Here is a 55,920-nt window from a genome sequence, read left to right as displayed (position 1 = left end):
GATCCCGCCTATCCTGTCAGTGATATTTACCAATGGATTGACCGGAATATCGATGAGTTGAGGCGGTGTAAGGAAAGAGCGCTTGAAACCTACTATAAATTCTACCCCGAAAAAAAGTGTGCTAGCTAATTTCAACAGCTTGATCTATTTTCTTGGGGACTTGGTGTTCTGCCAATTAAAAAAGGCCACCATCGGGTGGCCTTCAAATTACGCAGCGATTAGTTGTCGTGCGAGCGCCATCTCGACCGAATCCCCATCCTGGTTCAGGGAGTCAAGCCCTGATTCCGGTACATCGCCCGAAGTGCTCTGCGCCACTGCGATCTTCTTGGCCATCAGCTGCAGGCAGGTGATCTGCGAGCTGCCGGCGTAGCCGAAGAAGACCACACGCACCGGGTGTTTCTGCCCGATCCTCCACGAACGCCGCGCGGCCTGCTGTAGGGTGTACACGTTGTACCCCGTCTGCAGGAAGGCGATGGTTGGGAAGTCCAGTAGGTCCAGACCGGTCTTGACCAGCTCCGGGTTGGTGAGCAGCACGTCGACACCGCGGTCGACCTGGTCGAGGATCCAGTCCTCGCGCCTAGCTGTTTCCACCGTGGCCCGCAGTACTGCAACGCGGAGGCCTGCCTGCTCGAGGACCTTCTTCAGCCTAGACGTGGTGTCGCGCGTCCCGCTGTAGACGGTATATGCAAGGACCTTGCGGCCTTTCGCCCTCTCCTCGAGGCACAGGTTCATCAGCGCGAGCTCCTTGGGCATCAGTTCAGCGTCACCGAAGAGCGCCGGTACAAAGGCCAGCGTGTCGCGGGTACGCGGATGTTTGACCATCTCCGATCGGAAGCAGCAATCCGGCCAGGCCAGCAACACATTGAGCACCACTCCCAGGAGGGTAGTGTCTCTACGGGCCAGGGCCTGGCGGAGTTCAGTGGTCAACGTGGCCGCCAAGCGCTGGTAGGCCGAGGCCTGCTCCGGCGCCATGGGCACGTCGATGAACTCCTCCTGGTAGCTGGGCAGCACATTGCCACCGATATCCTTGAGCTTCAGGAACACTGTGAAGGGCAGCACGAACCGGTGGATGCCTTTAGGGCCGAAGCCTGGGGCTTTCACGGTGCGTACCGACAGCTTCTTGCCCTTGGCGGTCTTGTGCGAATCGCCATCGCGCTCGGTGTAGATGTCCTTGAGCACGCCGTGATCGCGCATGAACGACATGGCTGCAGGAGCCATACTGCCGCGTGCGTTGGGTCGGTAGCCGTCCTCGATCATGCGCTGGGTGAGGATGCGGAACAGGAGGTAGAACAGGTCGTCGGCGTAGCCACCCATCAAGGTCCCGGTAAGGAGCACGGTTTTACGCGCCTTTGCGGCCAACACCCCCATGGCCTGGCCCTGGGCCGAACCGCTGTTCTTGTACTCATGCCCCTCGTCGACAACCAGCAGGTCGAAGAAGCCATCGGGTAGGTAGCGCTTGATGAACTCTGTCGGCTGGTAGCCGCCTTCGCCGAATCCGAACTCGATGTTGGCCATCGCCCGCTCCATGCGCTTGGCCTGGCGGTCGCTGAAGACGAAGTTGCCTTTCGCGTCCATCAAGTTGATGAACTCTGAGACGTTGTCCACCAGCATCGAGGCCAGAAAGTCCTCGCCGAAGTCGTTCAGCAGTCGTTCCGCCCGGACCGGGCCGATCGTCGGTATCCGGCACATCGACTTCAGGATCGTCGAGCGTCGGTCCCCACTATCGGCTTTGCCTGGGCGCATAAGCGTCCAGAGGGCAGCGTTGCAGGCCGTGCAGTTGCGACGGCGATCACCGCGCTCGAATTCATCCACGGTGACCAGGTTGCCTTCCAGGTCCTCGAGGACCTGGCCACAATCTGGACATGCCGCCAGCAGCTGGCCACGTGCAGCACGCCGCTTCCAGCAGGCGAGCCGCCAGTGGAAACCCATCCGCATCCGGACGCGGCCGAGGATGAAGAACTCCGGCCGGCCGTCGTAGGGTTGCCCCGATTGGTCACGCAGCTTGAGTAGCTTGACCAGCGTGTCCGGGCCGTTGAGTACCCAGACGCGGGCGTCTGGCGTGGTTTCCAGGATCTCGCGCCGCCATTTGTAGACCAGATGGGGGGGAGAGATGACGAGGGTTCGACGGTAGCCTGCTGCGTGGAGCACGGCAGCGACTGCGATGGCCATCATCGTCTTCCCGGTACCCATCTCGGCGTTGATGATCGCAGCTTGCTCGTTGCGATCGAGTAGCAGTGCCGTAATGGCTTGGACAACCTCAGCTTGCGCCACAAAGGGCGTGCGCTTGAGATTTGCCATCACCGCTTGGCGCTGTTCGTTGATGCTGCCGGTGTACACCGGAGGGTTGGAGCGGTTGAGTGACGCCAGGAGCTCGTCGCCGAACTCATCGATGAAGTCGGTCAGGTTGATGTTCAGTGAGGAATGGGCCGAGGTGGCCGGGTGGGTCAGTGCGTTCATGTGCATCTCCTGCAGGCGATGGAAAGCAGGGCATGCACGAGCCCCAGCGGGTATCGGCATACCCTGCGGGGTTATGTGGAGTGGACTGCCGTGAGGCGAGGGTCAGTAGTCGCTGGGGAACAGCAAGGTTGTGTAGCTTCGGTCGGCTTCCGTGATGATCCAGAGCTTGGACTCGTTGCCGGCGTCAATGTCGTAACTTGAGAACAAACGATCTCCGTGGGTAAGTGCGAGCTGATTGGAAGCTCTGTCCACATCGCATAGCTCGCCCCAGTCGCCAGCCAGGTGGCGATTCAGCGCAGGGGTGGGGTTGAGCTGCCCGGTTTCCACCAGGTGGCTGATAGCGGCAGTCATCACGATCTGTCCTGGGTTAAACAGCGGTGCTGTGACTGGTACGTCAACTGCAGGCGCTACGTCGGTGCTCGCTGGCGAGGAACTGATGATCAGGACCTGGCCGTGATGCACTGAGGAAGGGGTCATCTCCCAAGCACGGATGATCGGGATGAAGCGGTCGGTGAGGATCCTGACTTCTGAGACGTTTCCCTTCTCGTCCTCGGTGAATTCGGTCTTGCGGACCTTGTCCTTGTAGGTATCACCTTTCACGACCAAGGTCCGTCCCGACTTCGAGCGTACAACACCGGAGATTGCACCGGCGGCCAGGGCCAGTGCGAGGTGCCAGCGGGAAAGCTCGCGGACCGGGGCTCGAGGTTGAAGGCCGGCTTGCCCGAAGTGCAAGTTGAAGTCGGGCCAGAGCCCCCGTAACCGCAGAATCTCGGCGGCGAATTGCTCGGGCTCCAGGGTAATGCGGTAGAAATGCTCCAGCTCGCTAGCGGCTGGCGGGACAAGGTACGGCTCCCATGGCCAGATGGCTGGGATCTCCTCGGCCTGTTCCTGCCCGGCGCCGATCGCCTGCAGGCGAGACCTAACCTGGTTGGTGTAAGCCCGGGCCAGGTCGTGCCGGCGCACACGTATGCCGAAGATCACCACCTGTTTGAAGGTGGGGTCTGCAGCACCGTACACGCATAGGTCGGCGAAGTGATTGCTCAGCCATCCAGTCAGCTCGTCGTCCAGCACGTAGTGAGGAACGATGAGCACCATCACGCCGCCGTACTGCAGAAGCGGAAGGCAGCGTTGATAAAAGGCTTTCTCCAGACGCCGGCGGCCGCTGCCTTGATATTGAGATGCACCGGAGTGATCTGCGACCAGGTCACCGTAGGGTGGGTTGAGCCAGAGCAAGCCGAACGACTGGCGGCTGATCAAGGTATCGAAGAGGTCGCTGTGCAGCACCCGGTCGAGTAGGCTACGGGCGTGATCCGCGCGTTCGCGATCGTACTCGACGGCGAACGCTTGGACCTGGTCGCGGCCAAGGAGGTGAGCTGCTTCAGCAAGGGCAACACCCTCGCCGGCGCACGGGTCGCAGATCCTCATCCTGCCCGTAGTGGCGGGAGTGAGCGCCTGCAGTGTGCGTTCGAGAGTGATCTCATCGGTGGGGTAGTAGCCGTTGCGAGCAAAGTTGCGCGCCAGGCGCGGAAACATAAGGGCCATAAGCGTTCCTTGAGTCATAGGTGAGCCCAGGCCTACGCCTGAGCTTCGATAGTGAGTTCGCCGCGACGGATCAGCTCTCCGAGGGAGGGCTCGAGCACGTCGAGCTGCAGAGCGAGCCGCCAGGCGCAGACGTTGCCGACCGCCCCTGGTAGGGCAGTCAGCATGCGGTGCTGGGTGAGGACTTCCATCACGCGCTCGCGCCAATGGTGGAGAAGGGGGAGCGGGCAGGTCTCCATCACCAGCGGCCAGAGCCGTTGGTGTGGGGCTTCATTGCGCTCCAGGAGGGCGAAGGCGAAGTGATTGGCTTGGTCGGGCGCCGAGGCGCGTCGATCGAACAGCCAGAGGTGTACCATGCTGCCGAATAGGGTGCCGCGGAATTGCCGTGTGGTGCGCTTTTCCAGCAGGTCATGGTTAGGGAAAACGGGAATGCTCCGCCCGTCGACGAGAATGTGAAACTGCTCGATGCCATTCTCTTCCCGGCCAAGTGTGAGCCTGGCCAGAAACTCCTGCAGTGCAGTGTCACGACCCCAGGCCGACATGAACACCAGGTTGCGCTGCTCGTCGCACACACAGGCGTCGACATACAGGTCCGGGCATTCCTCGATCTGGAACAAGTGGGATGGGTGCATGATGGCCTCCATTGCGGAGGCGTCCGTCCCAGAGGGCGGAAACGCCCCCCGGGGTGGTCTGGTAGTTAGTTGAAGGTCCTGGTGACTGGATCGAAAGCCACACTGTCTTGTTGGTGCAACGGCCCGTGACCCGCGAGGAAGATTTGAATCCGGTACTGGTCGCGGAGACGTATTGCGGCCTCGGCCTGGTCCAGTGTGAGCTCCATCTCCTCGATGAACAGATCGACGAGCTCCTCGTCAGTCGATACCTCGTTGTTGGACAGCTGGTCCTCGATGTTCGCGAGGGTTTGTTTGCTCAAGTTGCTGAAGATGGGGTTCATGGTGGTGCTCCAGGTAGAAAAATGGAGCCCCCTGAGGAGGCCCCTCAGGGTGTGTGGTTCAGGTTTACTGCTGCAGTGGTCTGGCAGGGCGCATTAAGGCAATGCCCTGGTCCAGGTTTGAGTTTTGAAGTCCATGGTAAAACCGAGCTGCTCCAGCCGCGTGCACTGGGCGCGCAGCCGTTGTCGATCTACGGTGGTGTCGAGCCTCACGGTCTCGCTCAATGGCCACACCGTGCCGAATAGCTCGGCATCGATGTCGTTCGTGCTCGGTGGGGCCGGTGGACTCATCCCAAAGGGTTCATCCGAGGCAAGGGCATCAGTTTGGGGCTGCCGCGCCGGCGTATTTGGAGTCCGACGTGACGGTGTCGGTGTGGGCGGTGGCCCGTCCTCTTCAAGAGGGTCAGGGACGTTGGTTGGCAGGTGTTCTTCGTCCTCGCGACTGAGACCTGTGACATCCTCCAGGGTCATGCCCTCGAGCTCTGCCCTGATCTCAACAACGAGTCGACCGCCGTGTGAGTAATACGATGGGCGAATCTGTTTGATCGCGAAGTCACCTCGGTATTTGCCCTCCTGATACTGATCCAGAAGAGCATCCTTGATGGTGAACTCACCGATCGAAGTACTGAGGCGGCCGACGTTGAATAGCCCGAGTCGGCCGGAGATGGTGCGGATGGCCAACTGGCCGGTGATTGAGATCATGTGCGCTCCCCGTAAAGCATGGGGAACTCCCAGCGGGCGTTCCCCGCGAGGTGGAAGGTGGTCAGCAGTCGAACAGCGGCAGACCGTCGAGAACATTGCTGTTGGGGTCGATGACCAGGAACCTCACGTCAGCCTGAGCGGCCAGAGTGAGTATTCGGATGGTCTCCTCGCTGAAGCCCTCGGCGGCTTGCAGCGCTTGAAGTGTCGAAAGGTCATAACCCCAGTACTGTCTCAGATGTTGGTCGGTCCAGGGCCTGCTGAGAAGTTTGAAACCGATGGCGTCACTTTCGGGCAGGGTGAAGCACTCGAACTGAAGGAGAGCTGTATCAGCCGTTTCAACGAGTGCCTGCAGCTCTTCCCAATCTTCCTCGGGCAGGTGTGCCGAGGCGATCTCGAATGCTTGGCTGCAGCAGGGATGAGGTACAGAGTGATCGCCGGCAGCGATGTGGAAGGGGTTGGGTGATTGTGCCATGTGGCGTGCTCCTGGTTGAGAGGAAGCCACCCCAGAGGATGACCCCTCTGGGTGATTAACTGGCTGTGTCAGGCGGGGTCTGCAGCGGGCTGCAGCTGGATCTGGATGTAGGATGGCTCGTCCTTGGGAGTCACGATCTGCAGCATGAGAGCGACCCAGTCACGGTCGCGGCCGGTGTGGCGCTTAGTGTACACACCGAAGGACAGAGCAGTGGTCTGAGGCTGCTGCTTGAGCTCTTGCCACGCCGTTTGGACGACAGTGGCGAGGCGCTGGCTCATCTCGGCTACACGAGCTGGGTTTTCGAGATAGACCGCCCGCAGCCACGCAGCGTTGTCCAGGACAACTGGAAGAGTGAGGTATGCCTCGGTCGAGGCGGAGGGTATGGACATCAGAGGTCTCCAGAATGAGCGAGGCCTCAGTCCGCGAGGATGAGATCCCCGCGGGTAGGTAAAGTTGAAGGCACTCCATCACTGAGTGATGCGATCGCGCTGCCGAGTGCTAGGCGATCTTGGGTGGGTTGGCGCAACGCGCTGGAGCCTTAAACCCTGGCTCCGGGAGGCACTGTCAACGACAGTGAACCAATACGGAATTCGTTGGACGGTCAGCAGGCAGAAGCCCCGCATGTGCCCGGGCATTGCATTCAAAGTCCCCCCGAAGGGATACCCTTCGGAGGGGAGGACAGGTGGAGCGGGGCGGATCAGAATAAGGCTGCAGCTTCCTGCACTGCGAGATAGTTCTCCATATCGAGCTGAAAACCTTGCCGTTCTGCCTCACGGTTGAACAACTGGTTGTGAGGAAAGGGCAGCTCTTGGTACTGATCCCGCAGCGCGCTGATCATGCTCTTCTTGTATAAATGGAAACGGGGACATGGACCGATGTTGAATATTGGGACAGAGTTGTGACGCTCTAGCATGAGCTCCCAATCCGCCTTGATTGATGTAGCAAATCGTCGCTCGAGAACATCCACACGGATAAAAGCTCCGGCAGCGCGTTCCTCGAAGGGATTGGTAATAAACATGACGCCATTGAAGACTTGGGTGGCTTGGGACATGGTGATGCTCCGATGATGGGTCACCAGCCCAATCGGGTGATGTACCCGAAAGGTGAAGTTGAAACGCGGACGTTGGTTGTCACCTGGGGCCATGAGGCCCCGGGTGGTGGGATCAGTGGGACTGCGCAGTCGTGAAGGAGCTGGCTTTGCGGCTGAAGACAGACATCGCGAAACCGCTCAGCCCGATGAAAGCGCAAGCACCGAAAACAATGTCGCCGAGGATGACGGCGGCGATCAGGATTAGAAGGTTCAACGCGAACAGGATTTTCATGACTGCCTCCTTGGCAGAAAGTGCAGGCGCTGAAATCAGCGCCTTGATGGGGGTTATGCGGCCTGGTTGGCACCCTGGGAAAGATCATTACCGAGGTCAGGGGCAAGCTGTTCACCGAACTGGTCGGCGACTGGCTGTCCCTGATTCAGGGGTTGCTCAGGTTGTTCCTGATTCAACACTTGATCAACACCAGGTTGTCCCTGATTGTCAGCGGGCGTGGTGGCGTTTTTAGGCTTCGCTTCGTACACCAGCTTGCCGTCAACCTTGATCCAGCCAATGAAGAGCAAACGGCCTTTGAGGCTTGCGCCGGCCTGACCCTTCTTGTCGCCTTTATCATAGGTGAAAGCATCAGCCCAGATGTCGCCAATTCGGAAGGAGACAAGCACCTTCTTCCTAGCTTCAACGGCCTGCTGGCAGCGTTTAACCAGCGATTCTGCCTCGGCACCGACAACGTTGCAGTCGATGTAGGAGTACTCGGCGTTATCAGTCGCGCCGTGCAATGCTGCAACGGTTACACAGGTGAATGGTCGGCCCTTGCGGGGACTGACTTCACGGATACGGTTGAGGTAGCCGATGCCAGTGGTATGCAGGTCGAAGAATTTGGCTTCGTTGGATTGGTTGCTCATGAGGATTCTCCAGTTTCAATAGTGAAAGCGGAGAAACACTTCGCCCATGGGGGAAAGTATTCCCCGCGTGGGTTGGGATGTAGCAAGTTGGGTAGGCTTCCATCAATCGGGAGATTGATCAATCGCGCTTCCGGAAGCTTGGCGATTTTGGGGAGATCAACACCGCAGTGGGTGCAGCAGTCTTTCAGATCATGACTGCTCGGGCTGGGGTTACTGACGACGTCAGCAGCTCACGGTGACAAGCATGGAAATGGTGAAGAAGCTTGTCAAGCCCCTGGAATGAAAAAAGCCCCTCAAGAGAGGGGCTGGGATCAGTGGGATCGATGACGCGGATTGAGCTTGGCAAGCCTGCGTTTGAGGTTTGGCCAGTCAGCCCATGCAGCCATCGCCATGCACACTGCGAGCAGCAACAGCAGCATGATCACGCCGAAAGTCGTTTGGCTCATCTCAAGATTCCTCCTGAGTCAGGTAGATTCCTGTCGACCAGATTAACACACCAACTGCCAATGCAAGTGCAGTCAGGATGCGATGCTCGCCCAGGAAGATACCGATTAAGCCAGCAGCGACTGCGGTCGTGCCAATTTTCCGGAGGTCTTCAGCGATTGCAGACAGTTTTTTGCGGCCCATGGCTTTCCTTGTGGGTTAATCGGAAAGCCTCCCACCGGGAGGTTTCCCGATGGGGGTGAGTGTGGTTCAGACGGTCAGGCGATGAGCTGGTCCAAAGGTCCGAACTTTGGAAGTGGGCCGACAAACGACGTCGAGGCAGGGGCGGCTTTTCGCACACTACTGCGCTTACGTTTCGGCTTATCCGGCTTGGCTTCTTTGGTGTTTTCCTCATACCAGCGGTTCAGATCCACGCCTCGACGAGCGAGCGTAGGCGTCTTTGACAGTTCGTCCCAGTCGTTGCGCGTGCAGAGCATATGCAGGCCCGCGGACGGTATGTCAGTGGACGGTAGCTCTCTGGTCGCGCCGTCCTTCAACGAGCGACGACAAGCGGACACTAAGGTACCAACGGAGTAGCCGACACGGAAAGAGATCGAGTGGGTGGGTTGTGCAGACATTGCGGTCATGGTGATTCTCCTGCGAGTCGAGAGAGCGCGGAGAAACACTGACCCTACGGGGAAGTGTATTCCCCGCTGGGTTTGCGGAAGGAGCTTCTATCGACGGAGGTCGATCGGTCGTGCTGCCAGAAGCTAAACGACCTTGGGTTGGTGGATCACACAAACTTTGTGCTGCAGCATTACGGATCCGAGCTGCATGGGGCATGTTGCTGACGACGTCAGCAGATCACGGCTTAATAATCGGAGTGGGGAAGGGGTGTGTCAAGCGGGAGGAGATGGAAAGGGCGAGAGGGGAGGGAGAAGGCCGGCTGGATCAGACCTCGAAAGGTGATCCAGCCGTGAATTGAAAAAAAGTTTAAGGAGCCACCTGTGTCGGAATCGTCGATCCCTGGGCATTGATCGTCTTGATTCTCATCACCTGGCCATTCTCGTGGCTTTGGCCAGCAAACGTGAGGCACGCATCCGCGCACAAAAGGAGCCCGGCTTATCGCCGGCGGGCCACCGGCAGGGGGGAGAGTACCCATTGGGTAGCCTGATGGACCTTAGACAAGTCCATCAGGCTACCCAAAGGGAAGAAAAGAGGAGGGGCCACATTACCAATGTGGCCCTTGGATCAAAGAAGCACCGAACCTCTTGAAACTCTATGTGCCTGTGAACTCGATTATCACGAGTTAGACGGCTGCGCGACTAGAGAGAGCAGGGAGACACAGGGAGAGCTTTCAACCAGATCCGCACGCCCTTCCCGGAGCTATAGCGTGCTTACGGTTTGGTGTTGAGGCGAACCACAACACCAGGGCGCTACTGATGACCGTCAGTAGCCAACGGGGTTGAACCAAAGCTGATGTCATTATGGGTTGTACCGTGACTGGGATGCAAGGCTCGTAGGCATTTTCGCACGACGTCAACGGTCAATAGACGGCAACTACTGCACCCTCTGGGACTGGCGCTGGAATAGCTATCGCCATGTTTCCTCCTTTCGGCGAGTACAACTGGCCTGATCTCTTCACACCAACGGTCGTGGATTCAGTCCGTTCGCTCAATGCTGAGGGTAGACCGGCAGGAGCGGTCCCCGCGATGTAGGTGTAGGACACACCTCCAAAGACGTACGTGGCGATTCCGCTCTGTTTTGAGTACCAGCTTGGGAGATTTAGTAATGCATCCGCTGGTGCTCCAGTGAACCCAGGATTTGCCCGAGCATACTCTGCTGCGGCGGAGCGGTAGATCAGCAGGCTCCTGCTGAGGGAATCGATCGTGGCCTGCTCAGAAACGGCCTCATCGGCGTGCTGAACCTGGGTGAAGATGCTTCCTGCCAAAATCAGCAGGGTCATAGCAATCCAGTAGATGAACATGACGAAGTCCTGAGGGATGAGCGTTGTGGACTATAGTCCGCTGACGATTATAGTCAACAATCCGAAAATCCTGATCTTTGATCTCGTGATCTCGGGTTGGACTTTTGGAATTACAACCAGACTCTTCGAAAAAGCACAATCATGCGTTTGGCATGGTGTTGGCCGAGCTGCGCACTGCTAGGGGCATCTCGCAAGAAAAGCTGAGTTTCGAAGCTGGGGTTGATAGGTCCTACATCAGTCTGCTTGAGCGTGGCCACAAATCTCCAACCCTGGACACAGTTTTCAACCTTTGCCACGCATTGGAAATCCGATTCGACCAGCTGGCCAGGCTGCTGCAGGCCAAAATGGAAGAGTTGAATGACCCAGGACATGACGCTCGCTGAAGGTTTAACCCTTTATCGACAGAAAATCTCCGTACTAAAGAAAGGGTTTGTGCAAGAAAGTTACCGCATCTCTAGTCTGATGAAGTCCAGGTATGCTGACAAGAGCATGCGTGATTTTCGAAGCCCTGATATCGCTTGCCTCCGCGACGAACGCCTATCGCAGACCAACCCTAAAACCGGATTACCCATTTCACCATCAACGGTGCGTCTGGAAATGTCCTTGTTGTCGAACGTGTTCGACATCGGCCGGATCGAGTGGGGGGTGTGCGAGTCGAACCCGGTCTCGAACGTACGTAAACCCAAAGCAGCACCTGGTCGGGATCGGCGTTTAACTGCCCGCGAAGAGCGCCAGATCATGCGTTATTGCCACGCGCACCCCACACCAGACTTCTACGTCTTAGTAGTCCTGGCCATTGAGACTGCAATGCGACAGGGTGAGCTGTTGAAGCTTGAGTGGGAGCACATCAGCCTGCAACGACGAATTGCGCATCTGCCCGACACCAAAAACGGATCGAAGCGGGATGTACCCCTGAGCCTTAAGGCTCGTGATGTGTTGATCAAGCTTGGCGCTCGGACAAAGGGCAAGGTATTTGGCTACACCTCCAACGGGTTGAAGTCTGCTTGGCGAATCATGCTCCAGCGATTGGACATCAAGGACCTTCATTTCCACGACCTCCGGCATGAAGCCTGCTCGCGCCTGTTTGAGCTTGGCACGCTCGATATCATGGAAATTGCTGCGATCAGTGGGCACAAGAGCCTGGCGATGTTGAAGAGGTACACCCACTTGAAGGCGTCCCGATTGGTCAAGAAGCTCGAGGGTAATAAGCACCGTGGCCAGCAGGTGATCATCAATCACCTGGTACCGTATCCAGCTGTCGTTTCGGAAAGACCCCACGGCGTGGTTGTGCGGGTACTCGATTTTGATGATGTACAAGGTACTGGGCGCACTGCGGAGGTGGCAAGGCGAGTAGCGCAAGATGCGTTGTTACGGCATCTAATGGTGGCTTTGCGGGACAAGGAGCCTATTCCAGCACCTGACCAGTACCTGGAGCAGGTCAATGAGGGCGACATAATCATGCTCGACCCCCTGAGCCAGAATTGCCCCTCAGAAAGGGTCACACTTTCCTGCAGTGATTAGGTGATGCCTAGAATTAGCCCAGGCCAGGTGGTTTGGGCATCGCAGGGAGATCCTATTGCCAATCCGGTGTGTGGAAAACGGTAAGTGGATTGGGTCTCAACGAACAAATTTCTGGGCTATGTCAGCCAGCCTATTTGTCATCTAAGACCTGCTACCTCGCTGACTCGTCTTGGTACTGTTCCCTCACTGGAGTTTCTGGAGCAGGGGAGGATGAGGATGGGTACATATATTTAAGTGATAACAAGTGGTATATGTATACCTATCGGGGTTCGTGGCCTGCGAAGTATAGATGGGCTTGCTTCAGATAGTTTGCCAACTCCGGTGCTTGGCGTTCGAGTGGTGGCGGTAAAATTCTAACTGGCTTCATTACGCACGGGCAACAGATACCGCTCCCACCAAGTAGCTCGGCCAGTAGTTTTACGTGGTCAGCATCTGACGCAGCTATTCCACACCCGGCATCCTGTCCAGACTACGCGGGGGGGACTTTGCCTATGCCGACTCGAATCGCATCGTCTCATATGGCTTTTATGACAAGGGGCTTTTATTATTGGTGGTGCTTGCAGTTGTGTAATTGCATGTGACTGAAGGGTTTTGACAACTCACTGATATTCATAGGCGATAAGGCGTTTATGGCAGCGAGAGCATCTCAAAGAGATACAAACAATGTCATCAGCATAAATGCGCCCGACCTCCACGGGCTTATGCCCAAAGAGCCCACAGACTGCAGCTCGCACCTTTCGGGCATGCAGAAGAAAGATCTTCCGAGTCATCTATTTATCATTCCTATTTATTTTGGGCAGCAAATGGCATACATGCTTCCAGCCCAGAGATACGGCAGGCATTGATAGCTCGCCGGAACCACCGCAGCTCCAATTGCCTTTCCCTGAGGTAAATTGTTGACGTGCCATTTCGCGGATGCAGTGACGACCCAAGAGTCACTGTCGGTGCCGGATCTAGGCCACTCTCTTGAGGTGCTCTCAGCTATCCCGCATTGTGAAATGTCTACTTTGCCCTTGCTTGTAGCCCACGCACCAGATTGGCAATGCGTCATCACTCCAGCATCTGGCAAGCTAGGGATGGTCTGAAGTAGCCATGTGCTTCTGGCCGGCTTCGACCATCGCTGATTTTGAAAGTGGCGAGTCGACCCAAAACGCTCAGATCACTGACTCATTCCTGTCTTTTTAGCCGCAGCGAGCACCTCGCGGCGGCTATTCCCCACATTACAGGCGCACCTCTCCTGCATTGCTCAGTAAATGTCGACGGGCCATCCACAGATTCGACAGGGCAAACAGCGTCAGCAGCTGTGCCGTGTTCTTGGCCAGGCCACGGAAGCGCGTCTTCACATAACCAAACTGGCGCTTGATCACCCGGAACGGGTGCTCGACCTTCGCCCTTACCTGCGCTTTGGCTTTTTCGATCTTGCGCTTGGCTTTGTACAGGACGCTGCGCTTGCCCAGTTTCTGGTAGGTGCTACGCCGGGCGGCAATTTGCCAGATGACCTGACGACCTTCATGCTCGGGGCGTTTCTCCACTCCGGTATAACCGGCATCGGCACAGACCACGTTTTCGTCGCCGTGCAGCAGCTTATCGACCTGCGTGACATCGGCCACATTGGCCGCCGTGCCCACCACACTATGCACCAGGCCCGACTCGTCATCCACACCGATATGGGCCTTCATGCCGAAGTACCATTGATTGCCTTTCTTGGCCTGGTGCATTTCCGGGTCGCGCTTGCCGTCCTGGTTCTTGGTCGAACTCGGCGCATGAATCAGCGTGGCATCGACGATGGTGCCCTGGCGCAGCGACAGGCCGCGATCTCCCAGGTAGCCATTGATCACGCCCAAAATCCCTGCCGCCAGCTCGTGCTTTTCCAGCAGGCGACGGAAGTTGAGGATGGTGGTTTCGTCGGGAATGCGCTCCAGGCTCAGCCCAGCAAACTGGCGCAGAATGGTCGTTTCGTAGAGCGCTTCCTCCATTGCCGGATCGCTGTAGCCGAACCAGTTCTGCATCAGATGTATGCGCAGCATCGCCATAAACGGATAGGCCGGACGACCGCCTTCACCCTTCGGGTAGTGCGGCTCGATCAGGGTAATCAAACCCTTCCACGGCACCACCTGATCCATCTCGATAAGGAACAATTCCTTGCGGGTCTGCTTGCGCTTGCCGGCGTACTCGGCATCGGCGAAGGTCATCTGCTTCATCAGGCGTCTCGGCGGGTGAGATCAGGCATTCTGCCAAATCTGGAAGTCCTCTTCAGAGTTTCCCTAGATGGTAACTATCTAAAGTCATATCGTTTATGAGACCAATCAGAACTGATCCTTCCGGACAATAGGCTTCAGCAGATTTGGAGGAGTCGTGATAGGAAACGTACCCACCGATCACCTTCTCACCGAGCGAGGCATTTGAGGCTGATTTCCACACACCGGATTGGCAAGAAGGTGTGAGGCATTGGCATGTAAGAGGCGCACCCACGTTGTTTTTTGACTGAATACCGATCTTTGGGCATGCCTGTCCTTCGACAGCGGTACTCTCGATATCCAGGTATTCACCAACAGTGACACGTCCGTCAGCCTGCAGTGTGCCCCCCCGTACCTGACCACCGGTGTACAGGCCTTTGTCGTTAAGTACTCGAACCCAGTTGGCATCGGACTGGTAGATCCCGCCGCCCCACTTTTCGCTGTACCAGCCGGTGTCCCCCTTGGTCCTGAACCAGCCTCCCGTTGTCGTCTCACCTGTTGCGGTGACATTGCGTGCAGAGACGTCACTTGTGGTGGTGACATTGCCGGATGCCGTGATCGCTCCAGCGTTATTAATGTTGTTTCCGCCCATGTCGAGGTGGGTATTCATCCGGTTGTACTCAGGATGGTTTGGCACAGCGTTGCGGTAGAGGTAATCGTTGGCCAGGTCACCATCCATCAGGAAGAGCGCGCTTGCCGTGTGGCCGGCCCCTGGATTGACGCCGTAGTTGCTCAACGTAACTTGCCACCCGCCACGTACGCCCTCGATCACTCCTGCCTGCAGCTTGGAAATGAAGCCACCTGGTCCACCGAGGTGTTCTGCAATGGCGCGAATTCCGAGTTCAGGAATGGCTTGGCCACCTGTAGTGATGACTATTGCTTCGAGCTGGTTCGGGTTGGGCTTCCTGGCCAGACCGATGAGGGTTTGACCAAAGCTGTTGGTTGAGCTGAAGCCCGCCGGCAGGTAGTTGGTGTTTTGCAGCATGGCAACTGTGACCTGGACGGGGGAAGTGGGCCCAGCGCTGGCCAGCACGACGGCGTAGTTGTCCTTGAGGTATTTGCTGAACGCTTCTGACATTGTCCTCTGCTGTTCTGCAGCGATCCGATAGTCCTGCTTTTTCGCAGCATCGATTGCGTATCCTCCAGCCAAGGAGAGGACGATGGTAAGGACGATTAATCCGACCATGGCATCGAGGGAAGCAAAGCCCCTCTGTTTACGCTTACTCATCATTCCAAATGTTCCTGCTCGACTGGTTGGCGATGTCTTGCTCAAGCATTTGTAGCGTCCCCTGTCGGATCTTCTCTCTGATCGCGGGAGCATCCCCGTCGCTCAATGAGAGACACTCCAGGGTCAGCCTTGCGGAGCCATGATCACTTCGCTGAAGCGTCTGATGTATCACTGCGACAAGCCCCTGCGAGAGGATCTGCAGCGCATTCGGCAGTTGGGGCTGGGCTAGCACAGCCAGCCGCTCGATCCCCTTGACCACGCTTCCAGCGTGGCCCGTGCAGATGATGAAGTGGCCGTTGATTGATGCTTGAACGGCTTGTACAGCAGTCGGGGTATCGCGTACCTCGCCGACGAAAATCAGATCTGCCCGAGTTCGCAGTGCACGAATGAGGGCCTCACCGTATCCGCCTTGCCGACGCGATACTGGCACCTGGACGCACCGGCCTTTGCCATGGAGCCCGTGAAGAGGAGTGTCGGGTGGATCCTCTACAGCTAGCGCAAGCCCGCCGTGTTGCACCAGGCGGGCTTGCACGATTGAAGCAGCGCTTGTGGTCTTCCCCGAGGCCATTTCACCGCAGATGAAAACGAGGCCCTTGGTGGCTTCGCTCATCACACAGTTGTGAACGGCATCAGGCAGTCCGATATCCATTAGTGGCAGGATCTTGGCGGCAGAGCGATTCAAGACGAACAGAGGCTTCGCATACACATCGAGCATGTAGGTGACCCGGAAGAGCACCGAATCCTCGATCACGATCGAAAACTCGGGCTCTCCTGTGGCATCGAGCTGATCCTGGCAGCGGGCTTTCAAGCGTTTGATCTCTTCCTGCCATTCGGCCGGCGCCGCGACGCGTCGGGGCTGGCCCTCCAGCCCCTTAACATCCGCGAAATCGTGCCCCAGATAGAGGTCGATGAAAGTTGCGCTCGCGATCAGGCTCACATCACAGTCCTTAATAGGCAGTCCAGGCGAGGGTGTTTGTAGCTCCGGAACAGGATGTGGTGGCCGCGGCTGTCAGGACCTCGCCACTAATCGCCGATCCCCCGTTGATCGTGGTCGTGGTCTGATTGTCCTTCGCGACCTTGGTTGCGAGCGAAATGCAAGCGCTCTTGGGGACATTGGTGATAGTGAGGGTGTAGGTCATGCCATTGCTGACGCTGGTCACCGCACCGTTCCATTGGTTGGTCACGGTAGAGCCCGACACGCCCATGTTGCCGGTGCCATCGATCGCGATAAGTGAAGGAATCAGGTTGGTGCCTGAGGCTCCATATCCGGCCCGACTTTTAAGCTGCTTGGTGTTGCTCATGATCGTTGTAATGTTGCTCAGCTCGACGGTGGAGTCGGTTCCTCCGAGCGCCTTGAAGCCCGCATAGGCAATAAAGCCCAGGACGACTACAGCGAAGATGGTCCACAGCAGTGCGTCGATTGACATGAAGCCAGCTTGTTTAGTGCGGCGAGAGCGCATCATTGCATTTACCCCTTGGTGATTATGTTGAGCAGTGTTTAAAGCGAGTCAGTGATCCCGAGAGCTAGCTGGAAAATGCCTATCACGACGAGGATCATCAGCAGTCCCATAAGCAGCGCAGAGATCGAGGCAAAGGTTTTTGAGATGGTCTCGATTCTTTTGAGCATTTGGTCGAGCCACCGGTTGGCAAAGCGCTCCATTGAGGTGGCAAAGCCTTTACGGGTTGCTAGGACCTGCAGAAAGTGGATGGCCATCTGGTCCGGGAATTTATGGCCTGCAAGCTTCAGCGCTGAGCCGAAATCCTTGCCGGAGCTCACGCCGTAGTGGATTGCGTCAATTCGCTCTCGCAGCCACGGCGACGCGCTGCGCCTCAAGATGCTCAAGGCGTTCAACTGGCTGATGCCGGTGCGGAGCATGACTGACATGTTCAGCAGGAAGATCGAGCCCTGCATGACTTTGTAGATTGACCAAGGCGGAAGCGACTCGAGGCTCACCCTGATGCGTTGCAACGTATGGCTTAGCTGAACCTTCCAGTCCGGACTGTTGGGCTGAATTTCCAGACCACAGAAGTAGGGCAACGTGATGATCGATGTGATTGCTAGCCCAACGGTCAAAGCAACCATGTACAGACCGTAATGCGTCACCACATTGGACATGATGTAGAGAAATGCAGGTACACCTACCCATGCCTCGGGGTTGGAGCGTTGGGCCATGGTTGGTACCAACCACCCAGCCACCACAAACATGAGGGCGAACATCAGCGACCAGGTTATGGTGGGCATAGCGAAGACTGAAACGACGAGGCGAGTTATCCTCTGGCGGACTTCGATGATCCTGACGCAATCGCGTAGGGCGGGTGCCAGTGTTCCAGTCTGTTCGCCTGTTTCGATCAGGGAGCTCTCGTCAAACGGAAGGTAGGCGCGACATGAACTGGCGAGTGATTTACCCCCCCGCACCGATCTGGCCACCCGGCTGCAAATAATCGACACCGGATGAAGCTGCTTACCTTCGTTGCTGAATGCCTTCTCGACGGTTTCAAGGGCCTCGTCGATCGGAATCGAGTCCTCGATCACACCAATGAGGGATTCGTAAAATTGAATCCGCTCATTCGAACCAAATTGCTTCGCATAGAAGCCTTCTACCCAGTCGGCGTACGCTTCGCGTAGGCCGGTCCAAAGGTCGGCAATCAGATCACGCATGTGACAGCTCCACGAGCTGTTGATCAAAGTCTAGTGGGCCGACCATTGTTTCGGCATGGCGAGGGTCAACTATGCCTGCTGCGATCTTCATCCGAGCATGGGCAATCTTGGTGATGCCACCCATCTCTTTTACCCAGTGTCGCCGGGCAGCGCTTGCGCCTTGCTCGTTAAACACCTTCATAAAGAGCAGATCGGTGAGCAGCATCTCTGCAGCAACGGTCCGATCGACAAGTGCCATGCCCTTGCATTGGGGGCATCCCTCACCGGTCAAGTACACCTGGTCGACCATGTGCAGCTTGGCCAACCTGTTGAACAATGCTTTGTCGAGCGCAGACTGGTGCTCAAGCAATGGGACCTTGCAGTGCGGACAGAGAACAGGGAGCAACGACTGGTTGATGATGCCAGTGGTCAGCGCGGGGTCCGTGACCAGGTAGTGTGGTACGCCCATGTCGATCAGGCGTGGGATCGCGGCAATGGCATCGTTGGTGTGAAGCGTTGACCACACCTGGTGGCCTGTCATGCCCCCCGTGTATGCGGCCTGCGCCGACGCCAGGTCACGAAGCTCGCCATACATGAGAACGTCGGGGTCCAGACGTACCGTGTTAGTAATCGCTTCACTCCACGTTTCAGCTGCACCCAGCGCAGATTGGTTAGCTTTGAGGCGGTATTCAGGAGGGTTCTCCAAGGTGAGGATGTGGCGCGTACCCTCGGTCTCATCGTGGAGCAGATTGAGGTTGACCTGGAGAGACTTCGATTTGCCTGAGCCGGTGGGGCCTGTGAAGAGGTTCACGCCATAGGGCAGGCTGCGTAAGCGAGCGAAGTGCTCGATCTGTTCAGGTAGGAAGCCCAGCTCATCTAGAGTTTGCTTGGAGGCGTCGTCGTACAGGAGACGCATGATCATCAGCGGCCCGTCGACCAGGGGGCGAGTGGCAATACGCGCGCCGAAAAGACCAAGCTGTTCAACGAAGCGACGACTCACTCGAGCGTCTTGGGGGATGTGAGCCTGATAGTGTTCCTTCGATACGTCGCACATGCTGTTGTAGAGAGCTGAGCACAGCTCGTTCCCGACTTCACTCTTTTCCTGGCGTGCTTCCCATAGCAAGCCGTGGACGCGATAGAAGAGCTTGGTGATGTCATGCCCCACGACGATGTGGATATCGCTCGCACCGGCTTTATGGGCGTGACCAATCAATTCCAGAGCTTGCGCTTGGCGAAGAGTCTCTGCTTGTGAACCTTGCCCAGCGTGCTGGGCGGCGGTGTCGTAAAGAGATTTGATCTGAACCATCGAGGCTGACTGGATTTGGAAGTCGAACTCTTCATGTTCCAGTCGATCGATGAACGCCATTACGTACGGATCGGAAAGGTAGTTATCCGAGATGTGCAGTACGCCATCTGCGGTGAGGGCCAACACTTGGCGAAGTTCATCCTTGATCTCGAAGCGGCCACTCTTTGCCGTCAGCACAACAGAGGAAAGAGACGAAGTAATTGGGGTGAGAGGGGAGGCCTCAACGTCGATAGTTTGCAAGGTGAGATCATTCATATCAGCTCCTTATTGGCCTGGCAGTTGGCCGGAAAGGTTGAAGGGCCGGGTACCGGCCTGGGCGCCAGTCGCTGAATCGATGCTCGGCGCTCGTTTGGAGAAGCCGAGTGGGAAACGTTCACCTTTACGACTCAGCACCACGCCCTCCAGTGTGATCTGGTGCACTCTGTAACCATCAGGGAGCTCACTGCCCACTCCGGCGTTGAGTTCATATCCGCTGCTGTAGAGCAGGTTCGCTCGCAATCGCTGGGGGGAACCGGTGATGGCCATTACGACAGGAAGCCTGGAGGCTGGTCGTGGTGCCTCGCTCAGTGTGGTGGGCACCTGTGGAGCAGGGTGTAAACCCGTGGAGGGCAGAAAACTGTCGAGGTCGCTTCCACCTTCTGCTTCCCTTAGTGCTTTGAGACGTTCTGCCTTTGCCTTGAGCAGAATGGTTTCGCTTTGTACACGGCCAAGCTCCCCCACATTGATACCTGAGAGCGTCTCGTCGGCGGCATGGGCGGTGATCGAAGTCATTGAGGCAGAGAGGGTCAGTAAGGCAGTGAAGAGCTGCCAGAGGGGCTTATTTCGCATACAGGACTCCTATGACGGACCAGATCAGATGGTCAGCCTTGTATTCTGTGTTGATCTCCTGCAGGCGAAGCCCTTCTGTGGGGGCGCCGTTAAAGGAGTCGAAGGGCAAAATTCCGCTGCTGTAACGCAGTTCGAATTGCTTCCACTCTGGTGGCGGAGGAGGTGGCGGGGCTGGTTGGCCGGGCAACGCGGGCTGCTGCGGGACCTCAACAGGGACTTCCTTGAGATCGGGGGCCTGCAAGAAACCATTGAACCAGGACGACAATGCCGTCACCGCTTCATACGCGTCAGGAAGGGGGGTATCGCCTGTCGCGGGGGCAGAAATATTGAACCTCAAGGTGACGTTTTTGCCGTTCTCAAAAAACTCTGGCCGTTCGTGGAAGTAGTCGGTGACAGCGGAAATGAATTCGAGGGCGGTGCTGTTCCCCGTGCGCTGATAGGTCGAGAGGACCTGCTCACCATTGCATTTGGCATTAACGAACGGCCAACCCTCGATGGCCAATGGCAGTCGATACACCACACTACTGCAGGCGCGAACAAAGGCATCAACCGAGGGAAGTTTTGCCCACGGGTGCTCCAGGGCCTGAATGGGCTGCTCAGTACCGGTCTGTTCTTGTAGGCGAGCGAGCTCCTCGAGGCGCTGTTTCTCCGCTTGCAGACGCGCCAGGCGATCCAGCTCTTCCGTATGAGATTTCCAGAGCAGCCAGCCAATCACGCTACCGGCGATTAAAAGTCCTAGTACGGCGAGTTGAGCCAGTTCGGCTTTGGAAAGCCCAAATACCAGAGGGCGTAGGCGGTAGTCGCGCTTGAGGTGAGAGGGCTGTAGCAGCTCCTCGATGTCGAGAGGCTGACCACCGAGCTGGAATTCAGCAGGGAGGTATTCGTGGCTGAAATTGATGCCCTTGCTTCTCTGCTGAGCGATCCGCTTGCGCACCTCCAGTTCGGTCCCGACACGGTCACAACCAGGAATAATTGACCCATTGTGAACGGCTACAACTGCAAACTGATCTTCATCGGGACTCACGCGCCAAGCGGCAATCCAAGAGTCACCTAGTTGGCCAGCCAGGGTCGCGGCCAGCGAGTACATCCCCTTGTTGACCCCGGCAGTGCGAGAAACAAACCCTGCTTGGATAAGGCTGCTGGTCCGCCGGATAGCCACGATGTCCAGGTTCTGTTCCTGGCCGTACTTTCGGGCTTCCTTCATGTAGTTCGGAACGGATCCCAGAGGCACCCAACGCATACCGGTCACGAAAGTCCGCCCGTGGTACTTGAGGGCCTTAACGCGAGACTCTGGAGCCTTTGGGGCCTCATTGTTCATTGCGCCGCTCACTTATAAGGTCTCACAAGCGAGCAGTGGCGGCCGGCAGGCCAAGGGCGAGCTTCGGTAATCTTGGTTAGCGGCGAGGCTTTCAGCGCTGAAGTTGAACGGCTGTGAATTCAAGCTACCCAAGCTGTCGGGCAGCACAATTGGCGTGACTAGGACCACCATAGCGCTATGCGTAGTGGCGCGGGTTCGACCACCACCCAAGCCGAAGAAGCTGGCACTGCCCACACCACTTTTTTTGGCGTTCTCGCTGTCCTCATCGAAGCCGGTGATGACGAGCGTTTGGCCACTTTTCAGTTGAACTTTGGGCGCGACGTTCTTGGTGTCGTAGTCCGGAGTTTGGACGCTGGAATCGTTGCTGGTGAAGGTCTGGAACGTCGGCTTGCTGCTGATGCTGAGCGTGATCATGAGCAGCATGTTTTCTTTATCCAGGAGTTTCGGCAGCAGCATCATGTTGAATCCGCTGGTGATGGTCGCCGGTTGCAGGCTGCTGCTGGTGCCCACCGAGGCGGTCGAGGTGGTCGAGCTAGAGGCGACGTAGCCAGTTACATTGCCGATCTGGATAGGAGCTGGCTGCAGGTTCAACGTGGTGATGGACGGGGTTCGCACTTCGGCGACACGGCCCTGTTCGGAGAGGGCCTGGAGTACAGCTTTCGAGCCTGCCCATGGAGAGCTGGAGGTGTCGATGATGCTGCCAGTGGCCGACACCGCGTCGGTGCTGATCCCGGCTACCGTGTTGCTCAAGCCGAAACCCCAGTTCCCAGAGATGGACTTGTAAACGGCACTCCAGTTGACTGCGGTCTGGTCTCGGTCGTTGAACGTGACCTCATACACCTTGACGTTGAACAACACCTGCCGGGTGATGCTTCGGTTGGTGGTTTTGAGGTACGCCGAGATACGGTTCAATACCTCCGGGCGATCAGTCACAGTGAGAGTGCCGGTAGAGCGCGAAAGGGTCGCACGACCTGGAGGCTGCACGCTGAGCATGGCTTTGACATCATTCTCGATGTCGCTCATCAGTGAAGTTTTGTAGGTGGACTTCGTGCTTTGGTTACTGCCGGACTCACCGGTAGCGCCTGAGGAGGAGGACGATGAACCCGACTCACCGCTACCTGTGGATGTCAAAAGACCCGATTTGACGGTGCTCTCGATCTCCAGCTCATCCCCGAAGGTCCATACGTCGAACGTGCGTGTATCGAAGTAGGTAATTCGGGCACCTTGGAGTTGCGGGTCGAAATGCCAGGAGAGGCCGAGCTGCGAGGTGGTCTGGTTGAGCAGTCCGGATACCCGCCCTGAGAACTCGAGGCCAGTGACCAAACCGGTGGACCCTAAGCCTAAGTCGAAAGCACTCGTGGCGTTAGGCGAAGCGCCCATGACACCGTTGGGCATAAGCCCGGCCAGGCTGTCGGGGTTGGGGGTGGGTTGCTGAGTGCCGTTACCAGCTGTACGTCCAGTGGAGAGAATGGTCGGATTTACGGCGTCCGGGGCCACAATCACAGGCATGCCGGTTTGCTTGGTGATGTACTGGGCCACTTCGCTGATGGACACAGCACCGGCAGGCCGATATGCAATGGCCTGGTCCAACGAGAAGGGCAGACCACGTTTGCTCACAAGCGGTTGAGTCGATACCCAAGGCTTGTTGCTGAATACCACCGTGTCACGTGCTTGCAGGGGTTGCTGGTTCTGCAGGTACTTGTTGTATTGCCCGGCAGTGCGACCTTGTGTGTCTGCTCGATCAAAGGACTCGTTCACGCGCTGTACCGCGCAGCCCGCCAATATGGCGACCGTCAGGGGGGTAAGTGCCCAGCGAACCCAGGGGGATACGGTCATTTCTTCTTCCTCTCATCAACGTGCAACACACGCTGCGCATCGCTGCCATCGACGACGAAAGAGCGGGGAGCGTTGTCGTAAAGCGGGAACAGCTCTTTGATGGCGTCCTGGAAGGAGCCTTCGAAGCGCAGGGGAGCTTCAATCGGGTAGTCCAGGTCGTCTTGGCTCCAAATCACCGTCCAATTCGGGCTGGCCTTCTTGGCCCAGCCCTCGATGCTCTGGCGCAGGGTTGATCCAACTTCGGCCGTCCATACCTGGGGCAGCGGCCGGGATGGCTGAGCTGGTTTGACTTCGATGGCCGTGGCGACCACTGCGGTACTGGTGACGGCAGCCGCAGGCCTGGAGGCTGCCAAATTGGTCGGCGCTGTCGATGCTGGGGATGCAGGCGTCGAAGGATTAGCCGCGGCGGTTATCGTCGCAGTCGTGATAGAGCCATCCTTGGCGGGTGCCACTGGGGGGAGCACGGGAGCCACTGGCGCAGTCACTGCGACAGTGGAGGTTGTTGTGGTGATGGGGGCAGGAGCAGGAACAGCGGCGACGACAACGCCTGGCGGCGAGGCCGGGGCGGCGGAGCTGGTGGTAGGAGACTGTATGTTGTCGACGTAGAGCTGGCCCGTCGGCGCCGATGGGGTTGGCAATTGGTAGCCTGGGCGAAGGACGAAGCACACCTGACGGTTGACCTCATCGACTTTCACCTGCCAGGCCGGGCCGGCGAGGACCTGCAGGGTGTTGCGCAGAGTCATTGGACCGAGCTTGTACTGGGCTGCGGGCAGAGGTCGGGTGTACAGGATGTTGACATGCTGCGAACTGGGCGGGCAGAGGGCATAACCTGAACGGTCGATCACATAGAGCATTGCGTCCCGAACGCTGGGGTTCATGCTCGATGGGATGGTCACATCGATGATCTGTGCCATCAGGTCGCGCTGGCTCGCGTCGGGTTGGGTGCTCACCAAGGTGTAGCGGCCATACCGAACGACCGGTTCCTTCTCCGGACTAGCTCCGTTCGGGTAGATGTCCGGAGACAGCCATTCGGGATTGCGGCTGCTATCGAACGCCGGCTTCGGCGGCTGTTCAGCCTTCTGAATCGCACAACTAGCAACAAGCGCGGCGAGCGAAAGAGTGGTCAACTGCCTGATCATGAGGCCCCCTATAGTGATGGAGGACACGGTGTCAGGTAGCGGTGTTTGGCGCCGCAGAAAATGGATAACTGACCCGCCGAGAATTTTTGTAGTAGTCTCATGATGTCAAACTGACGCCTGGCAGGTATGCAGCGCTGTTGAATCAGAAGATGAAAAACGGTGGCAGGTATGAATGTTTTCGCATTGTTGGATAAACCGAGAGAGCCGATAGCGCTCACACTTGATAATTACCGCTCTAAGACACACAGAGGGGCTCCTTACTTTCAACAAATAGGGGGTAAGGTCAAAGAATTTGCCGTTTGCCCTGGATGCCAAAACCCGATTTTGATCGTCAGCAACCCCGCAACGGAAACTCACGGGGCATGCTTTTATGCGAAGCATTATAAGAATTCTGTTCGGGGTGTTGGAGAGTATAATGAGGCTAGTTATCTGGATTGCCCGTTAGCAAGTCGTGCAAGTCTTGATGAAAGCGATCGCCGCTCCTTGGTAGGAAAAGTTATAACTAATGAAGTTAAGCGGGCCATGGTCGAGGCTTTTGATTTAGTAGTGAGCTTTATAGAGGCGGACACCGGGCTGAAACTGTCAGATGAGCTGCTAGGAAAGATGCTTGACAATTTTTCCAGCAACAAAGTCTACGAATACGCGGCAATCAATATCTATAACCTACCGTATGCCTTCGCCTACCTCACCCAGCCCCAAGATATCTTTGGCTGTGGCGTTGATGAACGTATTGCTTCTGCCATTGATAAGCGTTGTACAAGTTTTTATGTGTACAACCAACGATTCGGTCGCTTCATAAAGAGGAGGCAGGGTCATCGAGGGAATTTGAGACTACAGTTTGAAGGGCATGCAGCATCGACGTTGAAAGGTGGTTCAGAGTCCATGATTATGCGCATCGTGGAGGTTCTTCCAGAAGGAGTGGGCGAGACGGTGTCTGATATTTACACGAAAACTATTTTTCTGGATAATGCGAGATTTTTTAATGTTTATAAAAAACGACAGCGTCGCATGAACTTAGCCGCGTCTAAATTGCAATCACCTATGTCCAGTGCTCCTGTTCGTCATCTGCTCTAGCGAGCTACGACGCCTTTGGCTAGCCTCCCTGCAGAGGGGGAGTCATTGTCCTCACAAGCGTCTCAAAGCATGAAGTTGTTCGCTGGTGCGGCAAGAAAGGTAGTTCGGCGAGGACTAGAACTCTCCGCGTGCGATGCCGAATGCGGTTGATTAGCTGAATTTCTACCCCTCGGGGAAAAACCGGGGCCATCCATCTAGAGAAAGAAAGCGGAGGTAGTGATGCGCGACAGTAGAGTCGCGGCGTTCGAGAACCTGATGAGATGGGCGACCTGTCTGGAGGCTGCGAACAATCGAGCCGGCTTGGAAGACCTCATTAAAATTGTTCTCCGACCCGTTCAGTCCATCCATATGCGTGAAGCATTGCTCCGGCCTCGCCATCACGGCCCTCACGCTCTGCATTGGATGAGTTCGCTAGGTGGCCTTTGGGATGGTGATGCTGAATGTGGAACATGGGCCGGATTTCTTCTCAAACACTGCCGCTGCCCGGTGGACGAATGTTCAGTGATTAGTCTGGCCAGCGACATGGTGATCCCGACTTTATGGTCGGAGAGCAGTATCCTTAACAGCCTCGGCATGATCGGTAAGGGACGGAAGAGCGGTGAGTTCATGCAGGACAAAAACCACAGCGTAACCCTGATGCGGCCCATGAACATAGTTTGGGTCAACGGCGGCAATCATTCAATTGCCCAAGGTATTCTCGGCGGGGAAGGAGAGCTGCTACCTGATGACGTTTATGACGTTACGGAGATCATCAAGGGAGTACGTTTTGATGGGGAGCTCTGGATCTGCCAAAGAACTGGCGAGAAGCTTGGCTCACCGATCTACGCGGAGTTCGGGTGGGCTTGGGAGATCGCACGGTTCCTAATCAACCTCCCAAGTAAACCCACTGGCTATCGTCCGTGAGGGGCATTAATGACCGCGAGGTATCTTTGGATCAGGCGACCGAGAAGATGGACAATATTCAGCGGATAACAGTGTTGTTCAGAGCCAGACTCTCTTCGCGAGTGGCGTGAAGAATATGCGGTGACAAAGTTTCACGAAGCTACCCGAAGGGTCCGCTAGCATGAGCTTGATCGCTTCACGCTGGTTCTGAGCTACGTCGTTACCGAAACGTACGTTCTCTTGGTCGAGCTTGACTTTATCTAACGAGATTATGCGGATATCCCGCTTCATTGCGTGTTTTTTCATGTCCGTTCCGTTGAATCATCCAATGCTGGCACGATGATAATACAAAACGGATGCTCTAGATGGAGTTCGGCTTTCCATGGCACAGGAAGGTATGGAGGTCTGATCACCCTGAAGCTACTGGTTGATGGTCGCGGCGAGCATGGCCTTGGCCAGTGCGTCCTGCTGCTCTTCTGGCTCAATGAGCTCCAAGCTGACCTGACGCTTCGCTAAGAGCATCTGCCACAGCTGCTGATCGATACTGTTCTCGACAAGAGGGATCTTCACAATCACGGTTCGGAGCTGACCATTCCGATAAGCCCGGTCTTCGGCTTGGTCCTGTTGCCCTGGTGTCCAAGGCAAACCCAGGAAGAACACGTAGTTGGCGGCGGTGAGGTTGTTCCCGGTACCGGCGGCTTGGGTGGTGCAGATGAAAACCCTGCAGTCGGGATCGCTCTGGAACTTGTCGATCGCCTTCTGGCGCTTGGTGAGCGAGTCACTGCCGACCAGGGTGACGTTTCCGATACCGGCTGCATCGCACAGCTCCTTGAGGCGCGCGACGGTAGGTTTAAACTCGCAGAACAGGATGACCTTGTCTTCGGGGTCCAGCTCGCCCAGCAGATCCATAGCGACTCTGACCTTCACCTGTTCCAGGTAATGGCGAAGCGCGCCCAGCCTGGCAAAGATGGGCCTGTCCTCGAGGCGAATGCTGTCGTACTTCTTCCGTTCCTCCACCCCCATCGCCACAGGCAGCAGCTGCCGGTGTTTTCCCTTGAGCCCGGGCAGGACATCTTTACGCCGGCGAAGCATCCAGTCGCCGAGTTCTGCGCGGAGGTTTTGCCGGAACTCTGGGCTGCCGGCAAAGCGTTCGCAGAAATCGCTGAGGGGCAACTGGCCTACCGGGTGCCCCGATAGACGTAGCAGGGTGTGCAGCTCCGTCTCGCGATTGAGGACAGGCGTGCCTGTCAGCAGATAGCGATTCGGCACTTTGGCTGCGATATCGAAGCCATGACGTGTACGCTCGGCAGTCGGTTCCTTCAACTGGTGCGCCTCGTCGACCACTAGAACGTGGTAATGCTCAGCAAGCAGCACGTAGTCGCCGAGGCGCTCGTAGTTGATCAGCATCCATTGGACCAGCGGGTCGTGCTTCTGCACAGCGACTGTCGCGTCGGGGTAGACCGCTAGGATTTCGCGCTGCCAGTTGATCAGCAACGAGGACAGGGTAACCACCAGGATCGGGCGCCCGGCTGCACTGATATGCGCCGCGATGATGGCCTGGCGCGTCTTGCCGAGGCCCATATCGTCAGCCAGCAGTGCGCTGGTGCGCTGGAGCAGGTGGGCAATGCCAGCAGGCTGGTGATCGAGGAGGGAGTAGCCAACCAGGGCCTGGGCGATCGTGGCATCCGAGAACTCGGTGCGTTCGATCGGCGAGACGGCAGCGAGGTAGATGTCGTTGGAGCTCTCCCCACCGCTGGTGGCTGTCGAGGGTTCCTGAGGAGCACCGCCCAGGCTGATGCGTGGGATGTCTGCTGCTGGAACCACAGATCCATCGCCCAGGAGCTCCTGTACAACGTCCAGGATCTCGAACTGCTCCTCCACAAGACCGAGCTCCAGCACCAGGTTGCTGCGCAGGATCTCGGTGGTGGCGTTGACTCGCCACGAGCTGGATTTGCCCAGGAACACTCCCCGCATCCGGCGGGCCACTGCAACTACTCCAGGATGATAATCTCCGGACAGCAGCACACCGCCGTCGGCGAGTGGGGCAATTCGCAGTAGCATTCCAGAGATGAAAGCGTCCCGGCGTGGGTTGGCCAGCGCGCTCTCGATCTTCTGGCGGAATGCCTGCCATGACTCAGTGACCTTGCCACCGGCCAGCTTGATCAGCTGGTGGTATACCAGGTCCAGCTCGTCGATGAGCTTGGCCTTGGGCACGCGCCAGTAGCGGCAGAGCGGGTGATCACTGCGGCGAATGAAGAACCCGCTCCGTGCGAACATGACCTTGTTTGCGCCTTCAATGTAGGGCATGAGGATGCCCATGTCGTAGCCGTCGAACACGGCGGCTTCGAGCAACACTGGTTGGCTATTGAGGAGGCGTGGCCGTTTCAATTGTCGTCCGCGCTCTTGGAATTCATCGGTACCGTCTGGTCCAGGTGGTAGGCAGGCACCCATCGGGTTAAGAGTACTGAGCCATGAAGCGACCCTCCCTGCCTACTGATTACGTACGCCGCTGGCTCTGAGCCCTTAGGCACACGTCTGCGGTCCTGCTTCCAGTAGCCAGCGGTCTTGATGTCGTCAGGTTGGAACGGCCAGCATGACTCGCCTGGCCGGGACTCATAATGAGGGACCTTCGGATTGTCCGCCTGCTCGGCCTTTAACCGATCAATGACTTTCTTGGAACGGGCCACAAGCACCTCCGGGAGGATGTGTAGTCAACACGTCATCATTCAAGGTGCGCCTGCCCGCACCCGTAAGAGCGAGCAGATTGGCAGCTGAGGGAAAGCCGCTACAGGAAAAATGGATTACCGGCTTCGAAGCATTTCACCTACATGCCCCTGGGCTTAGCCATATCAGGCTTGCCGCTCACTGTGGGGTAACTCACACGGCAGTTATTCACCTTGAACCCGGTGCATCCCCAGAAGTCGTAACCCCCATCGCCGCGCTTCTGTCGGCGCGCGAGAGGCATCCCGCACTTAGCGCAGGAGTAGCTGCCCTTGGCACCTGATGAGGATTCTGGCGACTGCGGCTTCATCGCCACTGTAGGCGCCTGTCGGAGGCTATCCAGCTCACTCTGGAGGTGCTCGTAGAACTTGGCGACAACTGGGCCGTACCTATCCTCACCGCGGGCGATTCTGTCCAGGTCCTTCTCCAGCGTGCTGGTGAACGCCAGTTCGACGAAGCTGAAGCGGCCCTCCAACTGGTCGATGGTGCTCACCCCCAACGGGCCAGGGACCAATTTGCGCTTCTCCTCAACGACCAGGCCTTTGCCGGTGATGTTCTTGATGATCGATGCAAACGTGCTGGGGCGTCCGATCCCCAGTCGCTCCAGCTCCTTGATCAGGCTTGCCTTGGTGAAGCGTGCCGGTGCCTTCGTCTTCTGGTTGAGCACCTCACCCTGAAGCACGCTGAGGATCTGTTTGGGCTCGAGCACCGGTACCGGATTCTTGGGGATGTCGGTCGACTCTTCATCCGTCTCGTCCTTCTGCAAAAGCTTCATCCAGCCGAGATAGGCGACAGTGCTGCCAGTCGCGGCGAAGCGCAGAGGCCTCTGATCCGGCCCCCTGGCCAGCAGTTTGGCCATGCGCACGTCGTAGATGGCGTCTGCGAGCTGGCTGGCCAGCGCCCTGATCCGGATGAGCTTGTACAGCGCTTGCTCTTCAGCAGACTCGCCTGCGACTTCATCCTCCCACGCGGTTGGCGCAATTGCGGGGTGACCTTCCTGGGCGCTATCTGCAACCTTGAACGTCCGGCGCTCGTCAACAACGTCGAGGCCTTGTCTGCGAGCCACTGCCTGGATATCTGGCATGGCTTCATCGGCCAAGTTGGGGTTATCCGTCCGGTGATAGGTGATCACGCCCTGCTCGTACAGCCGCTGAGCGACCTGCATGGTTTTGTCCGGGTCCCATTTCAGAGCTACGCTGGCCGCCTGCTGCAGGGTGGATGAAATGAACGGTGGGGGTGGGGGGCGCCGCTTCTTGCCGTCTTCACATGACTCGACAATAACCGCGCGCGTTGCGGCAACCCTTGCCGCGAGTGTGCCGTCCTGAAAGTAGGGGTTTTCTTTGCTCGCGAAGTCGGGGATCGGTTGCCATACGGCAGTCCAGTCCATACCGGTGGTTTCGTCCTTGAAGGTCAGCTCTACCCCGAAGTGGTGGACCACCTTGAAGTTCCTGATTTCTCGCTCGCGCAACACCACCAGGTAGAGGGCAGGTGACTGAACTCGACCAGCGGAGGTAGGTTGGCCCAGGACTCTGCGAAGCTCCTGAGTCACCAGGTAGCCCACCAGACGGTCCAGCACTCGCCGGCACTCTTGTGAGGCAACGAGTTGCCCATCGATTCTCCGTGCATTGGCCAGGCCCTCTCGTACTCTGGCTTGGGTGATCTCATTGAACGTGACTCGCTTGTACTCGCGGATCCCCAGCGCCTGCTGTATGTGCCAGGCGATACTTTCCCCCTCCCGGTCCGGGTCGGTGGCGATGTACACCTCCGTGGCGTCCTTGAGCGCTTTGCGAATGGTGCTGACGTTGCGGGCACTCTTGGGCAGGATCTCGTAGACCGGACGAAGGGTCTTCAAGACGCCGGTTGTGATCATCGTGTCGTCCTGCCCCGACTGGGGGAGATCACGGATGTGGCCACCAGATGCCACCACCACCCAGTGCTCGCCAGGGCGGATCTTCTTCATCATGGGCCCAAGCTTCTTCAGCTTGCCCGGTGCCTCGATGATCATGAGTTTCATAGGGTGCCCCTGCACAGATAAATCAGGGAGCACTCTTGCCGCCGACCGGGGACGGCACAACGCGAAATGGTCAACTGGAAGGGAGGGAATTCGGTAGGGCTCAGGCCCACGGAGGAAGGGTCAAAAACTGAGAGTGAGCTGCTGGGCGCGCTTGTACCCTTTCAGCCAGGAGGCAAGCATGGCAGGGTGCTTGTAGGGGCAGGCATATATGGGCAGCCCTTTCTCGGCGGCTTCAACCCCAGCAGCCTCTACCGCAGGATGGGGGTTATTGAACCCGCGCCTATCTGCTTTTCGCTCCTGGGGAACATCGTTCTGCATAGGATGCTCCTCATCAGCGCCTCTGTTCCTGCCGGGCACATCACGGCTCAAACGTTCTCGATACCGGAAACATCGCGACAAGGCGCTTTTTGCGGCTCCAGAAGCTCAGTTCGGCATACGTTAGCAGCTGTAGGGCGGAGATGCCTTCCGGAAATGGTATTCTGCAATGCGCCGATTTCAATCGCTCGCCTGACCTGGGCAAGCGCTGCTTGCAGCGCCCCGGAGCTTGGCGAGGCTCCTGGCCCTAGGCGGCAGGTCGTTACCGCTAGGTGATGCGTAGCATCAGACGCTACGTTTGCTTTGCCTACTTTGGCGTTTTGTCTGATGGGATTCCGTCCAGCGTGACCAGCAGCGGATCCATCTCCCTATCGACCAAAAGAGATTTGGACTCGGCGTGATTGATCCATTGCTCGAACGCTTGTCGGTGAGCTGCACATAGTTCGCGCCATCCCTGCCCATCGAGATCGCCGTATGCAACCTGCTGCATCAGCACGGCGGTCAGAGAGTCAAGGTTTCGAAGTCTTTGATACGCAAGGTAGCGTTTTTCTCTCTCTGGCATTTTCTTGGCTTCCAACATCGCAGGCCCGGTCATGGATATGGCCATTTTCTAGTGGGTGGCCTATTTGACGGTGGACTCCAGTTGCCCCAAAAAATTCCACGGATCGCACATTACGCCGTCGTCCAGCCGTAAGATAGTCGTAACGCCGGAAGACAATGCGTTCGGAGCTGTGATCACCGGGTGCCACGAAGTCAAACGAGGCTGCCTGCTCGTTCCCGTGGCCTTTCCAGAGAATTTGCATTCACGGCATGATTTCTCCAAGCAATTGGAGATGGCGGAGGTAGATTCATGCCTCCTGAGAATTCGCGAATGGCGCCTTAAAATCGCCTGCTAGGCTGTGAGCAGATTGCCACGGAGACGCTTCATCGAAAGGCGGGGAAGCTCGAAGTGACTTCCTTGTCACCAGGAGCTTCGCGATGTGGCGCGCCAAATTAAAGGGGGGCTACAGGGGGATGTCGTCGTCAAAGCCTTCGCCGTATTGGCGCATGTCTTCGGGGCTCGGCTGAGGAACGTTTTGAGCCTGGCCGCCGCTGGTCTGACTGCGCCCCTGACCTTGCTGGTGATTGGCCGGACGCTGACCATTGCCGTTCGATGCCAGGATGACCTGTTCGATACGATGCGGGAGGATCGCGATGCGGCTTGCCTCGACCTTGAGCGCCGAAACGTCTTCACCTGTTTGCTTGTCTTTCCAGGTGTCCATGATCGCCCGGCCAATGACCAGGACCCGCATGCCTTTCTGGAACAGTTCAGCAAAGCGCTCGGCATCCTGATGCCACCACTCAACGTTGGACCAGAACCCCCCACGATCCTTGAAGCCGCCCTGGCCATCAGGGATCGAGTTATCGAACATCACGTTGAGGCGCAGCATGTGCCGCGGATCTTTGTTGCCGTTGGCGAACGACCGGTGCTCGGCAGCGTTGCCGACGTTGCCTTCCCAAACTACTGGTGTACCCATGATTTGTTCCTCAGTGAGTGGACTTGGGGGTGTAGGGAGTGCGCAGAGCATTGCGGGTGATGTAGCCGAGGAGATCCCGCGCTTGCTGTGAAGTCTCGGCCAACTTGTCAGACATATGGGCTTTGAAGACTTCGCTGGTCAGCTTCTCGACGCCTTTGTCGTATAGCGAGTTGAAAAGCAGTTCGGCATCGTGTGACGAACGCAGAAGGCCGTAGAGAAGGTCTTTGGCAATGGAGGTACCAGCGACACCTGGAAGAGATTTGGCTGCGGTTCCTTCGCCGATCATCTGTCCTTGAGCAAAGGTGATTGCTTGCTCGAGCTGCTCTGGTGTCGCTTGATCCAGCGAATCGATGTTGAGGTAGTTCAACACCACATGCTCGGTAGTTGGGCGAGGTGGTTGATTGACTTCGCGTTCGCGCATGAGCTCAAGGGTCTTCAGGGCGAAGTTGAGCAGGTGCTTGTGGCTGAGGATCTCCGGTTGGTCGATGAGGACCTGCTCCATCTTGTTGAAGGCCCCGATGTAGGCCTCTTTCCACTGCGCTGCCTCCTTGCCGGTGAACCCCATGCAGAGGAACACGAAGCCGTCGCGGGTCATGCGGTAGTAGGGTTCGGGTTTGTTGTTAGAGCCTGGCCGGGTACACGGCGCAAAATTGCGCTGTGTAAATTCAGAGGAGCAATCCAGATTGGCGATGCTCCTGAGCACGTCCTTGTGTTGCTTACGGAAGTGCTTGGCTACATCCAGGCTGGTGGTGGTCGGCTTACCATCGATGATTTCGACGCTGACCTCGGTAGAGGTCTGGTTGGTGTTCAGTTGATTTGTGGTCAAGGGTACTGCTCCGTCTAGGTCTATGGGTGGTTGGAACGCTTGCGACTGGTGCTTCCGGGCTATCGCCGCAAAATTGCGCTGTGTACTTGGACACTCCTCAAAATTGCCGGCGATGAGCCGTGTCGGCCTTCATGACCTGCTGCAGTCGAGCCTGATATTCGGCCTCGGCCTGCCCCATCTTTTCTGCGCACTCGGCGGCCTGTTTGCCGATGGAATGGATGAGGCTGATCTGCATGTTCAGGGTGATTCGGTGTTGCTCTAGGGCAAACAGGTCCTGCAGCAAGTGGATTGGTGTCTTGGGGGCGTGGATCATCTGAGCCCATACGCCGACACCCATGCGCCGCTCTTGCACGCTTTGCCAGCGAAGAAAGGTTGTGCCAGCTGCCGTGTTCTGCTCGATGAGCCTGACGGGCAACAGAGCGAATGGATGTTGACGGACCTGGGCCAGCACTTCCTGGGTAAGGGTGCGCAGCCCCGCCTCCAGCGATGCGCAATGCTCCGCCAACTGGATCAGCTCCCCCTTACCTTTAAAGGGCTTTAAAAGGCCTTTTAGTGAGGCACTCTGTTGCAGTGCCTGATAGGCACCCTGTTGCAGCGGTTTGAAGGCACCCTGTTGCAGTGCGTCCGTTTGTCGGGTGTCCGAACGCATGAGCGTCATGCCTCGCCTTCGAGATCGTCATCCATATCCTCGACCGGGCCTGCGGAGCCACGGCGGATGGTCGGGGCAAAGTTCGAGCGGCGGGTGCCTTCCAGGATATCTTGGGGGATGTCGCCGTAGCGCTTGTACATCTCGCGCGCGTTTTCAGCCCGGGCATTGTTGGCGGCGAAGTCGTCACGTGATGCACCGGAGAAACGGTGGAGCTGGGCCAGCCCAAAAAGACTGCGCAGCAGGTGAGCACCTTCATCAATCCAAATCTCGCCATCGCGGCGGCCGATCATGGCAACGTGCTGAGCCAGCAGGATGCGACGGACGACTTCGTCGTACTGCGTCAGTAGATGGACGCCCTTGAAGCCCAGCGGGTTGGAGATGAAGAGCGGCAGCTTCAGTGGCTGGATGGAGAGGTTCTCACTGATTTCGAGCGCCTTGGGCAACTGGGCCATCACTTCATCCAGGCGGCTGTCGATGGCCTTCAGGGCATCGTCCACTTCCTGGATCTTCTCTTCGATCCTGATCATCCACCAGTCCGAGTATGGGTCGTCCTGGGCCGCGCCACGGTCGATCTGGTTGATCTTGAGGCAGAAGCCCGCCAGCCCGAGGATGCTGTGTTTGTCATCGGTCTTCTGGCGTCCCAGCCAGATTCGGGCAGCATGGTGGGTGTGGAGAGTCAGCTGGACCTGGCTCCTGAGGGAGCCGATGTTGAGCTGATAGTTGTCAGCCATGGACATGGTTTCCTTATATAAGGTGGGTGAACGATGGCCATGCTGCTTTCAGGCTGTTGGGTGCGCAGTAATAAATGAAGAACCCGGGGTGCTGGATTTGTGCTGGTCGGTTCACACCCTCCTGGTGATGCGGGCCGCATCACTGCCAGGTCGTTCCGGTGGCACCACTCGACTTGGCGCCGGCAGCCAGGTCGATGAATGGTTTGGGCCGCAATACTGCAGGGTGATTCCAGTGGAATCATCAGTTTGTCCGTCGGCGTCGGTCGCCTGGCCTGAGTGGTGTGGGCCGCAACACTGGAAGGTGATTTCAGTGGAACAATCCGGTTGGCGGGCGGCACCGCCGGTGGCTAGGTTAGTGAATGATGTAAGCCTCATCACTGTAGTGGGCCATTGGCATCGTTCGGTGGTCATCGACGTTGCGTCGGTGAGTGATGCGGGCCGAACTGATGCCGGTGTCAGCTCAGCGAAGTGGTGTGACCCACACCACTTTGGGGTGTTGCCGGTAGCGACGCTATGCTTGGCCGGCAGTGCCGGTGCTCGCTTGGCGAAGTGGTGTGGCCCACACCACTTTGGGCTGTTGCCGGTGGCAACTCTATGCTTGGCCGGCAGCGCCGGTGTCAGCTCGGCGAAGTGGTGTGGCCCACACCACTTTGGGCTGTTGCCGGTGGCAACACTATGCTCGGCCCGCAGCGCCGGTGCTAGCTTGGCGAAGTGGTGTGGCCCACACCACTTTGGGGTGTTGCCGGTGGCAACACTATGCTCGTCCCGCAGCGCCGGTGCTAGCTTGGCGAAGTGGTGTGGCCCACACCACTTTGGGCTGTTGCCGGTGGCAACTCTATGCTTGGCCGGCAGCGCCGGTGTCAGCTCGGCGAAATGGTGTGGCCCACACCACTTTGGGGTGTTGCCGGTGGCAACTCTATGCTTGGCCGGCAGCGCCGGTGTCAGCTCGGCGAAATGGTGTGGCCCACACCACTTTGGGGTGTTGCCGGTGGCAACTCTATGCTTGGCCGGCAGCGCCGGTGTCAGCTCGGCGAAGTGGTGTGGCCCACACCACTTTGGGGTGTTGCCGGTGGCAACACTATGCTCGGCCCGCAGCGCCGGTGCTAGCTTGGCGAAGTGGTGTGGCCCACACCACTTTGGGCTGTTGCCGGTGGCAACTCTATGCTTGGCCGGCAGCGCCGGTGTCAGCTCGGCGAAATGGTGTGGCCCACACCACTTTGGGGTGTTGCCGGTGGCCACACTATGCTCGGCCCGCAGCGCCGGTGCTAGCTTGGCGAAGTGGTGTGGCCCACACCACTTTGAACTGTTGCCAGTGGCAACACTCACCTGGCCGTCGACACCGGTGATCTGATCGGCAGGTGATGCAGGCCACAACACTCTGCGCGATTCCGTGGAGCCACCGGTCTGGCCTTGACCAGTGTCCAGGTTGGTGGGGCTTGTGAATCCCCTCAGTGGAGGGCTCAGCACAGGGGAACGGTGCTGGCTCCATGATAGGCTTGGTTTTCGTACTACGACCTGAGCGACTGGTTCGATATGAAAAAACTGATTGTTTGGTTTCTGCTTACTTTGCTATTTGCAGTGGTGGTGTTGACTACTCAGGTGGCGAAGCTGAGTTCTATTAGAGATAATTTTGTAATTAAATTTCTTCTTTCGTGAAGATGCATCTATAGGGGGAGATGATCGTTATGAATAATAGGAATAGCTGCGCTGTCACTGTCAGTGCGGTTACAGCCATAGATGCACCTGTCAAGAAAGGAAAGGCATGTATGTCAGTTGTGATGTGTATTAGCGCTAGGTATTGTGATTCGTGAGTGCGCATACTTATCGAGCAGAAGATAAGGGCCAGCACCCATGTCGCAATGGCTCTAGATACATTTCTAATGTTGCGAATTTGGATTATTTGCGGAATCAATCTCCGGTTGAGGGAGTTGGTGATGGAGATGGCTAGTATATTTACTGACAGACATACAGACCACTGCAACCAGAACGCCTGTTGCAGCTCGATTTCGGCCCAGTGGGTGATTGCCAGCGAAACAGCACTAAGCAGCAGGAAGAAGTAGAACGGGTGCTGGAGTGGTTTTAGCGATATAGCACCTAAGAACGGTGCAATTTTGTTCTGGCGAGTTTTCATGTCATGTTCCAATGAGTGGGTTTGTATAAGGCCGATGGCTGACTAGTAAAATGCAGTGGCGCTGGCGAGAAAGGGCAATGTCACCATGAGCGACAACCCGGCGCAGCCGATCTGTTCGATCCAGAGTTCTGCTCGGGATGTTTTGGGCAGTTGGGGGCGGGATCTTTATCGAGGTCCAGTCCAAGCAACTCACGGGCATCACGCCATTGGTGCTCGAGAAGGGTCGGCAGCCAGCAGGCGACCCAGGAACACAGGCGGCCAACCAGCATGCCCAACGCGATGGAGCCAAGTCCCAGAGTGATCTCAGAACTCATCCAATTACTCATCGATGGGCTCCGCGCGGCGACGTGGGTCAAGCATGGCCTGGAGCGAGGCGAGTGCAGAGTTCGCTGTCTGCATCGTGGTCGCTGTCGGTGCTGGCTCATGAGCGATGGGCTGGATCGGGCGTGCAACAGTCCGTGCTGCTGGTGGCGTTGGCGTCGGAGTGGTAGCGGGAGCGGAAGGGCTCCACTCTGCGTTGAAGTCGCCTCGGATGGCCTTGCCAGCAAGGGTTGTCAGGTATGCAAGGGGCTTGGCCACACTTCCGGTTGCGCAGCGATGCTTCCACTGGTTGATCACCGCCTCTCGAACATGCTCCGGTACCGGCCCCATGATTTCTCGTGCCTTCACACGGTCCTCTGGCTTGAGAAGATCCAGGGCAAGCAACCAATTCACACCTGCACTCTCGCGTGGTTGTACAAAGCTTTTAGATACAGACTTGTCTGTATTTGTATACGTACTAGCTGAGTTCGGATTCCGAACTGAGGGTGTACTCAGCGGTTTTAGCCTGAGTTCGGATTCCGAACTGAGGGGCAGGTCCCCCTGTTTCGCTGAGTTCGCGCTGAGTTCGGAATCCGAACTCAGTCCTTCCGAGGCTAAATCTTGCTGAGTTCGGATTCCGAACTCAGGGGCGGGCAGCGCATTTTGCTTGGTCTCTACAGCCCAGGACTGGGCATTCAGCCGATCGCTAATCGTGTCAATGCGCGAGGGAAGTCGTCGGCCCACGTCGGGATCGCTGGTGAATTCGCGCCAGGTGATCGCCGCGATGTCCTTGATCGCTTTGTTCTGATGCTCCATGGATTGCATCAGCAAGGTCATGTAGTCCTTGTCGAACTCCAGGGCCTCTGCCGGTGTTACAGGCTCGTCGTGGAGCAGATAGACATTCCCCTGCACCTGTCCGTTGATCTCATTGCGGACTGTCCTACCCAAGCTCAACCATCGAGTTAGACGGAGCACGGTCAAGGCTTTTGCCACGGTTTCTCTAGAGGCATGTTTCCCTGGGTTCATGCCCAGGTATGGCCGTAGCTGGTCATAGGTGGGGAAGGCTGTGATGCCATCTTCATTGACAAGTAATCGGAAGACTTGCCAGCAATTGCGTTCCAAGGGGGTCAGTCGATTGTCGAGCAGGAGCTTACGCGGGACCGTTTCATGCGGATTACCGCTGAATATGATCCCGGAGTAGGGTGTAGCAGGTGCAGCAGTAGGGGCGGTGTCCTCAGCTCTCTTCTTCTGTACATGGGCCTCGAGTTGCCCCGAGGCCGAATCTAGGAGCGTGGAAATCGGGAACCGTGTGAATTTCATTTTCTATGTTCGCCTTCTCCAAAGTGGGCAGAGGCGGGGTAGCTCTCTTCGACACGGCGTATGCCACCCTCCTCCAGCAGAGTGAGTTGTCGACGCTCAGGTACTCGGGATTTTTCCTTGCTGCCTGGGTACAGACCTTGTTCGATCCACTGAGTGATACGAGACCAGATCTGCGCAAGCGTTAAGCCATCTGTGCTCAGCTCTTCAGCAACCAGCATGGCAACGTCGAGCATGGCCAGGCTGTCCTCGAGTTCCACTCGGTTTTCATCCATCAACTTGGTCCAGCGGTGCCAAATATGATGATCTTGATCTTCGGAAAGCTCGGGCCACCGTCCGCGCGGAGCTCGAACTCCAATAACGGTACGCTGCAGTGCGATCTCTTGAGGTGTGAGCCCGAAGAACTTGTTGAGCAAGCTGGTAGTGGCCCCCAGGCGAATTGCCCGCTCAATAAGACGTGTCTCCTCTTCTGAGCGCGCAGCCCCGGTTAGAAGCTTGAGGATCATCGAGCTGTTGATAGACACGTTGACCCAACTGACCGGTGTGTTGCGGAGCAAGCTGAGGACTGTTGGGTGCTGGATCTGGCCCAGCACCTCAGGTTCAACCCCCATTTCTACACAACGCTGGAGTTGACCATTGCGCATCAGGTCAAGAAGCTGCGACAGAACTGCTTCGTTAAGTGTTGACTTGGACATTGAGACTCCCTCCCATTCATCTCATCAAGTGTTCAGTTGTCCTGGACTGGTGAGGACCGTTTGAACTCTTCGATTTCCAAGTCGATCAGCCGTCGAGCCAGCCGAATGATGCGGAACAGTTTGACCAGCGCACCGTCGCTCAAACGGCCTTCGTCACCTGGTGCCTGCTTAGCACCTAGAGGTTGACCCAGCAGTAGTTGGCCGAGGCCGGCTGCAAATTCAAACTCGGCTAATGCGCTGGCTGGGTCCGGCTGTTCGTTCAGCATGTTCAGAGCAATCGCCATGGCACCGCTCAGTGACTGAAGCAGTGTCAAGGTATGTTGGGCTGTGGCAGTGATCTCAACGTCAGTCTCCGGCTGCTTGTACTTGAAACCAATTCCACCATTGATTGCTTGGATATCACCTGGGCCGTTGACGGACTCGAGTATCTCCACCGCCAGCTGCGCTACCTGGTTGCGCAACTCAGTAGGCTCGTCAATTTGGCGCTCGATGTACCAAAGGTCTGTGATGGGGTGCAGCCCACCGGCCTGGACAGGGATCGCGACTAAGCAGTTCGAGTTGAAGTCGGGCAGCGTCTCACCACTGAGTGCGGCCAGCTTCGCTTTTGTCTCGATTACCCGCTGGCTGAGGTTCGCAGGAGAGGCAATATGTTCTCCAATCCTTGCCTGCTGTTCCTCAGGGGTGAGCAAGGTGCCCAGCGCCGGACCAGCTGGAGGGGGGGGTGCAGATTCGGGGTTCTGCGACCCTCCGGTATCTCCAACCGCCTGGCGTGGTGGGGGAGGTGTTGAGTCTCCACCAGGACCTGGAGGAGGGGGAGTAGTAGCTGGAGCAACTGCAGGCAGCTCAACCACCGGCGTTGAGCGACGAAGTCTGTCCTGCTGCTGAGTGATCTCCAGCAGAATGTCTTCATAGCCCAGCGGCAGCGATTTCTTCATCGTGCCGATGAGCTCGTCCTGGAAACGCTGGAACAGAAACTCTTCTGCCTCGCCTTCGAACTGGGCAAGGACGTCCTGGAACAGCATTTCGAAGTCGACGCCATCTCCGCTGTAATGTTTAATCCAGCAGGCGAACGCAGATTTCCGCAGGGCTAAGATTTTAGTGATGCGATCATAACCAAGGCCTGAGTACAACAAACCAGGGGCCGCCGGCAGTAAGTACTGCAAAGCATCAAGCATCCTACTAATGTGCGAATGTGAAACTGGATATCCGTCTTTCGTCAGTCGTCGGGAAAGCTCTCGAATACCAATTTCTTGTCCGTCTTCAACTTCATACAGTGCTTTTGCCTTACCCACACCCACGGCACGTTCGATGAATTTGAGCTCACCTTTCAGATCCTCGGCCAGGTGGCCGGTGAGCATAATGATCTCGCCTCGGACCTGGTCCCAAGGGCGGAACAGCACGTGGAGTCGCTGATACTGTGGGTCGTTGGTCTCTTGGAACAGCTCCTTCAAGATCGAAATGCGAGTATTGCCACCGTTGCGGATGCGATACTTTTCTTCACCTGGTCGACGTGTTACAGGCGGGGGAGTGTCGAGGCCGCGGTTGCGTATCGACTCCTTGAGTTCATCGTACCGAGGGTTTCGGGTGGTACGAGGGTTGTCCTCCCATGGGAGGACCTCGTCGATGCTCAGGACGAGTGGGGTATCAGCGATAGGGTCGCTCATGGCAGCGGGGGAGCCTGTAGGGCTGAAGCCTGGCGCCAGGAGCTTGGCTTTGAGGTCTGTGGCGGCCATATCAAGCTCCTACCGCAGCAACGTGGGACAGAGCCAGGGGTGTTTGCTTCCGGATCAAGTGCAACACCTCTTGGATATCGTCCTGTGTAGGAACGGCGTTCTGCAGCAGACGATCGATGATCCGGTATGCGCGGCTCAGCTCGGATTGCAAATCCTCTGCGTTGGCGCCGTCGCCCATGGCTTTCTCCGCCGGTTTAAATTGGCCGTTGAGTAGCGACTGCTCGAGGCGATCAATGATTTCGCTGTTCATGGAACGATGATTCTTGCGGGCGACTTCCGCCACTTGTTCACGCATGCCGTCCGGCAGGCGAACCACGAACTTGTCAGCGGTACGGGAATTGGTTGCGCTCATGGTGGTTCTCCTTACTGGCGGCGCTTGAGTTGGTCGGTGAGCTGAGTGGGCAGGTTCTTGATCGTCAGGGAGCCGGTGTCGGCGTCGTAGGTGACGTTGGAACCGAGGAGGTGCGCCTCAAAACTAATAGACAGACCTTCGGCGCGGCCGGTGAAACGGCGGAACTGGTTGAGCGTTCGTTTATCGGCCGGGATCTCCGGTGATAGGCCGTAGTCGCTATTGCGGATGTGGTCGTAAAACGCCTGAGGGCGGTCTTCATCGAGAGTCTGAGACAGCTCTTGAAGAGAGAGGGGCTGCCCCAGCTTGGTTTGGGTAGTGGCATAGTCGAGCAGCGCATGGGTTTTCTCCCGGGCGCTTTCTTCTGGGAGATCTTCTTTCTCGACGTATTCAGTGAAGGCTTTGAGAAGCGCGCGGGTTTCACCTGGCCCGTCGACGCCTTCCTGGCACCCGATGAAGTCGCGGAAGTAATCCGAACGCTTCCTGCCGTTTTTGCCTTTGACGAAGGAAATGTACTGCTTCGAGTTTGGATTGTTGCGCCACTCGCTCAGGTTGATCCGGGCAGCGCAGGAGAAATTGCTGGTGTCCAGATAGCGAGAGGTCACAACATTAAGATCACCGTCCAGGCCGACGGTTTCGACCTGCTGTAGGACAGCGATCATCAGGTATTCAGTCAGGCCTTGTTGGTAGTGGCTGAAGAGCACGTGGCCACCGGTGGAAAGGTTGACCTCTTCAAGCAGTTTCTGCAGGTGCTCGACAGACACACGGCTGAAGCTGGTGAAGTCTTGCTGCTCCTCCAGGTACAGCTTCAACCAGCCGCTGAACGGGTAGGCTCCCGACTCTCCATGGAAGAAACCCCACGCTTTGCCTTGCTTGGCGTTGTAGCTGTCGTTCAGGTCACCCTGGAGATTCTCTATGGCATCGGAAGATGGCAGTTCAGTGTCACGAGCGTGAAGGACGGCGGGGCTGCCGTCGGGCCGCTTGTCGAGTTGGTGAACAATTGCATGTCGGATAGGCATTAGTGGTTCCCTCGAGAAGCGCAGTTTTGGGCCTCGGCACGGCGGAGCTGCGCCCGGGTGTTGCGCTCGGCTCGGTGGTCGCCCGGTGTGCAGGAGGTGAAGATAGGTGTGAAGCCGGTCTTGCTGAATTTCAGATGGCCGCTGTTGGAACGAGTGAGTGTCCAACCCTCGGCCTGTGCGAACTCAGCAAGCCGGCGGACGCTTTCGTGCGCGCCGCGGAGGGGGTTACGCATGGCTTTGCTCCTGACCGGACAACAAGGCCTCACCGGTCAGAAGCCAGCGGCTGGCAATGTATTTGTCGCGGTCGCCAGGCTCGCTCGATTGTTGCTTAACGGTGGCCTTGCCTTCGCCAAACAGGCGGTCGGCCAACCGCTCGGCAGCTGTACGATCGTTTGCGGTGCAGCTCGCACGCTTGCCTTTCACCGTGTTAGTCCAGAAGCCAGCGCCGTCGAATTTCACGATGCACTTCAATGCGAGAGTCATTGGCCACCTCCGGCACAGAGGGCATGTCCGGTCTGGATGGCGACGATCTCGGGGCTGCTGCCGGGGTATTGGGTGGCGAGGTCCGTGAGAAACTCACGTGCAGCTTCCCGCGAGCCGGGGATGCGGAACACGACAGTGCAGTGGTGAGCGTTGTCCTGGGCTGAGTGCGGGTGGGGAGCCACTGCGACCTTCAGTCCACAGCCCAGCAGGTGCTTGGGTACCCACACGGACCAAAAGTAGTTCGTCAACAGCGCTGGCTGACCAAGCAGGCTGACCGAGACACCGCTGGAAGTGCAGGTCTCCACTTCGACGTACTGCAGGCGCTCGAGCTCCTGCAGCGGTTCTGTCAGCTCCACGGGAGCTACCGTCTGGCCGAACTGGTTGAGCCGGGAGATGACCAGGCTCAGCGCCTCGAGCCAAATCGCGTTGAGGCCAGACTGATGCGCAAACGCCAAGGCTGATTGCTCGGTACCGGCGATGGCGGGGATCGATGGATAGGCCTGTTCAGTTTGCACGGGCCACCTCCTCGAGCTGATCGATGTCGTAGCTGCCGCAAACAGGGCAAACCATCACCTCTGCCTCTCCCTCGGGGGTATGCTCGGCGGGATGTACTTCGCGAATCTGGTGCAATGGAAAGTGCCGATCGCAGCTGCGGCAGTTATGAGTGATCGGTTGGGTTTGTACAGGCGTCATGCAGCGGCTCCTTGCCAATGATCGGCAGTGAGGTTTGCGAATCGGGTTTGGTTGGCGATGAAGGCTGCACGGACATAACCGACGGGGCCGTTGCGGTGTTTGCCAATGATCAGTTCGGCGACACCTTTAAGTTCGGTGTCCTCGTTGTACACTTCGTCTCGATAGACAAAGACGATAAGGTCCGCGTCCTGTTCGATAGCCCCGCTATCCCGTAGATCAGCATTCACTGGGCGCTTATTGGGCCGGCGCTCGAGGTCCCGATTGAGCTGCGAGAGGGCCATGAAGGGGCAGTTGAACTCCTTCGCGATCCCCTTGAGTGATCGGGAGATTTCGCTGATTTCGTTGACCCTGTTTTCCTGGCCTGGGCTCCGCATGAGCTGCAGGTAATCCGCCATGATCAAGCAAGGCTTCCCGAAGCGCCGGCTAGCACGTCGTACCTTGGCCCGCATCGCGGCAGGAGTCAGGTTTGCACTGTCATCGATGACCAGTCGATTGCCATAAGCGTTCATGCGATGGACAGCGGCAGATAACTTGGGCCAGTCCTCGTCCTGCAACTGACCGGACAGGAGTCTGCTCAGGTCGATATGGCCCAGAATGGCCAGCATTCGATAGATCAGGGCCTCGGTAGGCATCTCCATGCTGAATACCAGCACGATCTCGTCAGGCGCGTTGTTCAGCGCGGCATCGACGATGCTCAAGCAGAACGAGGTCTTGCCCATGGATGGTCGCGCGCCGACGATGATCAGGTCCGCTGGCTGCAGGCCGCGCGTCATCACATCCAGATCAGTGATACCAGTTGGTACGCCTGTCACGGTCACATGGCCGTTGAAGGTGGCGTCGATCTTGTCGACGACGGAGAGCAGCGCCTCGTTCATGTTGGCGAATTCGCTAACTACACGGCCTTCGCCAAGCTTGAAAAGCTTCTGCTCGAGCGTGTCCTGGACCTCTGTCGCGTTAGCGGCGATTTCGGCCGCATCCCTGGTGCCCTGGAAGCACAGGGACATGATTCGGCGGAGGTGGGCCCGGTCGCGCACGATCTCGGCATACGACTGGATGTTCGCTACAGACGGGGTGTTCTTGGCCAGCTCCACGAGGTAGGCAAGGCCTCCCACCTCCTCGGGGACCGCCATAGCCTCGAAAATAGTTACCACGTCGAACGGGCTGTTCTTTTCAGAGAGCTCCTGAATGGCAGTGAAGATCAGCCTGTGTTCGGATCGAAAGAAATCGTCCGCCTGCAGAAGATCACCGACCAGATCCCAGGCTTCGTTGTCCAGCATCAGACCGCCAAGGACGCCTTGTTCGGCCTCGATTGAATGAGGAGGTGACAGGTTCAGATCCGTCATCTGGCACCTCCGTGGGAAATGGCTGACTGAGGGCTGCGACCAACCCCGCGGTGGAGTAGTGCGTGGCGACCCTGCTCGACACCTGCCTGCAGTGAGCCACGGTCGTGGCCCTTGGCCTCGGTTGGTTCGATGTTGAATCGCTTCAGGTCAGGGTGATGAAGTGTCAGGTAGGCTGTGATGTCCGCTTGCACCTCTGGATCAAGCGCCCCTGCAAACTGGCGAACCTTGTGAGCCACTGCACTGATCCACCCTTCTGCGAAAAGCTGGCCGCGACGGCGCTTCGTCTTGAGTTGGCAGCGCTTCTGTTGCGAAACGTGCTCACGACGAGCTTTTTGCAGTTGCAGTGCGAGGCTGCTATAGGCGTAGGAAGCCAGCTCTGGACCGATACCCTTGCCCAGAAACTTGAAGGAGTACCCCATCAATGGGTGGTAGTAGGAGAGGTGGCTGCAGTCGAAAGCAGCTGCACAGGTGGCGGCAAGTGAGTGCAGCCAGTCCGCTGGAGAGCGACGTGTCCCCGTGCGGATGCTGGACTCAGCAACCTGGTCCGCTCGAAGCTCCTCCGACTCGATGTTGTATTGAGACATGAGTGCGCGGGCCTGGCGCAATGCTATTGCAGCTTCATTGGTATTCGCCCCAGGGTTGTTCGCCAACGTCAGCAGCTTGGTGATCTTGTCCAGGATCTTCTGCTTGTCCATCACGCGGCCTCCAAACGTCTGGCTTTGGCAGCCGCCAACGCCGCTTTGTAGCTGGACTTGGCGTCTTTCTTGGTCTTGCACCACTCGCCGGTGGCCCAGCTTGAACGCATCCGACAGCCAGGCTCAACATCGCCGTGGACAAAGGATTTGTCGCGGTATTCCATTTTGGGCTTTTCAATGCCGAGCCATTCGTGGAATGCCATCCCACTGTCTGCATCCAGAAACTCGTCATATCGGGTGCGTTTTGGCAGAGCAGGAAGGCTGTCCATTGCGAAGCACTCACCCTCGCGTGTAGCGCGGTAGAGCACTTCATCTTGCGGACAGAAGGCAGGAGGTTTGCCACACGACATAAAACCCACTGCCACCAGCCCGTCGAGTAGAAGGGCATCGTTGCATCCTGGGCTGGTCAGAAAGTAGTCACGGCTCACTGTGCGGCGGTGCCTGTTCTCGGCGGAAAGGCCCAAGGTGTGCCAGAGGAGGTCGAGTTGCTGTTGGTTGACGTTGTTCATGCCTGGTCCTCCTGGTTTGCAGGATCAGGACAGAGGGCTTCTTTCCACAGGCGCAGGGTTTCGCGCTCGTCTGCTGTCAGGACTGCCAGGGCAACAGCTTCTGTCACCTTCTCCTGCAGCAGTCGCAGGCGCTCCTCAACCGATGAGCCATCGTCATAAGCAAGATGACTGGTCAGGTCGCTGATCATGAAGTAGCGGAGTGATCTGACATTCCCGACCCGATGCTGATCTGCAGACATCCCATTCAGACGAGTAGGTGTCTGCAAATCATTTCTGATGTAGATGTTGAACTCGGAAGGGTTGTATGAGGTTTGGAACTGTCGTGCACGATTCAGGATGAGTGCAGCCTTGATCGTCTCCAGCAGTTCTTCAGGGGTTTCGGTAGGCAATGGGAATGTACGTGCAACCAGCTGCTTCGACAGTGCTTCCCGCGCATCTTGTCGCCGTTTGGCGTCCTTCTCGGTCCGAACGCGCTTTTCCTTCGCATGGGTCACGTTGTGGCCGATCGAGTTAATGAGTTGTGCGGCATTCCGCAGTAGATCGCGCTGTTCATGGCTCAGAAGGTCACCGAGCGACCCGAGTAATCCGCTCCCGATCGTCCAACCGTTGGCCAGCCTGTGCAGATCTCCAGACGTGGATGTCAGCTTTTTCTGAATGCCGCGTAATTCATTGGAGCTGTAGAGTTTCCCAATTCTGAGGACTTCGTCGGCCGTGATCCCGGCAGCCTCGGTAATCGTGTGCTTACTCATCGCGGCGGGCCTCCTTGGCGATCTCGGCAACACGCTCTTCGGTCATTGCCTCGAAGCGGTCTTTCCATTCTGGGAACGCCTCGATAGCCAGGTTGCGGATGACGCTCAGCGCCGACGGCGACTTACGGTTCGAAGGTTGACGATATTCAAGCCGATGCGCCGGCACGCCTTGGCTCGCGGCTTTCTTGAAGATGACGGCATCTGGAATGATCGATTGCAGGACGGTGTAGTCAGGGTTCCCGTCGAAGATTTCACGGACGGTGCGGTGGATCGCGCGCGCGTCAGCAGTTTCATCCAGGCCGTTGATGATGATGTTGATGTGGGGAATGGTGAGGCCGAGACGGGCGTAACTGCGCAGGCCATCCATCATATGGATGGTCCCACGGCTGAATTCGCGCGCGGCCAACATGTTCGGGGGGAGGGGGGAGAGGATGATATCGGATGCAAGAACGACCATCTCCAGCATCGCAGAGCGGGCGCCCTGGGTGTCAAAGAGGATGAGGTCGTAATCGGCATCGAAAGCCGACATCAGGTTGGCTAGTCGCAGCCTGCCATCAGGCGCCTGCAGTATGAGGTTGTTGAGCTGGTTGTTGGCGTCGTTCGAAATTATGACGTCGAGATTCTTGATCGACGTGCGGGAGATGATCTTGGCCGGGTCGGTCTCGTTGTACGACAGCAGCTCGAAAATGCCGCCCGGGGCGGTGTACTCCAGGGGGAAATACGAGGATGCGGAAGGCTGGACGGGGTCTAGGTCGATGAGGAGGGTGCGCAGCCCTGCGTCTGCAGTGAATGCTCCCAGGTTGGTCGACCCGGTGGATTTGCCGGTGCCGCCCTTAGTGGAAACCTGACCTGCTCGTTTTGCTTTCTTCGGGTGTGTCATTGCCATGCCTCTAATGTGGATTTCATTAGAGGCTGCGTGTCTAGGCGCTGGAATGGTGCTTAAAACCCCTCCCTAGGTGGAAATTTCGGCCTAGATCCCAATTGTCTTTTAACCAATTGGTCGTAGGTTCGAATCCTACACGACCCACCATATGCAGTAAGTCAAAGCCCGCAACCGGTAACGGTTGCGGGCTTTGTCGTTCTTGCTCGGCCCGTTTACTCAGCCCACTCCGGGTCACCGGTGAACACCACGGTCAACCAGCGGTTCGGTCCTTCGCCGCCCACGGCATTGCCCACCTCGTCGCGAAGCGCGTCCCATTCTTCAATGGTCTTGGCGCCCATGCTCTTGGGTACGATGAAATACAGTTCGATCTCGCGCGAGCGGCCGACCTTGGCCACGTAGGCGCGATACGATTGCAAGCCGTGGCGTGCAACGAAGGCGCGGGCGACTTCATCCACATGGACTTTCAGGTCGCCTGGGGTTACCAGGAATATTTCCGACAGCGCTTGGCGCACTACCGACAGCGGCAAGGGAATGATCACCAAGCAGACCAACGCCAGTACCGCCGGGTCGATGTAAGGCGACATCCATTCCCATTGCGTGCCCTGCACCGCATAGCCAAAGCAGAAGGCGATCAGCAGCGCGGCGGTGATGCTGGCCGACATCACCCAGCCCTTGACGTCCATGCTCACGAAATCCGAGCGCAGCTTGCGGTTGGCGCGGGCTTCGATCACGGCGATGGTTACGCAGGCGATCACGGTGAGCACCGCATAGCCAATGGCGATGCCGAACTCCAGGTGGCGGCCGCCTTCGAGCACGCTGGCGATGGCGTTGATCAGCGCGTAGATGGCTACACCGCTGAGCAGGATGCCATTGAGCGCCAACACCATCGGCTCGAGGTGCCAGAAGCCCATGGTGAAGCGCTCACGCAGCTTGCGTGACAGGTGCAGGCTGGTGGTGTGCGAGGTGATGAGACGTACCACCACCAGCGACAAGCCGCTCATGCTGGCGTCGACCAGCGAGTAGACGCCATCGAACACGATCGAGAACGAGCCGGAAGCCAGGCCAAAGCCAATGCCGATGGTGGCGATGAACAGGGTGACGGCGATCGAGGTGCGAAGCAGGCCCTGTTCGCTGGCGATGTCGAAGAAGGTGGGTTTGCTTGGTGTGTCCATGGGTAGAACTCATTGAAAGGTAAGTTGCCGGTGCTGGCCTCTTCGCGCCGAACCTGCGCGAAGAAGCACACTGGCCTTAGAGGCTAGACGCGAAACTGCTCCATCAACGCCTGCTGTTGATTGGCCAGGCGGTTAAGGGCCTGGCTGATGCGGGCCGACTCATCGGCCTGCCCGGACAGCGCCTCGGTGACGTCGCGGATACCCGCCACGTTGCGGTTCACTTCCTCGGCCACCGCGCTTTGTTCCTCGGCGGCCGAGGCGATCTGCAGGTTCATGTCGCTGATCACCGTCACCGCCTCGCCGATGCGCTGCAACGCGGGCACCGCCTGCTCCATGCGCACGGCGCTATCCTCGGCCTGGCGTTGCCCTTCGTGCATGGCGCCGACCACGTCGTGGGTGCCTTGCTGCAGGCCTTCGATGACCTGTCGGATTTCCCCTACCGACACCTGGGTACGTTGCGCCAGGCTGCGTACTTCGTCGGCGACCACCGCGAAGCCGCGCCCGGCCTCGCCGGCACGGGCGGCTTCGATGGCGGCATTGAGTGCCAGCAGGTTGGTCTGTTCGGCGATCGCGCGAATCACCTCCAGCACCGAGCCGATCTGCTCGCTGCGGTTTTCCAGGGCGCGGGCCTCGGCCATGGCGGTGGTCATGCCGGCGGCCAGTTGGTCGATGCTTTGGCGCGTGCTGGCGATCAGCTGCAAGCCTTCGCGGCTGGCCTGATCGGCGCCACGGGCGGCCTGCGCCGCCTGTGCGGCGTTGTGGGCGACGTCCTGGGCGGTCGCGCTCATCTCGTGGGCGGCAGTGGCCACCTGTTCGATTTCGCGTCGTTGCTGCTGCATGCCGTTGCTGGTCTGGCCGGCGATGACCGCCGACTGATCGGCGGTGGCGCGCGCTTCGCCGGAGGCGCCCTTGACCTGGGCGATCACCGGTTGCAGCTTGTCGAGGAAGCGGTTGAACGCACCGCTGAGCAAGCCCAGCTCATCCGCGCGGGCGTAGTCCAGGCGGCGAGTCAGGTCGCCTTCGCCGCTGGCGATGTCTTCCAGGCGTGCAGCCACGGCCAGGATCGGCCGGGTGACCCCGAGGGCGGTCAACCACACCAGCAGCAGGCCGAGCACCGCCGCACCCAGGCCGACCAACAGGCTGACCAGGTTGGCCTGCTGGCTGTGGGCGTCCAGGCGCTGGTTGAGGGCGGTTGCCGGGGCCTGTAGCACTGCCTCGGGTAGCTCCAGTTGGGCCAGCCAGGGCGCCGCTTCGGGGATCGGCGCGAACGGCCGCTCGACGCGCAGCATGCCTGGGGCGACGGCCTTGTCCAGGGGGTGGCCAAGCCGGGTGGCGTCGCGGCTGTGGCCGGCCAGCAAGCCAGCGGGGCTGACGATGCTGACCTGGCCCTGGCCGTCGAACAGCGCCTGGCGGCCTGCCAGGCTCAATTGCTGCAGGTTGTCCAGGCCGATGTCCAGGCCGACCACGCCGATCACCTTGCCGTTTTCGAGCAGTGGCAAGGCAATGCTGGTCATCAGCACCTGGCGACCATTGACGTCGTCGAGGTAGGGCTCGAGCACGCAAGCCCTGGCGCTATCCAGTGGGCAGGTCAGCCAGCGGTTGCGCGCCACGCCGTTATCGCCAAGGCTGTCATCGGCCAGCATCGTTTCCGGCATGGCTTCGAGCTCCAGGGTGCCAGGGCTCGGTTGCGACCAGTACAGCGAATAGCGCCCGCTGGCGTTGCTGGCCAGCGCCTCCTGGCCGGCAAACTGGCTGTCCTGATGATCCAGCGCGTTGGGCTGGAACACCAGGTACAGGCCGATCACGTCCGGGTTGCTGGCAAGGCTGGCGCGTGCCTGGGCGGTCAGCTCGGCGCGCAGGTCGTTGCCGCCCCGCGCTTTGAGCGCCTGCACCAGGCGGGCGAAGCCGTTGCCGAACTGGTAGGCGTCCATGAAATAGCGCTGCACGCGCAGCGCCTGGGTTTCGGCCTGGGCCTGCAAATGCAGGTTGGCGCTGTGCTGGAGCATTTCGCTGCTGGCCTGGCTGACCAGTGCCGCGCTACGCCGGGCCTGGGTCAGCGAGGTGGCGACCAGCAGGGCGACGATGGCCAGCAGGCACAAGCCGGAAAGCAGGGTGATCTTCCATTGGATAGATAGGCGACGCGGCGACATGAAGGCATTCCTTATCGATCAAGGACAACGCCCGCGGCGAGGCGCGGGCGTTGTCGGCAGCGAGGCTCAGTCCGCCAGGCAGTTGGGCGGGGCCACCCGGAAGGCCCGGGTCAGCCACGCCAGGTAGATCACGCCGATGGCTGCCCAGAGGCCGCCGAACATCAGCGAGTGCTCGTTGAGGTCGAGCCACAGCGAGGCGATGATGCAGAAGCCGATGGTCGGCAGCACCAGGTACTTGAAGTTGTTGGCCAGGCCCCTGCGGTTGCCTTCGCGCAGGTAGCAGTGGGTGATCACCGACAGGTTGACGAAGCTGAAGGCCACCAGCGCGCCGAAGTTGATGATCGAGGTGGCGGTGACCAGGTCGAAGAAGATCGCCGAGAGCGAGACCAGGCCGACCACCGCGATATTCACCACCGGGGTCTTGAAGCGCGGGTGCAGGCGGGCGAATACGCCGCTCGGGATCACGTTGTCGCGGCCCATCACGTACAGCAGGCGGGAGACGCTGGTCTGCGAAGCCAGGCCCGAGGCAATGGTGTTGATCACGGTGCAGGCGATGAAGATCGACTGGAACAGCTTGCCACCGACGTACAGGGCGATTTCCGGCAGGGCCGCTTCCTGGTCGTGGAAGCGAGCCATGGTCGGGAAGTACGCCTGGATGAAGTACGACACCAGGATGAACACCACGCCGCCGAGCAATGCAGTGAGCAAGATCGCCCGGGGAATGGTTTTGCCTGGGTCGCGGGTTTCTTCCGACAGGCAGGTGACCGCGTCGAAGCCCAGGAACGAGAAGCAGAGAATCGTGGCGCCAGCGGCGAGGGCGGCGAACTGGGTCTGGTCGTCGGCGAACGGGATCATGCTCCAGGTGGTGGCCAGCCCTTCGCCTTGGTCCAGGCCACGCACGCACAGGTAGATGAACACCGCGATGATCGCCACCTGGACAACCACGAACAGCAGGTTGAAGTGCGCCACCAAGTTGATGCTACGCATGTTGATCAGGCTGATCAGGGTTACGAAGCCGGCAACCCAGATCCACTCCGATACTTCCGGGAACATGGCGGACAGGTAGAGCTTGGCCAGCAGCGCATTGACCATCGGCAACAGCAGATAGTCCAGCAGCGACGACCATCCGACCAAGAAGCCCACATGCGGGTTGATGGCGCGTTGGGTGTAGGTATAGGCCGAGCCGGATTGTGGGAAGCGGCGCACCAGGGTGCCGTAGCTCACGGCGGTGAACAGGATGCCGACCAGGGCCAGGATATAGGCGCTGGGTACATGCCCTGAAGTGATCCCGGAGACGATGCCGAAGGTGTCGAACACGGTCATCGGCGTGAGGTAGGCCAGGCCGATGATCACCACGTGCCAGAGGCGCAGGGATTTGCGGAACTGGGCGTTGCCGGAAGCGCTGTGGTCAGGCTGCATGCTGGCGCGGCTCCTGGTGGATGGCGTGGGCGGCGGGCGTGGCGTACTGCGCATGCGGCAAGGGCGAGCGGGTGGGCTCCATGTTGTTCACCTTTTTTTGTTGGAGCTGGAATAGGCGCGGGCACCGCGCCAGTGTCGGAATCTGGCGAGGTGGAACTAGGAAGGCGGAGCGAGCGGGCAACGGGGTTTTGGCATCATGTTGGCGCGACTGTTTTTCTTGGTGGATCGGGCGCTATGCAAGGTGGTGAAAATAAAAAACGATGGGCCGATTCGTGTCAAGTTAAACATGACAAGATGTTACTAAATTGAAATATATATCCGCTAAGACCCCGGATTGTTCGCTATTTGCGCGGTTTTTTGCGTTTTTGAACGATATGGATGTTCGTAAAAATTTACGAATGGATATGCACCTCGGCGGGCGTCAGGCATTTCCCAAATGGGCGCTTTGCGCCTGAGCGCGGTCACCGGACAAGGGCGACGGTGATATCCTTTCAGCCCCACGTGGCAACCCCGCTGTGTGGAAGCCCTATGGACAGCAATCGGTTTTATTCATGAAGAAATCAATCGGCATTCTTTCCGGCCTGGCTGTCGCCATCGCCGTCGTCACCATCGCTGGCGCCTGGTACACCGGCAAGCAGCTGCCTGCGGAGCTGGAGCGTTCCATCGCGGGCGTCAACCAGGACATGCGCAGGGCAATGATCGGTGTCGGGGGCAGTGTGACGTTCGAGCTGGCCTCCTTGGACCAGCGCTTTTTCACCAGCACGGCGCACTACCGAGTCAAGGTCCAAGACATTCCCCTGCAGGACGGCCAGGCGCTCAATTTCGAGGTGGGCGTGGTCGACCAGATCGAGCACGGGCCGTTCCCCTGGTCGCGGGTCAAGGCGTTCAAGTTGCTGCCGGTGCTGGCCACCAGCAACAGCGAACTGGAAAAGGACGATTCGACTGCCGCGTGGTTCGCCGCAGCGGGCGATCAGCCACCGCTTACGGCGCAGACCAGCATCGGCTTCGACGGCGGCGTCGACAGCGATATGCGGGTGGCGCCGGTCAGCATCCATGAGGCCACGGGTACCACTCTCGAGTTTTCGGGCATGCGTTTGCAGGCCTCCGAGGATCGGGACGGTGCATCGAAATTCCAGGGCGGCGCCGACCGCTTCGTGTTCAAGCTGGTCGGGGACGATCATCCGCCCGCCACGTTCGAGCTCAAGGGCCTGAAGGTCGACGGCAAGCTGGCCACGACCCAGTACGATGCCGTGTATGTCGGCAACGTCGATCTCCACCTGGGCGAGGCCAAGGCGACCCTGGGGCCCAAGCAGCAGGTGCTGCTGCTCAAGGGCCTGGAGCAGAACGCATCGCAGGCCATGGACGGTGCCGACACCATGGGTGGGCGTGTGGACTACAAGATCGCCGACATCACCTGGGACGGTCGCGCGGTCGGCAGCATGAAGATGGGCGTCAGCATGCAGTCGATCAATGCGCCGGCCTTGCAGGCGCTGTCGCAGTGGTACAAAGGCCATCAGCGTGAATTCGAGCAGGCAGCCGCGGCGGGCCAGCCTTTCCCGGAAATCGCGATGGGCCCTGAAGAAAAAGCCAAGTTCCAAGGCGATCTGCACCAGTTGCTGGGTGCCAGGCCGAAAGTGGCGATCGACAACCTGTCGTTGAAAACCGCCAATGGCGAGAGCCGCTTCAGCCTGGCGATGGACTTCGCCAGCCCGTCCTCCTTCGACCTGCCGGCCGATCAGTTGAGCAAGCAGCTGATCACCCAGGTGAAGAGCCAACTGACCCTGTCCAAGCCGATGATTGGCGACCTCGCCGCGCTGCAGGCCTTCGTCCAGGGGCAGACCGATGCCCAGGCCGTGGCCCAGCAAGCCAGCCAGGCCGGGGAAATGGTCGGCATGATGGCGGTGCAGAGCGGCATGGCTACCGTGCAGGGCAGCGATGTGGTGTCGAGCCTGAACTATGCCGATGGTCAGGTCGACTTCAACGGCAAGCAGATGAGCGTCGAAGCGTTCGTCATGTTGCTCAACGCCCACCTGGCGGCGATGCAGCCGCAAGGTTGATGGGCTGAATCCTGGGTGGCCCCCGGCGCCGGCTTGCCAGCGACGGGGCTGCTACAGGCACGCAAAAAGCGCTTTTGAATTCCCTCGATTGTCTGTAGCCTTCGGCGTCCGATAATAATCCGCGCCCGCAGAGGGCCGTGACGGCGCGCCTGCCGTCCGGCACCCTTAGCCGATCTGTCAGGGCCGGGTGGTACACTCGATTGACGCGCATGCGCGCCTGCAGGTCCAGCGATCATGACCCAGATTTCCGAACGCCTTTTGGTTCAGGCCCATCTTGACGCCAAGCAGCCCAACCCGCTGACGGCCGAGCAGGAGGCCGAATACCGTGCGGCCATCGCTGCCGAGCTCAAGGCGCAGAACGCCGTGCTGGTTGCCCACTACTACTGCGACCCGGTCATCCAGGCGCTCGCCGAAGAAACCGGCGGTTGCGTGTCCGATTCGCTGGAGATGGCCCGTTTCGGCAAGAACCATCCCGCCGAGACAGTGATCGTCGCTGGCGTGCGCTTCATGGGCGAGACCGCCAAGATCCTCACTCCGGAAAAACGCGTGCTCATGCCCACCCTGGAAGCGACCTGCTCGCTCGACCTGGGTTGCCCGGTGGAGGAATTCTCGGCCTTCTGCGACAAGCACCCCGAGCGCACCGTGGTGGTCTACGCCAATACCTCGGCTGCGGTAAAAGCCAGGGCCGACTGGGTCGTGACCTCCAGCTGCGCGCTGGAAATCGTCGAAAGCCTGATGGACAACGGCGAGACCATCATCTGGGGCCCTGACCAGCACCTGGGCCGCTACATCCAGAAGCAGACCGGCGCCGACATGCTGCTGTGGGACGGTGCCTGCATCGTCCACGAGGAATTCAAGTCGCGCCAACTGGCCGACATGAAGGCGCTGTATCCGGATGCAGCGATCCTGGTGCACCCCGAGTCGCCGGAGGCGGTCATCGAACTGGCCGATGCGGTCGGTTCGACC

58 protein-coding genes and 1 pseudogene (2 of these 59 running past the window's edge) are annotated in these 55,920 nt (G+C 58.3%); 7 read left to right on the top strand and 52 right to left on the bottom strand.

What is annotated here, in order from left to right; translation table 11 throughout:
• Positions 1-129, top strand: the 3' end of a protein-coding gene (locus tag E6B08_RS23345; RefSeq protein ID WP_136916178.1) for a hypothetical protein. The gene continues 780 nt to the left of window position 1, outside the view; only the last 129 of its 909 coding nucleotides appear in the window; the start codon falls outside the window, past its left edge; it ends in the stop codon at positions 127-129.
• Positions 130-207: 78 nt separating this feature from the next.
• Here the strand turns inward: E6B08_RS23345 and E6B08_RS23340 are convergent, their stop codons facing one another.
• From E6B08_RS23340 to pilM, 14 genes are all read right to left on the bottom strand, one after another.
• The gene (locus E6B08_RS23340; protein WP_136916177.1) at positions 208-2,457 is read right to left on the bottom strand and encodes a DEAD/DEAH box helicase; all 2,250 of its coding nucleotides are present in this window, start codon (positions 2,455-2,457) and stop codon (positions 208-210) included.
• Between the two features lie 102 nt (positions 2,458-2,559).
• Entirely contained in the window at positions 2,560-3,999 is a 1,440-nt protein-coding gene (locus E6B08_RS23335) for a DUF6094 domain-containing protein (RefSeq protein WP_136916176.1), read from the bottom strand.
• Between the two features lie 32 nt (positions 4,000-4,031).
• On the bottom strand, positions 4,032-4,628 hold the full coding sequence (locus E6B08_RS23330; RefSeq protein ID WP_416194363.1) for a hypothetical protein: 597 nt from the start codon (positions 4,626-4,628) through the stop codon (positions 4,032-4,034).
• A 65-nt stretch (positions 4,629-4,693) separates the two neighbouring features.
• Positions 4,694-4,948, bottom strand: a complete 255-nt coding sequence (locus tag E6B08_RS23325; RefSeq protein ID WP_136916175.1) for a hypothetical protein — start codon at positions 4,946-4,948, stop codon at positions 4,694-4,696.
• 93 nt (positions 4,949-5,041) lie between these two features.
• Positions 5,042-5,647 carry a DUF3275 family protein gene (locus tag E6B08_RS23320; RefSeq protein ID WP_136916174.1) on the bottom strand — a complete coding sequence of 202 codons (606 nt, stop codon included), beginning with the start codon at positions 5,645-5,647 and terminating at the stop codon, positions 5,042-5,044.
• A gap of 61 nt (positions 5,648-5,708) precedes the next feature.
• The gene (locus E6B08_RS23315) at positions 5,709-6,119 is read right to left on the bottom strand and encodes a hypothetical protein (protein WP_136916173.1); all 411 of its coding nucleotides are present in this window, start codon (positions 6,117-6,119) and stop codon (positions 5,709-5,711) included.
• Between the two features lie 68 nt (positions 6,120-6,187).
• Entirely contained in the window at positions 6,188-6,508 is a 321-nt protein-coding gene (locus tag E6B08_RS23310) for a hypothetical protein (protein WP_136916172.1), read from the bottom strand.
• Positions 6,509-6,816: 308 nt separating this feature from the next.
• Entirely contained in the window at positions 6,817-7,170 is a 354-nt protein-coding gene (locus E6B08_RS23305; protein ID WP_136916171.1) for a hypothetical protein, read from the bottom strand.
• Positions 7,171-7,282: 112 nt separating this feature from the next.
• On the bottom strand, positions 7,283-7,441 hold the full coding sequence (locus tag E6B08_RS30900; protein WP_192938585.1) for a hypothetical protein: 159 nt from the start codon (positions 7,439-7,441) through the stop codon (positions 7,283-7,285).
• Positions 7,442-7,494: 53 nt separating this feature from the next.
• Positions 7,495-8,067 carry an STY4534 family ICE replication protein gene (locus tag E6B08_RS23300; protein ID WP_136916170.1) on the bottom strand — a complete coding sequence of 191 codons (573 nt, stop codon included), beginning with the start codon at positions 8,065-8,067 and terminating at the stop codon, positions 7,495-7,497.
• A gap of 311 nt (positions 8,068-8,378) precedes the next feature.
• Positions 8,379-8,513: a hypothetical protein gene (locus E6B08_RS31370; RefSeq protein ID WP_256669128.1), complete on the bottom strand. Its 135-nt coding sequence runs from the start codon at positions 8,511-8,513 to the stop codon at positions 8,379-8,381.
• A gap of 1 nt (position 8,514) precedes the next feature.
• Positions 8,515-8,694, bottom strand: a complete 180-nt coding sequence (locus E6B08_RS23295) for a hypothetical protein (protein ID WP_136916169.1) — start codon at positions 8,692-8,694, stop codon at positions 8,515-8,517.
• Between the two features lie 74 nt (positions 8,695-8,768).
• Positions 8,769-9,137, bottom strand: a complete 369-nt coding sequence (locus E6B08_RS23290) for a hypothetical protein (protein ID WP_136916168.1) — start codon at positions 9,135-9,137, stop codon at positions 8,769-8,771.
• 899 nt (positions 9,138-10,036) lie between these two features.
• The gene (gene pilM / locus E6B08_RS23280; protein ID WP_136916167.1) at positions 10,037-10,477 is read right to left on the bottom strand and encodes a type IV pilus biogenesis protein PilM; all 441 of its coding nucleotides are present in this window, start codon (positions 10,475-10,477) and stop codon (positions 10,037-10,039) included.
• 152 nt (positions 10,478-10,629) lie between these two features.
• Here pilM and E6B08_RS23275 point away from each other — a divergent pair, with 152 nt between their 5' ends.
• Positions 10,630-10,860, top strand: a complete 231-nt coding sequence (locus E6B08_RS23275; protein ID WP_136917481.1) for a helix-turn-helix domain-containing protein — start codon at positions 10,630-10,632, stop codon at positions 10,858-10,860.
• Positions 10,835-11,998, top strand: coding sequence for a tyrosine-type recombinase/integrase (locus E6B08_RS23270; protein WP_136916166.1), 1,164 nt, complete (start codon positions 10,835-10,837; stop codon positions 11,996-11,998). Before E6B08_RS23275 ends, E6B08_RS23270 begins: the two co-directional genes overlap by 26 nt.
• A gap of 1,220 nt (positions 11,999-13,218) precedes the next feature.
• On the opposite strand, the gene E6B08_RS23265 is transcribed toward E6B08_RS23270, so the two are convergent.
• The 10 genes from E6B08_RS23265 to E6B08_RS23220 all read right to left on the bottom strand — a co-directional run bounded on the left by E6B08_RS23265 (position 13,219) and on the right by E6B08_RS23220 (position 24,528).
• Entirely contained in the window at positions 13,219-14,199 is a 981-nt protein-coding gene (locus E6B08_RS23265; protein WP_136912775.1) for an IS5 family transposase, read from the bottom strand.
• Positions 14,200-14,251: 52 nt separating this feature from the next.
• Entirely contained in the window at positions 14,252-15,466 is a 1,215-nt protein-coding gene (gene pilV, locus E6B08_RS23260) for a shufflon system plasmid conjugative transfer pilus tip adhesin PilV (RefSeq protein ID WP_136916165.1), read from the bottom strand.
• The gene (locus tag E6B08_RS23255) at positions 15,456-16,400 is read right to left on the bottom strand and encodes an ATPase, T2SS/T4P/T4SS family (RefSeq protein WP_136916164.1); all 945 of its coding nucleotides are present in this window, start codon (positions 16,398-16,400) and stop codon (positions 15,456-15,458) included. The genes pilV and E6B08_RS23255 overlap by 11 nt, the downstream gene beginning before the upstream one ends.
• A gap of 10 nt (positions 16,401-16,410) precedes the next feature.
• A complete protein-coding gene (locus tag E6B08_RS23250; RefSeq protein ID WP_238349256.1) occupies positions 16,411-16,890 on the bottom strand; it encodes a type 4 pilus major pilin in 480 nt (159 codons plus the stop codon).
• 71 nt (positions 16,891-16,961) lie between these two features.
• Positions 16,962-18,122 carry a type II secretion system F family protein gene (locus tag E6B08_RS23245; protein WP_136916162.1) on the bottom strand — a complete coding sequence of 387 codons (1,161 nt, stop codon included), beginning with the start codon at positions 18,120-18,122 and terminating at the stop codon, positions 16,962-16,964.
• Complete coding sequence (locus E6B08_RS23240; protein ID WP_136916161.1) at positions 18,115-19,662, bottom strand: GspE/PulE family protein; 1,548 nt, start codon at positions 19,660-19,662, stop codon at positions 18,115-18,117. Before E6B08_RS23240 ends, E6B08_RS23245 begins: the two co-directional genes overlap by 8 nt.
• Positions 19,663-19,671: 9 nt before the next feature.
• Positions 19,672-20,235: a type IV pilus biogenesis protein PilP gene (gene pilP / locus E6B08_RS23235; RefSeq protein WP_136916160.1), complete on the bottom strand. Its 564-nt coding sequence runs from the start codon at positions 20,233-20,235 to the stop codon at positions 19,672-19,674.
• Positions 20,225-21,475, bottom strand: a complete 1,251-nt coding sequence (gene pilO2, locus E6B08_RS23230; RefSeq protein WP_238349365.1) for a type 4b pilus protein PilO2 — start codon at positions 21,473-21,475, stop codon at positions 20,225-20,227. Before pilO2 ends, pilP begins: the two co-directional genes overlap by 11 nt.
• A gap of 90 nt (positions 21,476-21,565) precedes the next feature.
• Complete coding sequence (locus E6B08_RS23225; protein WP_136916158.1) at positions 21,566-23,389, bottom strand: PilN family type IVB pilus formation outer membrane protein; 1,824 nt, start codon at positions 23,387-23,389, stop codon at positions 21,566-21,568.
• Positions 23,386-24,528, bottom strand: a complete 1,143-nt coding sequence (locus tag E6B08_RS23220; RefSeq protein ID WP_136916157.1) for a TcpQ domain-containing protein — start codon at positions 24,526-24,528, stop codon at positions 23,386-23,388. The genes E6B08_RS23225 and E6B08_RS23220 overlap by 4 nt, the downstream gene beginning before the upstream one ends.
• Positions 24,529-24,696: 168 nt before the next feature.
• Between E6B08_RS23220 and E6B08_RS30895 the strand changes: the two genes are divergently transcribed.
• A complete protein-coding gene (locus tag E6B08_RS30895) occupies positions 24,697-25,602 on the top strand; it encodes a hypothetical protein (protein WP_192938584.1) in 906 nt (301 codons plus the stop codon).
• A gap of 219 nt (positions 25,603-25,821) precedes the next feature.
• Complete coding sequence (locus E6B08_RS23210; RefSeq protein ID WP_136916156.1) at positions 25,822-26,505, top strand: DUF6710 family protein; 684 nt, start codon at positions 25,822-25,824, stop codon at positions 26,503-26,505.
• A gap of 78 nt (positions 26,506-26,583) precedes the next feature.
• Here E6B08_RS23210 and E6B08_RS23205 read toward each other — a convergent pair whose 3' ends face one another.
• From E6B08_RS23205 to E6B08_RS23070, 28 genes and pseudogenes are all read right to left on the bottom strand, one after another.
• On the bottom strand, positions 26,584-26,790 hold the full coding sequence (locus E6B08_RS23205) for a hypothetical protein (RefSeq protein WP_136916155.1): 207 nt from the start codon (positions 26,788-26,790) through the stop codon (positions 26,584-26,586).
• Between the two features lie 114 nt (positions 26,791-26,904).
• Positions 26,905-28,872 (bottom strand): DEAD/DEAH box helicase, encoded by a 1,968-nt coding sequence (locus E6B08_RS23200; RefSeq protein ID WP_136916154.1) that lies wholly within the window; start codon positions 28,870-28,872, stop codon positions 26,905-26,907.
• Between the two features lie 436 nt (positions 28,873-29,308).
• On the bottom strand, positions 29,309-31,219 hold the full coding sequence (locus E6B08_RS23190; protein WP_136916153.1) for a type IA DNA topoisomerase: 1,911 nt from the start codon (positions 31,217-31,219) through the stop codon (positions 29,309-29,311).
• A 120-nt stretch (positions 31,220-31,339) separates the two neighbouring features.
• Entirely contained in the window at positions 31,340-31,537 is a 198-nt protein-coding gene (locus tag E6B08_RS23185) for a CrpP family ICE-associated protein (protein ID WP_136916152.1), read from the bottom strand.
• Between the two features lie 304 nt (positions 31,538-31,841).
• A complete protein-coding gene (locus E6B08_RS23180; protein ID WP_136916151.1) occupies positions 31,842-32,129 on the bottom strand; it encodes a hypothetical protein in 288 nt (95 codons plus the stop codon).
• A 409-nt stretch (positions 32,130-32,538) separates the two neighbouring features.
• Entirely contained in the window at positions 32,539-33,051 is a 513-nt protein-coding gene (locus E6B08_RS23175; RefSeq protein ID WP_136916150.1) for a single-stranded DNA-binding protein, read from the bottom strand.
• A 10-nt stretch (positions 33,052-33,061) separates the two neighbouring features.
• Complete coding sequence (locus E6B08_RS23170) at positions 33,062-33,877, bottom strand: Rha family transcriptional regulator (RefSeq protein ID WP_136916149.1); 816 nt, start codon at positions 33,875-33,877, stop codon at positions 33,062-33,064.
• Between the two features lie 97 nt (positions 33,878-33,974).
• Positions 33,975-34,535: a DUF3158 family protein gene (locus E6B08_RS23165; protein ID WP_136916148.1), complete on the bottom strand. Its 561-nt coding sequence runs from the start codon at positions 34,533-34,535 to the stop codon at positions 33,975-33,977.
• Positions 34,532-35,257 carry a PFL_4669 family integrating conjugative element protein gene (locus tag E6B08_RS23160; RefSeq protein ID WP_136916147.1) on the bottom strand — a complete coding sequence of 242 codons (726 nt, stop codon included), beginning with the start codon at positions 35,255-35,257 and terminating at the stop codon, positions 34,532-34,534. The genes E6B08_RS23165 and E6B08_RS23160 overlap by 4 nt, the downstream gene beginning before the upstream one ends.
• Before the next feature lie 1,636 nt (positions 35,258-36,893).
• Positions 36,894-37,388, bottom strand: coding sequence for a hypothetical protein (locus E6B08_RS23155; protein ID WP_136916146.1), 495 nt, complete (start codon positions 37,386-37,388; stop codon positions 36,894-36,896).
• Between the two features lie 318 nt (positions 37,389-37,706).
• Complete coding sequence (locus tag E6B08_RS23150; RefSeq protein ID WP_136916145.1) at positions 37,707-39,008, bottom strand: STY4528 family pathogenicity island replication protein; 1,302 nt, start codon at positions 39,006-39,008, stop codon at positions 37,707-37,709.
• Positions 39,005-39,700, bottom strand: a complete 696-nt coding sequence (locus tag E6B08_RS23145; RefSeq protein WP_136916144.1) for a DUF2857 domain-containing protein — start codon at positions 39,698-39,700, stop codon at positions 39,005-39,007. Before E6B08_RS23145 ends, E6B08_RS23150 begins: the two co-directional genes overlap by 4 nt.
• A gap of 32 nt (positions 39,701-39,732) precedes the next feature.
• Positions 39,733-41,433: a ParB family protein gene (locus E6B08_RS23140; RefSeq protein ID WP_136916143.1), complete on the bottom strand. Its 1,701-nt coding sequence runs from the start codon at positions 41,431-41,433 to the stop codon at positions 39,733-39,735.
• Between the two features lies 1 nt (position 41,434).
• On the bottom strand, positions 41,435-41,785 hold the full coding sequence (locus tag E6B08_RS23135; RefSeq protein ID WP_136916142.1) for an Arc family DNA-binding protein: 351 nt from the start codon (positions 41,783-41,785) through the stop codon (positions 41,435-41,437).
• Positions 41,786-41,796: 11 nt separating this feature from the next.
• Complete coding sequence (yejK, locus tag E6B08_RS23130) at positions 41,797-42,801, bottom strand: nucleoid-associated protein YejK (RefSeq protein WP_136916141.1); 1,005 nt, start codon at positions 42,799-42,801, stop codon at positions 41,797-41,799.
• A complete protein-coding gene (locus E6B08_RS23125; RefSeq protein ID WP_136916140.1) occupies positions 42,801-43,034 on the bottom strand; it encodes a hypothetical protein in 234 nt (77 codons plus the stop codon). Before E6B08_RS23125 ends, yejK begins: the two co-directional genes overlap by 1 nt.
• Positions 43,027-43,284 (bottom strand): hypothetical protein, encoded by a 258-nt coding sequence (locus tag E6B08_RS23120; RefSeq protein ID WP_136916139.1) that lies wholly within the window; start codon positions 43,282-43,284, stop codon positions 43,027-43,029. The genes E6B08_RS23125 and E6B08_RS23120 overlap by 8 nt, the downstream gene beginning before the upstream one ends.
• Positions 43,281-43,799, bottom strand: a complete 519-nt coding sequence (locus E6B08_RS23115; protein WP_136916138.1) for a hypothetical protein — start codon at positions 43,797-43,799, stop codon at positions 43,281-43,283. Before E6B08_RS23115 ends, E6B08_RS23120 begins: the two co-directional genes overlap by 4 nt.
• Positions 43,789-43,977, bottom strand: coding sequence for a hypothetical protein (locus E6B08_RS23110; RefSeq protein WP_136916137.1), 189 nt, complete (start codon positions 43,975-43,977; stop codon positions 43,789-43,791). The genes E6B08_RS23115 and E6B08_RS23110 overlap by 11 nt, the downstream gene beginning before the upstream one ends.
• The gene (gene dnaB / locus E6B08_RS23105; RefSeq protein WP_136916136.1) at positions 43,974-45,320 is read right to left on the bottom strand and encodes a replicative DNA helicase; all 1,347 of its coding nucleotides are present in this window, start codon (positions 45,318-45,320) and stop codon (positions 43,974-43,976) included. The genes E6B08_RS23110 and dnaB overlap by 4 nt, the downstream gene beginning before the upstream one ends.
• Positions 45,317-46,015: a DUF2786 domain-containing protein gene (locus E6B08_RS23100; protein WP_136916135.1), complete on the bottom strand. Its 699-nt coding sequence runs from the start codon at positions 46,013-46,015 to the stop codon at positions 45,317-45,319. The genes dnaB and E6B08_RS23100 overlap by 4 nt, the downstream gene beginning before the upstream one ends.
• Positions 46,015-46,524 carry a hypothetical protein gene (locus E6B08_RS23095; protein WP_136916134.1) on the bottom strand — a complete coding sequence of 170 codons (510 nt, stop codon included), beginning with the start codon at positions 46,522-46,524 and terminating at the stop codon, positions 46,015-46,017. The genes E6B08_RS23100 and E6B08_RS23095 overlap by 1 nt, the downstream gene beginning before the upstream one ends.
• On the bottom strand, positions 46,521-47,273 hold the full coding sequence (locus tag E6B08_RS23090; RefSeq protein ID WP_136916133.1) for a hypothetical protein: 753 nt from the start codon (positions 47,271-47,273) through the stop codon (positions 46,521-46,523). The genes E6B08_RS23095 and E6B08_RS23090 overlap by 4 nt, the downstream gene beginning before the upstream one ends.
• Positions 47,266-48,153, bottom strand: a complete 888-nt coding sequence (locus E6B08_RS23085) for a ParA family protein (RefSeq protein ID WP_136916132.1) — start codon at positions 48,151-48,153, stop codon at positions 47,266-47,268. Before E6B08_RS23085 ends, E6B08_RS23090 begins: the two co-directional genes overlap by 8 nt.
• 215 nt (positions 48,154-48,368) lie before the next feature.
• On the bottom strand, positions 48,369-49,328 hold the full coding sequence (locus tag E6B08_RS23080; protein WP_136916131.1) for a cation diffusion facilitator family transporter: 960 nt from the start codon (positions 49,326-49,328) through the stop codon (positions 48,369-48,371).
• A gap of 83 nt (positions 49,329-49,411) precedes the next feature.
• A complete protein-coding gene (locus tag E6B08_RS31585; protein ID WP_416194411.1) occupies positions 49,412-50,167 on the bottom strand; it encodes a methyl-accepting chemotaxis protein in 756 nt (251 codons plus the stop codon).
• A gap of 102 nt (positions 50,168-50,269) precedes the next feature.
• A pseudogene (locus tag E6B08_RS31580) lies at positions 50,270-51,259 on the bottom strand (HAMP domain-containing protein); the annotation flags it as partial.
• A gap of 285 nt (positions 51,260-51,544) precedes the next feature.
• A complete protein-coding gene (locus E6B08_RS23070) occupies positions 51,545-52,897 on the bottom strand; it encodes an APC family permease (RefSeq protein ID WP_136916129.1) in 1,353 nt (450 codons plus the stop codon).
• A gap of 551 nt (positions 52,898-53,448) precedes the next feature.
• Here E6B08_RS23070 and E6B08_RS23065 point away from each other — a divergent pair.
• The gene (locus E6B08_RS23065; protein WP_136916128.1) at positions 53,449-54,954 is read left to right on the top strand and encodes a YdgA family protein; all 1,506 of its coding nucleotides are present in this window, start codon (positions 53,449-53,451) and stop codon (positions 54,952-54,954) included.
• A gap of 234 nt (positions 54,955-55,188) precedes the next feature.
• Positions 55,189-55,920, top strand: partial view of a quinolinate synthase NadA gene (nadA, locus tag E6B08_RS23060; protein WP_136916127.1) — the 5' portion only. The gene runs 327 nt beyond the window's last position; the window shows 732 of its 1,059 coding nt (coding positions 1-732); its start codon is at positions 55,189-55,191; its stop codon lies beyond the right edge, outside the window.

The sequence above is a fragment of the Pseudomonas putida genome (genome assembly GCF_005080685.1).
Classification (GTDB): domain Bacteria; phylum Pseudomonadota; class Gammaproteobacteria; order Pseudomonadales; family Pseudomonadaceae; genus Aquipseudomonas; species Aquipseudomonas putida_V.
This window is presented reverse-complemented; position numbering and strand designations above follow the sequence as displayed.

Excerpts from the sequence above, each read along its gene's own strand:
- pilP (WP_136916160.1), bottom strand. The coding sequence starts at position 20,235 with ATGCGAAATAAGCCCCTCTGGCAGCTCTTCACTGCCTTACTGACCCTC.
- E6B08_RS23175 (WP_136916150.1), bottom strand. The coding sequence starts at position 33,051 with ATGGGTACACCAGTAGTTTGGGAAGGCAACGTCGGCAACGCTGCCGAG.
- E6B08_RS23220 (WP_136916157.1), bottom strand. The coding sequence starts at position 24,528 with ATGATCAGGCAGTTGACCACTCTTTCGCTCGCCGCGCTTGTTGCTAGT.
- E6B08_RS23335 (WP_136916176.1), bottom strand. The coding sequence starts at position 3,999 with ATGGCCCTTATGTTTCCGCGCCTGGCGCGCAACTTTGCTCGCAACGGC.
- yejK (WP_136916141.1), bottom strand. The coding sequence starts at position 42,801 with ATGCCTATCCGACATGCAATTGTTCACCAACTCGACAAGCGGCCCGAC.
- E6B08_RS23225 (WP_136916158.1), bottom strand. The coding sequence starts at position 23,389 with ATGACCGTATCCCCCTGGGTTCGCTGGGCACTTACCCCCCTGACGGTC.
- E6B08_RS23310 (WP_136916172.1), bottom strand. The coding sequence starts at position 6,508 with ATGTCCATACCCTCCGCCTCGACCGAGGCATACCTCACTCTTCCAGTT.
- E6B08_RS23275 (WP_136917481.1), top strand. The coding sequence starts at position 10,630 with ATGGTGTTGGCCGAGCTGCGCACTGCTAGGGGCATCTCGCAAGAAAAG.
- E6B08_RS23250 (WP_238349256.1), bottom strand. The coding sequence starts at position 16,890 with ATGTCAATCGACGCACTGCTGTGGACCATCTTCGCTGTAGTCGTCCTG.
- E6B08_RS23070 (WP_136916129.1), bottom strand. The coding sequence starts at position 52,897 with ATGCAGCCTGACCACAGCGCTTCCGGCAACGCCCAGTTCCGCAAATCC.
- E6B08_RS23160 (WP_136916147.1), bottom strand. The coding sequence starts at position 35,257 with ATGGCTGACAACTATCAGCTCAACATCGGCTCCCTCAGGAGCCAGGTC.
- E6B08_RS23245 (WP_136916162.1), bottom strand. The coding sequence starts at position 18,122 with ATGCGTGATCTGATTGCCGACCTTTGGACCGGCCTACGCGAAGCGTAC.
- E6B08_RS23080 (WP_136916131.1), bottom strand. The coding sequence starts at position 49,328 with ATGGACACACCAAGCAAACCCACCTTCTTCGACATCGCCAGCGAACAG.
- E6B08_RS23190 (WP_136916153.1), bottom strand. The coding sequence starts at position 31,219 with ATGAAACTCATGATCATCGAGGCACCGGGCAAGCTGAAGAAGCTTGGG.
- E6B08_RS23110 (WP_136916137.1), bottom strand. The coding sequence starts at position 43,977 with ATGACGCCTGTACAAACCCAACCGATCACTCATAACTGCCGCAGCTGC.
- E6B08_RS23185 (WP_136916152.1), bottom strand. The coding sequence starts at position 31,537 with ATGCAGAACGATGTTCCCCAGGAGCGAAAAGCAGATAGGCGCGGGTTC.
- E6B08_RS31370 (WP_256669128.1), bottom strand. The coding sequence starts at position 8,513 with ATGAGCCAAACGACTTTCGGCGTGATCATGCTGCTGTTGCTGCTCGCA.
- E6B08_RS23305 (WP_136916171.1), bottom strand. The coding sequence starts at position 7,170 with ATGTCCCAAGCCACCCAAGTCTTCAATGGCGTCATGTTTATTACCAAT.
- E6B08_RS23290 (WP_136916168.1), bottom strand. The coding sequence starts at position 9,137 with ATGACCGCAATGTCTGCACAACCCACCCACTCGATCTCTTTCCGTGTC.
- E6B08_RS23325 (WP_136916175.1), bottom strand. The coding sequence starts at position 4,948 with ATGAACCCCATCTTCAGCAACTTGAGCAAACAAACCCTCGCGAACATC.
- E6B08_RS23320 (WP_136916174.1), bottom strand. The coding sequence starts at position 5,647 with ATGATCTCAATCACCGGCCAGTTGGCCATCCGCACCATCTCCGGCCGA.
- E6B08_RS23165 (WP_136916148.1), bottom strand. The coding sequence starts at position 34,535 with ATGACGCTCATGCGTTCGGACACCCGACAAACGGACGCACTGCAACAG.
- E6B08_RS23090 (WP_136916133.1), bottom strand. The coding sequence starts at position 47,273 with ATGAGTAAGCACACGATTACCGAGGCTGCCGGGATCACGGCCGACGAA.
- pilO2 (WP_238349365.1), bottom strand. The coding sequence starts at position 21,475 with ATGCGTTGGGTGCCTCTGGGATCCGTTCCGAACTACATGAAGGAAGCC.
- E6B08_RS30895 (WP_192938584.1), top strand. The coding sequence starts at position 24,697 with ATGAATGTTTTCGCATTGTTGGATAAACCGAGAGAGCCGATAGCGCTC.
- E6B08_RS23065 (WP_136916128.1), top strand. The coding sequence starts at position 53,449 with ATGAAGAAATCAATCGGCATTCTTTCCGGCCTGGCTGTCGCCATCGCC.
- E6B08_RS23265 (WP_136912775.1), bottom strand. The coding sequence starts at position 14,199 with ATGAAGCAGATGACCTTCGCCGATGCCGAGTACGCCGGCAAGCGCAAG.
- E6B08_RS23210 (WP_136916156.1), top strand. The coding sequence starts at position 25,822 with ATGCGCGACAGTAGAGTCGCGGCGTTCGAGAACCTGATGAGATGGGCG.
- pilM (WP_136916167.1), bottom strand. The coding sequence starts at position 10,477 with ATGTTCATCTACTGGATTGCTATGACCCTGCTGATTTTGGCAGGAAGC.
- E6B08_RS23140 (WP_136916143.1), bottom strand. The coding sequence starts at position 41,433 with ATGGCCGCCACAGACCTCAAAGCCAAGCTCCTGGCGCCAGGCTTCAGC.
- E6B08_RS23270 (WP_136916166.1), top strand. The coding sequence starts at position 10,835 with ATGACCCAGGACATGACGCTCGCTGAAGGTTTAACCCTTTATCGACAG.
- E6B08_RS23125 (WP_136916140.1), bottom strand. The coding sequence starts at position 43,034 with ATGCGTAACCCCCTCCGCGGCGCGCACGAAAGCGTCCGCCGGCTTGCT.
- E6B08_RS23085 (WP_136916132.1), bottom strand. The coding sequence starts at position 48,153 with ATGACACACCCGAAGAAAGCAAAACGAGCAGGTCAGGTTTCCACTAAG.
- pilV (WP_136916165.1), bottom strand. The coding sequence starts at position 15,466 with ATGATGAGTAAGCGTAAACAGAGGGGCTTTGCTTCCCTCGATGCCATG.
- E6B08_RS23120 (WP_136916139.1), bottom strand. The coding sequence starts at position 43,284 with ATGACTCTCGCATTGAAGTGCATCGTGAAATTCGACGGCGCTGGCTTC.
- E6B08_RS23240 (WP_136916161.1), bottom strand. The coding sequence starts at position 19,662 with ATGAATGATCTCACCTTGCAAACTATCGACGTTGAGGCCTCCCCTCTC.
- E6B08_RS23205 (WP_136916155.1), bottom strand. The coding sequence starts at position 26,790 with ATGAAAAAACACGCAATGAAGCGGGATATCCGCATAATCTCGTTAGAT.
- E6B08_RS30900 (WP_192938585.1), bottom strand. The coding sequence starts at position 7,441 with ATGAAAATCCTGTTCGCGTTGAACCTTCTAATCCTGATCGCCGCCGTC.
- dnaB (WP_136916136.1), bottom strand. The coding sequence starts at position 45,320 with ATGACGGATCTGAACCTGTCACCTCCTCATTCAATCGAGGCCGAACAA.
- E6B08_RS31585 (WP_416194411.1), bottom strand. The coding sequence starts at position 50,167 with ATGCAGCAGCAACGACGCGAAATCGAACAGGTGGCCACTGCCGCCCAC.
- E6B08_RS23315 (WP_136916173.1), bottom strand. The coding sequence starts at position 6,119 with ATGGCACAATCACCCAACCCCTTCCACATCGCTGCCGGCGATCACTCT.
- E6B08_RS23100 (WP_136916135.1), bottom strand. The coding sequence starts at position 46,015 with ATGGACAAGCAGAAGATCCTGGACAAGATCACCAAGCTGCTGACGTTG.
- E6B08_RS23155 (WP_136916146.1), bottom strand. The coding sequence starts at position 37,388 with ATGAAAACTCGCCAGAACAAAATTGCACCGTTCTTAGGTGCTATATCG.
- E6B08_RS23340 (WP_136916177.1), bottom strand. The coding sequence starts at position 2,457 with ATGAACGCACTGACCCACCCGGCCACCTCGGCCCATTCCTCACTGAAC.
- E6B08_RS23180 (WP_136916151.1), bottom strand. The coding sequence starts at position 32,129 with ATGACCGGGCCTGCGATGTTGGAAGCCAAGAAAATGCCAGAGAGAGAA.
- E6B08_RS23295 (WP_136916169.1), bottom strand. The coding sequence starts at position 8,694 with ATGGGCCGCAAAAAACTGTCTGCAATCGCTGAAGACCTCCGGAAAATT.
- E6B08_RS23330 (WP_416194363.1), bottom strand. The coding sequence starts at position 4,628 with ATGCACCCATCCCACTTGTTCCAGATCGAGGAATGCCCGGACCTGTAT.
- E6B08_RS23135 (WP_136916142.1), bottom strand. The coding sequence starts at position 41,785 with ATGAGCGCAACCAATTCCCGTACCGCTGACAAGTTCGTGGTTCGCCTG.
- E6B08_RS23300 (WP_136916170.1), bottom strand. The coding sequence starts at position 8,067 with ATGAGCAACCAATCCAACGAAGCCAAATTCTTCGACCTGCATACCACT.
- E6B08_RS23150 (WP_136916145.1), bottom strand. The coding sequence starts at position 39,008 with ATGAAATTCACACGGTTCCCGATTTCCACGCTCCTAGATTCGGCCTCG.
- E6B08_RS23145 (WP_136916144.1), bottom strand. The coding sequence starts at position 39,700 with ATGTCCAAGTCAACACTTAACGAAGCAGTTCTGTCGCAGCTTCTTGAC.
- E6B08_RS23095 (WP_136916134.1), bottom strand. The coding sequence starts at position 46,524 with ATGAACAACGTCAACCAACAGCAACTCGACCTCCTCTGGCACACCTTG.